Source organism: Novipirellula galeiformis, from assembly GCF_007860095.1.
In the GTDB taxonomy this organism is placed as follows: domain Bacteria; phylum Planctomycetota; class Planctomycetia; order Pirellulales; family Pirellulaceae; genus Novipirellula; species Novipirellula galeiformis.
Window position 1 is genome coordinate 318,778 of record NZ_SJPT01000003.1, and the last position, 57,671, is coordinate 376,448.

A 57,671-nucleotide genomic window follows, 5' to 3' on the forward strand; every position below is an offset into this window, starting at 1 on the left:
CGTGTTTGTGGATGGCATCGCGATGGGCACTGAAACAATTCGAAGACGAAGCGGTGCTGTTCGGTGGCAACGACCAATGGGAACTTCGTCAATGGGTTCGCCACTTGTGGCGAGACCGTCAAATCGCAGCGACGCCAAGTCAAGCGGTCGCTTGTGGGGCCGTAATCTTGGTCGCGTTGTTCTTCGGTAAACTAGCCGTAACCGAAATGCCAACGACACTGACCGGTATTAGTAAACTCATATTGATGCCACAGCTTGGCCTGATCCTCGCGCCAACGCTGTTGATGGCAACGGTCCTGACGACTTCGCTGCGGAAGAGTCTGCGGATTCGCATGCCACACTGGACCACGTTGCCATTGGCCGTGTTACTCGGCTGCACCTTGCATCCGAGCTACGTGATGTTGGCATCTTGGATCAGTCACATGTATCCCGTCAGCGAACAAGCGATGGCAGCCATGAAGCCATTTGCGGATCAGATTTCTGCGGCCCCGTGGGTTTCCGTGGTGCTGTTAATGGCACTGGTCCCTTCCATTTGTGAAGAACTTGCGTTCCGCGGCTTCATCTTTGGTGGCCTGGAACGCCAAGGCGGACGTCTACGCGCCGTCGTTGTCACCGCCGTGCTGTTTGGAATCTCTCATGGTGTCTTGCAACAATCGATCGCAGCAACCGTGATGGGGTTGATGCTGGGTTGGATCGCGTTGCGAACCGGAAGCGTGTTGCCGGGCATCCTGATCCACTTCACCAACAATGCACTTTCGGTATCACTTGAGCGGATTGTCGATAGCGGTTGGGGTGGAGCATCGATCTTCTTGCGAACGACCGAACAAGGTCCCGAGTATCAACCCTTTTGGATCGTGATCAGCATGGGCGTTGCTGTCACATGCATGCTCTACTTTGGATCGCTGCGGAGTGTGGACGAAGAAATTGAAGCGGATCAAATCGAGTTTGAAGAAGGGCTGGTGGATCCCACGACCCGTTTTGCGAGTGCCTGATTCGGTTGCGCAAATCAGCTTCGCGTTTCCTGAATCAGCTTCGCGTTTCCTGAATCAACTCGCGTGCCCCACGACTTGCCAAACTTTCACTGGCCTGATCGGCGAGTGTTTTCGCACACGCTTCCCATTGCGGTGGATCAAAGGGAAGCGACCGGCGCTCGTCCAACCGCTGCGTTCCATCGCTCGATAACACGACCGCATCGAGCGTCAAAACGCCTTGTTCGATTTGGCAATAGGCCGCGATCGGCGCCAAGCATCCGCCATTGAGTGCTGCCAAGAGGGTCCGTTCCACCATCACCGTCGCACGTGCGACAAGGTCATTCAACCCAGCCACGATCGCTTGCACCTCCTCCGCGTCGCGGCGGACCTCAATCGCGAGCGCCCCTTGTCCGGGTGCGGGCAACATCTCCGCAAGCGGCAATTCCACTCGCGGCACCTCGTCCATCTGCAATCGAGTCAAGCCGGCCGCAGCCAACATGATTGCATCGTATTGCCCGACGCGAAGTTTCTCGAGTCGCGTCTGCACGTTGCCGCGGATTGGTTGAACATCGAGGTCGGGGCGATGGTAGCGCAACTGGGCCGCACGACGACGGCTGCCGGTTCCGATCCGTGCTCCCTTGGGCAATGTCGCAATCGTCCATCGCGACTGGGACACCAAACAATCCTGAACCACTTCCCGCGCCGGCACGGCGGCCAGCATCAGCTGCGGATCGACTTCGGTCGGCAAATCCTTCAACGAATGAACTGCAACATCCGCTTCGCCATCCAGAAGGGCTTGCTGGATTCGCTTCGTGAAAACTCCTACCTGGGCCCCCGCTTGGATCGGACGCATGTCGGTATCGCCGCTGCTGACCAAAGGTACCAATTTCGTGGCAAAACCGGCCTGCTTCAGCAGCGCCGAGACATGCTCGGCTTGCCACATCGCCAACGGGCTTTCGCGGGTCGCGATCCGCAACACACGATCAGAATCCGAAGTACCGGAGCCAACGGTAGGGGGGGAGGTGCCAGCCGATTGCGAATTAGACAAAAGAATAGCTTCCGTTATTCAAAGAGAGGTAAACTAAGAGGACGATACAGACGGCATACGCGGCCTGCGCGAAGCGGGCAAGGAAACGATCCCACGCATTCGAATTCTATGAATCGTAACGAATCATTGACTTCGGGTCATCGGCAGTGCACATTTGCATGACATTCTTGGGTCCTTTGGCGAACCATTCGCGTTTGATTAAGTAAGGCAATGGACCGTGAAGGAAGGGCAAGGAAGTCTTCTCTCCCAGCAGGCACATTCAAAGGATTTGAAAGCCGCTGTTCTCAAACAAGCGTTTCGATAAACCGTTCCGTAAAAAGATACCTTTTCGTGCCCACGCCATCTTCCTCGAACCCGAATCCGCTTGCGGACGAGCAACCCACCTGTGCCGGGGATGGAGCTGGATCGTCGGGTAGTGGGGATGCGTTGATTGATTTTTCAGCCTCGGTGCTACAAGGCGACGGCAGCGCGGTTTCAGCGTTGGAGGTAGCATCGGTTTCGCAAGACTTGCCCGAACGACTCGGCGACTATGCCGTCAAGAGCATGCTCGGCAGCGGCGGGATGGGACAAGTATATCTGGCGGAGCACGTTCGCATGCAGCGCACCGTCGCGTTGAAGATGTTGCCCGTGCAATTGATGCAGGATCAACGGGCGGTCGAGCGGTTCTATGAAGAGATTCGTGCCGCCTCTCGCGTGTTGCATCCCAACATTGTCGCCGCATTTGATGCGGGCGAAGATCATGGCATCCATTATTTGGCGATGGAGTACGTCGATGGCATGACGTTGACCAACATGGTCGCCACGCGCGGTCCCTTGGCGGTCGGTGAAGCGGCATCGATCATCCGGCAAGCGGCGATGGGGTTATTGCACGCGCATCGCGCGGGAATCATCCACCGGGATGTCAAACCCGGAAACATCATGCGTTCGCATGACGGCACGGTGAAAGTTCTCGACCTTGGTTTGGCGCGCATCAGCACCGCCGGACTTAGGACCCGGCGACACGCCACCTCCGAAGCACGCGGTTCGAATAGCGAGGCGGATGGGACAAACGCAGCCCGCCCATCCAAAGGACGCTTGGTCGGGACGCTCTCGTTCATGTCGCCCGAACAACTCGAAGACGCGGACGCGGCCGACTCGCGAAGTGACATCTACTCCCTCGGCGCGACGTTGTACTTTTTATTGACCGGCCAACCCCCGTTTACAGGTGAATATCTCGAACAAGTTTACGGGCATCGGCATGGCGAGATTCCGGACTTGATGCAAGTGCGTCGTGATGTCGACATGCAATTCGCGAATCTATTTCGCCGCATGATGGCGAAGACTCCTAGCGCGCGATACACCTCGTTAGACGAAGTGATCGAAGATCTCGGTGAATACGCCGACAAAGCCAACGAACCGCAATGGTTGGCCGAGTTTGCGCTGCGTCAACCGATCGGCGATGGATCCACGTTCGCCGGAGGATCGACATCAGCTCAACTCGCCAACGTGCTCGCGTTCGACTTAGGCATGTTCTACGCCGCGGCTGCGGAAGCCTCTCCGTTGGGCGGTGTCAATTTGTTATCGGCCGGAGAAGATCAACGTCCCTTGTTGCGAATGTCCCTCGCCAGTGAAGGCCACCAATTGTTTTTTGGGGACCAGGCGATGAAGCGGAGAGCCACGCAGTCTAAAAATCTCGTCCATTGTTTGCACATGTACATCGGCAAACCTCTGGTCGAACGAGAAGTTTTGGGCCGTCAATGTCCTCCCGAAGTACTGCTCGCTCTGCTTCTGAAACGATTGTCTCGCAACGCATGGAAGCTGGCTGGAGCACCTGCGGCTGTCGCCATCACGGTCCCCTCCAGCTACGATCAACTTCATCGCCAAAGCATCCTGCAAGCGGCTCAGATGGCCGGTCTGAAGTCCGTGCGACTGGTCGACCGCAGCATCGCCGCCGCCCAATCGCTATTGCTTCCCGACGCATCCGAGTCACAGGCATCCGACCGCGACACGGTCCCCACCTCCGCTCTAGACACCTCGACGGATCAGCAGATTTTGTTCCTCGGTTTGACGGGCCAAGGAACCGAAGCGGCCGTGTTTCATCGTGATGCCAGCCGCATGAAACAGCTCTCCACGGCGGGACATTGGCATACCGGCACCTTGGCGTGGCTACAGCGACTCGTCGAGATGGCGGCCGCCGCGTTTCAAAACAATTTCCGTTTCGATGCACGAAAGTCGACGCAAGCCGTGCGACTGCAAATCGCCTGTGAAAGCGCCATGAATGCGTTAATGATCATGCCCTCGGCAAAGATCACCGTGCAAATCAATGGCGTCAACCAATCCGTGATCTTGCAGCGGTCCGATTGGCTCGCCAAATGCGAAGACTTAATCGAGGGCGTGCGCCGCGCCGTCAAATCCGCTTGCCGTGACGCGGCGCTCTCACGCCGCCGCATTGACCGCATCGTTACCCTGGGCCCCTTGTTACGACTCACCGAAGTTCGCGAAGCGGTGTTGCGAGGACTCAAGGACGATGTCGAAGTCCAAACCATTGATCGCACCGATGTGGCTCGCGGTGCGGCAGCTTGTTTGGCCAGCGAGTTGCCCGGACGCGGCAGTATCGCGATGCCTCCTCAATCCGTGACCACGCAAACGATTGGCATTCTGATCGAAGACACTCAAGGTCGCCGCCGGATCATGCCCATCGTGCCCCGAGGGACCGCATTGCCCGCCCGAACGAATCGACGCTTGACCGTCGGAGATGCCCGCGAAACGATGGCCTTGTCCCTCGTCGAATCGTCCGGCATTCAACGCGAGGATTGGCACTCTCTCGGACGATACGACTTTGAAATCGACGACATCGCCGATGGCGAAGAGAGCCGAAATCGCATGATTGGATTCGAAGTCAACGTCAACGGCATGCTGATCGTGCGCGCCCAAACGCCCGGGATGCCCGGCAGCACCAAATTGGCCCCCCTTCCCAAGCCCATGCTCAACGACGAGCAAGTCACCTCCTGGACTCGCTGGGTCGATAAATTCGATTGATCCAGGCTGACGAGCCAATGGGCAACCAGCATGTATGATTTTCAATCGTCGGGGCGTCCTTCAATCAATAGCCCCCCATGAATCGACGACGCGCTTCCACCGTAGTCCATCACGCCCCTCCATCTTGCCGGCGGGTCACTTCGATGTGAAATCCCCCCGCTGCGCGACGTCACTTTGACTACCGCTATGTACTCAATTTGAGTAACACTGCAGGCAATCCGCTCGATTGAAATTCAAATCCGATTGCAAATAACGCTAACCAAATTTACCTAAACCGTTTACTTGCAGACACTTACGACGCGACAATCGACAGAAAGTTTAAACTTGGTTTCACGATCAAGTTTCATGGCACGAACGTAGCACTAGCAATGGAGATGAGAATCTAAGCCGAGAAGTTTGTCTTAGGAAAAATACAAGACTGAGGAGTTTGAAGAAGATGTTAGCAATCAAAAAATGGATCGCGATTCCCGCAATCGCCGCATGCTTGGCCTTCACAGCGGACACCTCGACGGCTGAAGCTGGCAACGGCCACCTACGTTTAGGTGGACTGCATATCTCGGTAGGAGGCGGCCACCACGGTTATCACCGCGGGCATCACCATGGCTACCATAGCAGCTATACGCCTCGATACCGTAGCTCGTATCGCAGCGGTTATGGAGGTTATGGCCATTATGGGCACGGGTATCGCGGAAGCTACCACGACACCAGTCATTACGATTGGCATCCGACGCAAGTGATTCGCCATGGCAATCACTGGGACATTCAACCAGGGCACTACGATTACCATCGCTCAGGGCACTGGCATCACTAACGCGAACGGGTGATGGGAGTTGCAGAAGGCAAAAAAAACGGCACGCGATGCGTGCCGTTTGCGTTTATTCGTTGTTTCCGAGAAACTGTTCGTTGTTTCCGAGAGCCCGAGTCGTTACGAAACCCTCGGCCAACGTCTCGTGGCACCCAGCGTCTCGTGGCACTAGGCTAGCGTCTTGCGAAAAGACGGCTTAGCTCGATGCTTACCAAGGTCCGCGGACGTAATAAACTCCGAATTGGTCGGTGTGACTTGGCCAATTAGGGGTGGCATGAAAGCGACCGCGCCGCGCGGCCCCAGGGGAATTTGCACTGCGTCCAAATTGATGATGGACGGGATGCATCAAGTTTTGGCTGACGCCCCACGACAACGATTGCCGCATGGAAACGGTGGGCGGTACAACAAGTGCCGTAGGTTGGCCGTAACTTTGATGGTAGTACGGACCATGCCAAGGACGATCCATTGCGTAGTTATGGTTCCAAACCTGAGTCACGGCGTAGGGATCGGTCGCGGCCGCTTCGTTTTGCATCAAGCCACCGAGCGTCGCGATCAAACCCGCAGCAAGGACGATTCGTCGAATCATAGTTATTTCCGAAAGAAGAGGAGAGGCATCGTCGGGCTGGCCTTCAGGAAGTCAGCTGGCCAAGTGAACGGGCTTGCGACGACGTTGGGTTCAATCGTTAGCGAGGAATTCGCAAGTAATTCCAATACACGTTGCTGGCAGCTTGCTTTACGGGCGGGTACCAATAGGTTGCTCGCGTGCGGTTCATTCCTCGACCATTGTCATAATAGTTGTGGAAACGATCCTTATGAGCGTAAAGCATCTCTTGAGGGTAAAATGGTTGATACGTGTAGAACGTATGCCCTACGTTCGGCGGAACCGGAACGGGTGACAAATACATTTGGGCGTTGGCTCGGTTAGCGTTGCCCTGGGTGTAATTGTTGTAGAACAGATCGGGACGGCCGTAACCTCGTTGGATCGCTGCGGCGTTGTAGTCGTCCCCGATCACCCCTTCTTCACTCGAGGGCAGATCACCGACGTGGCTTGACGCTCCACCGACGACTTCGTCACGGACGACTTGGGAGCGAATGATCCGTTCGCCTTGTCCAAAACGCTGGATGCCTTGGCCGAAGCGTTGGGCGGAAGCCGACTGAGTCATAACCGCCACCATCGCTAGCGAAGCCATGGTTACGATTCCGAGCTTGGTTTGACGTTTCATCCTGCGGTTCCTCCGACGAACCCGATCTAATTTTCACGAACTTGACCCTGCACGCACTCGGCGATGCAAATGGGGGGGGCGGCAAACAGCACGCATCTGTCAAAACCGACCTACGTCATTGTAATTCGACTCAAACCCTCCATCTTCGTGATCTTTTGCAATCCCCCCCACCCAGCTCTACGCGATCAGCGGTTCCGCTGCGATGGCTTCGATCGCTATAACCCCACTCCATGAGTGGAAACTCTCAATATTGCCCTATCGAGCTAATCTGCTGTAAAGCGTACAAATTACGCAGGTTGAAAGCGGCAGATGGCCGAAACAGAAGCAAGGATCGATCTTCACGATGGCCCACCATCGCCATTGGCAGCGAAGTTCACCTTGAATCTCTCCCCCCTCAAGACAGAACAAATAGGACGTTAAGGCGTGGCCAAACGGCAAAAACGAAATTCATCCTCGGGACCGAACTCTTCCAGATCATCAAAAAACAATGGTTCGTCAAAGGGATCGCTGTTGGATGCGGTTGATGACCAACTGCTGATGAGCATTCCGCTGCGCCAAGCTGCTCAATCCCGGTACCTGAACTATTCGCTATCGGTGATCACCAGCCGGGCATTGCCGGATGTGCGTGATGGGCTGAAACCGGTCCAGCGACGAATTTTGTACACGATGAACCAACAAGGTCTCAACGCGACCGCCAAGCACCGTAAATGTGCCAAGGTCGTGGGGGACGTGATGGGTAATTATCACCCCCACGGTGACAGTTCGATTTATGAAGCCCTGGTGCGGATGGCTCAAGCGTTTTCGCTGCGGATGCCGCTGATCGATGGCAGCGGAAACTTCGGTAGCGTTGACGGCGACAATGCCGCTGCGATGCGTTACACCGAATGTCGCATGACCCCGATCGCTGCGGAGGTGCTCTCGGACTTGGCCACTCGCACGGTCGCGTTCAAGCCGAACTACGATGGCAGCCGCGAAGAACCGGTCGTATTGCCCAGTCGTGTACCGAACTTGTTGGTCAACGGGGCGACGGGGATCGCGGTCGGAATGGCGACCAACATCCCCCCCCACAACCTGAAAGAGGTTTGCCAAGCGTTACTCAAATTGCTGCGTGATCCCGAAATCAGGGACTACCAACTCGTTGCCAACGACGCCGTTCAAGGCCCCGATTTTCCGACCGGGGGCCAGATCATCAACACAAAGGAAGAGTTGCGTGAGATCTACAGCAGCGGGCAAGGCACGATCAAGCTTCGTGGCACGGCGGAGCTGAATACGAAGACCAAAGGCAGCCCGGTACTCCAAATCTCTTCGATTCCCTTTGGGGTCAATAAGTCGTCGTTGGTCGAGCGGATCAACGAACTCGTGTACACCGGCAAGCTGCCCCTTGTCATCGAAGCCCGCGACCTTTCGACCGACGAAATCCGCATCGATTTGATGTTGAAGAAAGGGGCCGACGAAAACATGGTGCTGGCGTATCTGTACCGCCACACGGATTTCCAAAAGAACTTTAACGTCAACATGACCTGTTTGGTTCCGACCGAAAACCCAGAGGTCGGTGCCCCCAATCGGTTGGGATTAAAGGAAGTGCTTTGGCACTTCTTGCACTTTCGGCTCCAAGTGTTAACCAAACGTCTTGAAAATGAACTCGCCGCACTGCTGCGTCGCATTCATATTCTTGAGGGGTATGCGCTGATCTTTGACGCCTTGGATGAAATCATTCGCATCATCCGCAAGTCTGAAGGCAAAGCCGATGCCGCGACGAAAATCATGAAACGATTCCCAGCGGAAAAGGGGGGGCTAGACGAAGAGCAAACCGATGCGATTTTAGAACTGAAACTGTATCGTTTGGCGAGGCTCGAGATCAACATGATCATGGATGAGTTGAAGGACAAACGAAAACGCGCCAACGAGATTAAAAAGCTGTTGGACGAAGATTCCGAAGACAATTATCAATCGGGGCGTTGGACGATCGTACGAACGGAAATCGAATCGTTGATCGAGGCCTACAACAAAGATCCCTTTGCAAAACGCCAATCGGTCATCAACACGGTCGCCGAAGAACCGGAGTACACGCCCGAAGACTTTATCGTCGCCGAGGATTGCCACGTCATGGTGACCAAAGACGGTTGGGTGAAACGGCAAAAATTGATCGCCGACCCCAGCAAGAGCCGGGTCCGTCAGGGCGATGAAGTACTCACCTGCGTGTCGGGAAACACCGTCGCCGCGATCGGCTTCTTCTCATCTCTAGGGGTTTGCTACACCACTCGGATGATCGACATTCCCGCCTCAACCGGTTTCGGTGAACCGATCCAAAAATTGTTTAAACTCAAAGACGGCGAGCGGATCATCGCCGCGATCTCGTTTGACAACCGAGTGATTGGTGAGATCAAAGAGAACCCGAAAACCCCCGATCTGTGTCCTCCGACGCACGCCTTGGCGGCAACTTCGAACGGCTTCGCACTCCGCTTTGGTTTGGCGAATTTTGCCGAACCCTCCACGCGTTCCGGGCGGCGTTATGCTCGGGTCGCCCCCGGCGCGTCGGTCATCGACGTGGTCACCATTCACGGCAGCGAAGTCATTTTGGCCGTTTCAGAAAACTGTCGTGCGATGGTCTGTGCTGCCGAAGAAGTGAATTACTTATCCGGCGCGGGCAAAGGCGTGACGTTAATCCGGCTCACCGAGAACGATCGTTTGTTGGGCTTCAAAGCCTCCGTCGGTGATCGCGACCTGATGACCGTCCAAACCAATCGGGGAGCGAAAAAGACGATTTCAACAGCCAAGTACCGCGTCACCGCACGCGGCGGTCGTGGTACCGAAATCCAAAAGAATGGCAAGATCTCCGAGATCGTGACTCCTCCACCTGCTGCACCTGAAACGTTCGACGAAAACTGAATATGAGTACTGCGACAAAAACTTACAGTGCGAAAGATATCGTTGCCCTCGAAGGTCTCGATCCTGTTCGCAAACGCCCCGGCATGTACATCGGCGGCGTGGGAATGGCCGGACTTCACCATTTGATTTGGGAAGTCGTGGACAACTCCGTTGACGAAGCGATGAACGGTCACGCCACCGAGATTACCGTCACGCTGCACAAAGACGGCTCGAGTATCACGGTCAGCGACAACGGCCGTGGGATCCCGGTCGACAAGCATCCCAAAACGAAAAAACCGGCACTCGAAATGGTGCTGACGGTACTGCACGCCGGTGGAAAATTCGATGGCGGCAACTACAAAACCGCGGGCGGTTTGCACGGCGTGGGGGCTTCGGTCGTCAACGCCTTGTCCAAAGAACTCACCGCCGTGGTGCGGCGTGATGGCGCTCAATACCGCATGATGTTTGAGCGCGGGATCGCGAAAACGAAGCTGCAAAAATTGAAGGGAGCTGTTCGCGGCACCGGTACCACGATCACCTTCCATCCCGACCCAACGATTTTTCCCAAGATCGATTTCGATAGCGAAACGATTCGTACTCGCTTGGAAACGGTGAGCTTTCTGCATCGGGGGGTGAAAGTCACCTATATCGATGAGTCGGCCAACACCAAGGTCACGTACCTGCATGAACAAGGGATCGTCGATTATCTCGCCAAGGTGCTCAAAGATCGCTCGGCACGACCGATCCATGACACCCCGTTCACGCTGCGAAAGGACGATGATATTCGCATGGAGCTGACGCTGCAGTGGACGGAATCGACCGACGAACATGTCCGCAGCTACGTCAACGGCATTCCCACCGGCAGTGGCGGCACCCACGAAAACGGTTTCCGCAGTGGGCTCAATAAAGCGGTCCGCAATTACATCGACACGCATAGCTTGACCCCGCGTGGCGTGAAGATTTCTCACGAAGACATTCGCGAAGGCATGGTCGCGATTCTTTCGATCTTCATTGCCGAACCACAATTTCAAGGACAAACCAAAGATCGGCTCAACAACGCCGAAGTCCAACCGTTGGTCGAAGCCTCCACACGTCCGGCGCTCGAGCAATGGATGAATAACAATCGCTCGTTGGCCGATTCGGTGATCGCCCGGATCATCGCGGCCGCGCGAGCGCGTGCGGCCTCCCGCGCCGCGTCCGATGCGGTCTCGCGAAAAGGGGGCGCCAAGCGAACCATGCTCCCCGGAAAACTGAGCGATTGCTTGGCTAACGGCAAATCAAATTCCGAACTGTTTATCGTCGAAGGCGACTCCGCAGGCGGCAGTGCGAAACAGGGGCGAGACCGAAACAACCAAGCGATCCTGCCGCTGCGAGGAAAGGTGCTCAACACCGAGAGTGCGACGCTAAAGAAGATCATCGAGAACAAAGAAATCCAAGACATGATTGCGTCGCTTGGATGTGGCATCGGACCGAACATCAACCTGTCAACGCTCCGCTACCAAAAGATTATCTTGCTCGCCGATGCGGACTCCGATGGACATCACATCACGACGCTGCTGTTGACGTTCTTTTATCGACATATGCCCGCCTTGATTGCCGACGGCCATCTATTCATTGCCGTCCCCCCGCTGTACCGAATCGATATCGGCAAACAGACCTATTGGGCCAATGACGAAGAACATCGTGAACAAATTTTGGCCGAGCATGGCAAACGAGCGAAGCCGGAGATCACGCGTTTCAAAGGACTCGGCGAGATGATGCCCAAGGTGCTCTGGGAAACAACCTTGAATCCCAAGACGCGGCGTTTGTTAAAGGTCGAAGTCGACGATCATTTGGAAACCGATCGTGTGATTAGCGATTTGATGGGGCGTGATGCGTCGGCCCGTTTCCGCTTTATTATGGAACGAGCCGAAGACGCCGAAGAAATTGACGTCTAATCCGACACCGGACCTGGGGCGCCGCCAGCGATGCGAAGCCAACAACACGCCGCACTCGAGCATTTTTAATTTCGATGTAGCGATGGCGTCAAACGGATGTCGCGACGGCGCCAGCCGGTGGACCGCGTTCTCGCGAACGCTGCTACGGCTTGGCCCCCCACGTCATTCGTCAAATGGCACTAGCGACAGGACTCGATCGCCTTGACGACGCTCGACGGATCGATGTCGCCGACCAAGCGAACGCTGCCAATCCGCTCGGGCAAGATGAATCGCAACTTGCCGTGCGAAACCTTCTTGTCTCGCTGCATCACGGGCAACATCGCCTCGGCGTTCGCTTCGGGAAACGTCGTGGGTAACCCGCACGCCTGAATCAGTTCGGTTTGCCGTGGCAGCAACGTGGGCTCGCAGATCCCGAGATCGACCGCCATGTTGGCCGCCATCTGCATCCCGATCGAAACCGCTTCGCCGTGCAGGAGTTGGCCATACCCGACGGTCGCTTCGATGGCATGGGCAAACGTATGCCCGTAGTTCAAGATCGCTCGACGGCCGCTCGTTTCTCGTTCGTCTTCACCGACCACGCGAGCCTTGGATTGACAACTTTCCGCGATCGCCGCCCGAACCGTCCCATCATCGCGTGCGACCAATCCCGAGGCGTTCGCTTCTAACCACGCGAAGAACTCGGCGTCATCGATCACACCGTACTTAATCACTTCGGCCAACCCGCTCAAATAAGCGCGTTCGGGAAGCGTGGATAACACATCGGTATCGATCACCACTAAGGAGGGCTGCCAAAACGCCCCGATCATGTTTTTTGACGTGGGAAGATTGATGCCCGTCTTGCCTCCCACGCTGCTATCGACCATGGCTAACAATGTGGTAGGAACTTGAACAAAGCGGATCCCGCGTGTGAACGAAGCCGCCGCAAATCCCGCCAAGTCTCCCACCACTCCGCCACCAACCGCAATCACAACACTGCGACGATCGGTCGAGCTATCAAGCATCCATTGCCACAATTCGCTTAATTGCGAGATCGATTTACTCGTTTCGCCTGAAGGCACCGAAATCGAACTGACTCGCAGCGGCGTTGCGTCGTCTCGCAACGAGGTCGAAAGCGAGTGAATCAAACGGTTTGCCCATGGCTCTTGGATCGCCGCGTCGGCGATCACCAACACGTGCGTCAAATCCGACATCGTGCTCAGCACGGTTTGGCTAAAGGTATCGATTTGGTCAGGGCCGATTTCAATTTGGTAACTGCGGTCCCCCAGTGGAACCTCGACCGAGAGAATGTCGTTGCGGTTTGAACCCGATAGCATGGAAGGACTCTAGGCGTAAGATATAGATGCGTGGCTGAACGTGGTGTCGTTTGACGGTAGTTTACAGCACGAAGCGGGTACAGCTAGTTTGAGACACAGGATGCTCGCCAGAGGAGCCGAGAAATAATGTCTCGCCGATATGCGTTTCTCGCTGACAGAATCCCTTTACCTGAATCCCAAAATCAAAACGAACCACCACAACGTGGCGGTGATCGGGGGAACCGATACCGCAGCGAAGCCTATCTCACCCACGCCCCCCTAGTAAACCGACCCCTCCGACGCGAGACATTTTTTGGCATCTGAAATATCACACGACGACAAATACAACGACCCCCGAGCTCGGATCACTCGGCGTGGCGTGCTGCTTGGCGTTGCCGTCATCGTTCTAGCCATCATTGGTGCCTACGTTAGCATCGTGGGCCGACGCACAAAGATCGAGAAAAGCACCGAATTCTGGGGCCAAGATACGATCACGGCCCTGCAAATCGGCGAACGGTTTGAGCTGGTTTCGTTGGACGCCGAGCGAAATGAACCGATCAATTTAACCGCGATGCCTGGGTTGGGTTTGTTACGACAAGCCCTTTTGGACGACCGCAATTACGATTGGTCAACGAAGGCGACCGGTCCGATTGGCGAGCGGCTCGGGGCGGACGAGCAAGACGACGCGAATCGGATTCGTTTTCGCTTGACCGACCCGACTGCCAAACGGGTTGGTACGGTCGAATTAGATTTTGATCTAAATAGCGGCTGGATCGGCACCGCCGACGGAGCCAAAAGCGTTCGCATGAATGAACACACTCGCCCCAAACTCAAGAATTTCCTCACGACGGTCATGCATGCCGAGCAAAAACGCTACGATTTTCGTGAATAGCGAGCCGGTTTCGTCGGTCAGCCCAAAGGGCAGGTTTTGCAAATTGCGTCTGTTTCATCACCCGACGCTTCGTTTTTCATCCCCCGAGGCGTTAGCAAGAGAATATTGCGTTTGACGGTCCCTCGTTTACGCGTCGGGTTATGGATTTGCGGGAAAAAACGGCAATTGCCCCACTTCAGAAGGGCGCCGCACGGCTGGACGAGGAGCAAACGGTGATCCTGGCCCATGCTTCCTTGTATTTCCCACCATGCCATGGGCGTCATGCTACGATAGGAATCGATCCTTTTCTGGTACCTCAGCAAGGTCGATTCTATGTCTGCCGATCGTCGCACCCGATTGTCGCAAGTGGTTCAGCCACTGACGTCACTCGATGAGTTTTCTGCGGATCAAGCCAAGGCTGTTTGCGAGCAAGCGAAGCCGGCCTATGTCACCTCGACACTCAAAGCGCTTGTCCGTGGAGGGATCCTTCAACAGGTTATCGTCAACGATCAGCATCGGTTTCGATGGTGTGAACCGGAACGGTTCCAACCGGAAAAGTGGATCGATCAACAGATCCATGGGGTGCAAATCACTGAAACGCCGGTCGAAGAACGGCCCCGTGAGCGATTGATTCGCGACGGGGCGGCGTCGCTCAGTAACGGCGACCTGTTGGCGATCTTGATCCGGGTGGGAATTCGCAACGAGTCGGCGATCGTCGGTGGCAATCGAATCGGCAATCGCTTTGCAGCCCGATTAGAAAAGTTGCCTCGCTGTGACCGAGACGAACTCCGCGAGATCACTCGGACAATCAATCGAGCCAGCTATGCGCAAATCATGGCGGGCATTGAATTGGGGCGACGCGTCGCAGCAGCCGAGGGAGACAATCGACAGGATAAAATCAAAATCACCAGCACCCAATCCGCTATCGAGTACTGCACCGCCGAATTTGCCAGATTGGCCACCGATGCGGTTCAGGAAGAATTCCACATCGTTTCCCTCGATACCAAGCACCAACCCATTCGCACGCACCAAATCACCGTGGGCACCCTCGATGCAAGTTTAGTCCATCCACGCGAAGTGTTTCGGCCAGCGATTCGCGATGCCGCTTCGGCCGTGTTACTGGTCCACAATCACCCCAGCGGGGACCCGACGCCCAGCCGCGAAGACATCCAGGTCACCGAACGCTTGACCGAAGCGGGCAAGTTGCTCGGAATCACGGTGCTGGACCACATCATTGTGGCAAGCCAGCGATGTTTGAGCATTCGCGAAGCTAGCTAAGCATCGAACTCTTGCGACTGTCCCCGATCGAGATTTGCGACTCGATATAGCGAACGGGGCTAAACCCAACGGGGCCAAACCGAACGGGGCCAAACCGAACGGCCGGCTAAACCCAACGGTCGGCTAAACCGAACGGTCGGCTAAACCGAACGGGGGCCGCTGCGATTGAGGTCCGTTGAAATTTTGCGAATTCCGACAATCAAACCTCACCGCAGCCCCTCTAGTGGGTGTCTAATTAAAGCATCCATTGCGGGCTCAAGCCTCTTTCGATCACCTTCTTTCCCTGGGTAGTTTCATGGACCGACAAATTGATGCGATCCCCGATCACTTTGATTCCATTGTCAACGCCGCATGCAGCGTCGAATCGAAAATCACGGCGGGCCAACGAGCGAGTTATGAGCGAGACGGCTTTCTCGTGCTCGAGCAAGTCATCGATAGTGCGGCGATCGATGACATTCGCCATGCGATCGCCACGTTAATCGCCAACGATTCGCTGCCCGGCGAAAACCTCTTTGACGCATGCATCCGATTGAATCGCGAGGATGACAAGGCGCTCCACAACGTCTACAAGGTCAGCCATCAAACCGCCGCGATGAACCGCTTGCGTGAGCGCTGTCGCGAGCTGGTGACCAGCTTGATCCCCCAGGATTCGGGCGTCTTGATTGATGTCGATTCGCACATCATTTTCTGTATCCCCGACTCGACGCGTTTAACTTGGGGATGGCACCAAGAGAGCACCTATGATGTCTTCGATGGCAAAGGGATCAACTTTTGCCTGCCGATCTTTGAGCGTGCGACTCGAGAAAATGGTTCGATGAGCGTTCTCAGCGGCAGCCACACCAAGGGCAAGCTTCCATTCATCAAAATGAAGAATCACGAAAACGGCGCGACCACCTTAGTACCGCAGGGAATCGAGGCACTCGAACGCGAATTCACCGAAGTCTTGTTCGAAGCGGATCCAGGGGACCTCGTGATGTTCGATCGCCACTTGATCCATCGTTCGAACTCCAATCGCTCGCCGCGTCCACGCGTGACCGCCGTGATTCGCTTTATGCAAATCGAAACGCTCCCCGCCTCTTTTGACAAACCCTACTAGCGATCAAACGTCCCTACGAGAATCGCAAACCTGTCCGGAGCGAAACTCTCGGCGAGTTTCGCTCCGCAGTTGCGATGCGAGCGTCTGAGTTGCGAGTCGTTAGGCGCTGCGGCCTTGGCGACGTCGAGCCGATTCGGTCAGCAAGATCTTTCGCAAGCGAATGTTCTCGGGCGTGACTTCGACGAGCTCGTCTTCCTCGATGTATTCGAGTGCCGCTTCGAGCGACAGCGTTCGGGACGGTTTCAAGATAACGTTGTCGTCGCTACCGGAGGCGCGAACGTTCGTCAATTTCTTCTCGCGGCATGGATTGACGATCATGTCGTTCTCTCGCGCGTTCTCGCCAACGATCATGCCTTCGTAAACTTCAATCCCAGCCGGCACGATCAATTCGCTACGATCTTGCAGCAGGAACATTGCGTGTGGCATCGTTTTGCCACTCGTCATCGAGACCAAAACCCCGTTGGCACGTCGTGGAAGCTCCCCCTCGATCGGGCGATAGCTTTCAAAACGATGGTGAATGATCGCGGTGCCACGCGTGGCATTGAGCAATCGGGTGCGCAACCCGATCAAACCACGCGATGGGATCAAAAATCGCAGCAAACTGTATTCGCCCCGCTGCTCAAGCTCTTCGAGCGTGCCGCGACGATTGCCCACCAGCTCCATCACGGGGCCCATCGATTCGGTGGGCACTTCCACACGCAATGTTTCAAACGGCTCATGCTTTTTGCCGTTGATTTCTTTGAAGATCACGCGTGGTTTGCCCACGCTCAGTTCAAAGCCTTCGCGTCGCATCGTTTCGATCAAGACGGCCAAGTGCAAAACGCCGCGACCTTTAACGGCATACGCCTCGGCGCCTTCCACCATCTCCACTCGCAAGGCCACGTTGCGTTCGAGCTCTTTTTCGAGTCGGCTCTTCAATTGTCGCGTGGTAACGTACTTTCCTTCACGGCCCACCATCGGGGACGAGTTCACCGAGAACACCATTTCCAGCGTCGGTTCGTCGACGGTCAAGCGAGGCATCGCATTGTTCGCATCGACGGCCGAGATCGTATCACCGATCTCCACATCGCCGATTCCTTCAACAGCAACGATGTCTCCCGCCTCGACCGATTCGGCGGCCATACGGCCGAGCTTCTCAAACACGAAAAGCCCTCCGACTTTCTGTTTCGAGATCCCTGTTTTTTGATGCAGATCGACCGTTTGACCAGCCTTCAGTGTGCCAGCGGTAATGCGTCCTACCGCGATCCGCCCCACATACTCGCTCCAATCGAGCGTCGTCACCATCATCTGCAGCGGCGCCTCGGGTTCGACTTCAGGCCCTGGCAACGAATCGACCAACAAATCCAACAGCGGACGCATGTCGGTGGACGGCGTATCGGGATCCGGCGTCGCAAAGCCCTCACGCGAGCTGGCGAACACGTAGGAGGCATCATCGAGCTGCTCCTCTCCCCCAAGCTCAGCAAGCAGTTCAAGCGCCTCATCGAGCGCCTCGTGGGGACGGCCATCGGGGCGGTCGACCTTGTTGACCACCACGATCGGTCGTACGCCGGCCTGCAAGGCTTTTTCCAGAACGAAGCGTGTTTGCGGCATCGGGCCCTCGGCCGAGTCGACCAACACCAACGCACCATCGGCCATCTTCACAACCCGCTCGACTTCGCCACCAAAGTCCGCGTGACCAGGCGTGTCAATCAAATTGATTTTGACTCCACGGTAGTTCACCGTGATGTTCTTCGAGAGAATGGTGATCCCCCGCTCTCGCTCGATATCGTTCGAATCGAGGACGCGATCCACCTTTGCTTCGCTTTCGCGGTACTGACCACATTGCTGCAAGAGGCAATCAACTAGAGTTGTTTTTCCATGGTCAACGTGGGCAATAATGACTACGTTGCGGATGTCGTTTCGGCGCAAAGGATTGATCTTCGTACGTTGGTGAAAAGCGGGCAGGCGATGAGTCGTGTTCGGCTGGGATGACTTCGATTTCGGTTGGAAACAGTCATTTTCGGTTTCGCCGATCGACGCAATGTGTCTATTGCAAGGCATGCGATTGTGACCGTTGCCTCGGCTTCTCACCTGATCTACGGCGCTCGCCCTCGGCGGAAAGCCAGGGCGTTCGTACTTATCACAATAAACACTTCTCCCCTTATCAAAACAGATGCAGGGGTGCCCCGTCGAGTGGTAAGATTCTTGCCTCCAACAGCGCCCCCTTGTGGCACAATTACGGGAAGAGCGGGCGGCGTTGTCAAAATCGCCACCGATCTCGCAGCATCTCGATCGGTATGGCGTTGCCAGTTTTCGCTCGCTGTGTAATATTTAAAGCCGCAAAAGTTCTACCATCCCCTTGGTAGCTCTGCCTGCTCGAATTATCGCTGTAGCACGACGCTTCGCACCGATCTCGCTCGCGGTTGAATCCTGTCTTCCACCGCGAGCATTGAATCGAATCTACTTTGTGAAATTTTTCACAAAGCGGTATGCGACCGACGGTTTCGCTCTCACAGTGGTGCGTTCGGGCGATCCGACTTCGGCCATGCCGACCCGCAATCCCCCCGCAAAGGGCATCGCGTCCATGGGTCTGCGGGAGGTTTCGTTTCGAGAGGGTGAGCTATCGCATGGGGCTGATTCGTCATTCGTCATCCGCACTTCAAACACAATGACAACGATCAAACAAGGTTTGGATCTGCCCATCACGGGCGTTCCTGAGCAACACATCGAAGTTGCCAAACACGTCCGTCACGTTGCACTCCTCGGCGACGACTATGTTGGCATGAAGCCCACGATGTTGGTCGGCGAGGGCGACATCGTTCGCCAAGGCCAACCGGTGTTCGAAGACAAAAAGACACCGGGCGTCATCTATGTCGCTCCGGCCTCGGGTAAAGTGACCCAGCTCAACCGCGGTGCCAAACGCAAGTTCGAGTCGCTGGTGATCGAAGTCGACGGAGACGAGCGAGTCGAGTACGAGGGCGTTCGCGGATCCGACCCAGCATCGCTCGGTCGCGATCGTGTCGAAGCGCATTTGCTCGAGAGTGGTTTGTGGACCGCGCTCCGCACCCGCCCGTTTGGCAAGGTGCCTGTTCCCGGTACCAAACCGAGTTCGATTTTCGTTCAAGCGATTGATACCAATCCGCTAGCGGCTGATCCCGTTGTCGCAATCGCGAGTCGCAAAGAGCAGTTTTCGCTGGGCTTGGTTGCGTTGAAGCAATTGACCGACGGAAAAGTGTTTGTTTGCAAGGGCGAGGGCGCCGAGATTCCTGGCTCCTCGACCAACGGGGTTCAGGTGGAAAGCTTCGCAGGACCGCACCCCGCTGGGCTAGTCGGCACCCACATCCACTTTCTCGACCCCGTCGGGCCGACCAAGACGGTGTGGTACATCAATTACCAAGACGTCTGTGCCATCGGTTCGCTCTGGCAAACCGGCACGTTGGACGTTCGCCGCGTGATCTCGTTGGCTGGACCGCTGGTCAAGCAACCTCGATTGATCGAGACCCGCTTGGGTGCCGACGTCGCTGAATTATCCGCGGGCGAGCTCGTCGATGACGTGACACCCCGTGTGGTATCGGGTTCGGTGCTTAACGGCCGCACCGCCACAGGCACCCATGGGTACCTGGGACGCTACCACAATCAAATTTCGGTTTTGGCCGAAGGCAACCAGCGAGAGTTCCTGGGCTGGCAGGGCCCTGGACTCGACAAGTTTTCGGTCACCCGCGTCTATGCCTCGGCTGCGATGCCTGGCAAAAAGTTCGCCATGACCACCACCACTCATGGCAGCGAACGCGCCATGGTGCCATTGGGCACGTACGAGCAAGTGATGCCGCTAGATATTTTGCCAACTCAACTTTTGCGTTCGCTGATTTATCGCGACACCGATGAAGCTCAACAACTTGGTGCACTAGAGCTCGAGGAAGAAGATTTGGCGTTGTGCACCTTTGTTTGCCCCGGCAAATACGAATACAGCTCGCTTTTACGCGAAAGCTTGGCGACGATCGAGCGAGAAGGTTAATTCGCAGTACAGGCCGCTCAGCGCCTGTCCTGTTTCTCTCCACCGATCGGGAAACCGAGCTCACTTTATCGCGATTCGCCGACACCCCCGTTCATTGAATTTACATCCCAACCACTGGGAACACACTTATGAAAGCACTTCGAGACGCGCTTGACAAAGTCCACCCCTTGTTTGCCAAGGGTGGAGCATTGGAGATTGCGTATCCCATTTACGAAGCGTTAGATACGTTTCTGTACACGCCTGGCGAAACCGCCAAGGGCCAAACCCACGTACGTGATGCCATCGACCTGAAACGGATGATGATCACGGTCGTGATGGCATTGGTCCCGGTGACGTTGTTCGGCATGTGGAATGTGGGTTACCAAGCAAACAGTGCCGTACAGGCGATGGCGACCGCAGGCATCGATCACGTCGGTGATTGGCACTATACGATCCATCACGCGATCGGTTTTACCAACGACCCGACGAGCCACGCAGACAATTTTGTCCTCGGTGCCATTCACTTTTTACCGATCTACATCGTTTGCATGTTTGTCGGTGGACACATCGAGATGGTGTTCAGCGTGCTACGCGGACACGAGATTAACGAGGGTTTCCTCGTCACCGGATTATTGTTTCCCCTCACGCTGCCCCCCACGATTCCGCTCTGGCAGGTAGCGTTAGGAATTGCCTTTGGCGTCATCGTGGCCAAGGAAGTGTTCGGGGGTACCGGACGAAACTTCTTAAACGTCGCTTTGACCAGTCGCGCATTCTTGTACTTTGCCTACGCCGGTGAAATCAGCGGCGACAAAGTCTGGACCGCCGCCGATGGATTCAGCGGCGCCACGGCGCTGGGGCAAATGGCCAACGCCACGGCGGCACCCAACGCCGAAGCCGGTGCAGCGATCGCGAATCCTGCGATCGCATCGCTAAGCCATATCCAATACAGCTGGAACGAAGAGGGGGCGATCACTTGGATGAGCGCATTCTTGGGTACCATTCAAGGCTGTGTCGGTGAAACGAGCACGCTACTGTGCATCGTCGGTGCGGCAATGCTCATCGCTGCGGGCATCGGTTCTTGGAAGGTGATGGCCGGGGTTCTTTTGGGAGTGATTGCAACCGCATCGCTACTCAACGGCGTGGCAACCGAAACCAACGCGATGATGGCAGTGCCTTTCTATTGGCATCTCGTCGTCGGAGGCTTGGCGTTCGGATTGGTCTACATGGCCACTGACCCCGTCAGTGCATCGATGACCGATAAAGGCAAGTGGATATACGGCGGATTGATTGGGTTCATGACCGTGTTAATCCGCGTGATTAACCCGGCATTCCCCGAAGGGATCATGCTGGCGATTTTGTTCGGCAACGTTTTTGCACCGTTGATCGATTACTTTGTAGTTCAAGCTAACGTCCGACGGAGGCTCGCACGCTATGCAACAACGTGATTCAGTTTTCTACACCGTCGGCGTTGCCGCGGTCCTATGTGTCGTCTGTTCGTTGGCCGTCAGCTTTGCTGCGGTCAAGCTACGACCGTTGCAAGAAGAGAATAAGCGGCTCGATCGCCAGCGAAACATTCTCGATGCAGCCGGTCTGTCGATGGGCGAGTTCGGTAAACAGGCTAGCGAGTTGTCTCGCGAACAGGTTGCCGATCTGTACAGTCGCGTGAGCGAAAAGCTGGTCGATCTCGAAACCGGCGATTACAACACCGACTTAGATATCGAAGCGTACGATCCTCGCGAAGCGGTTGATAAGGCCGACCAGAGCATCAAGATCGAAAACCCCCAATACGACCTTGGGGAGCAACGTCGCGAAAAAGTTGCCAAGGTTTACTTCGTCCGCAACCCAGGCGAAGAAAAGATTCGACAAGTCGTGTTGCCAGTCTACGGCAAAGGATTGTGGTCGACCCTTTATGGATACTTGGCACTCAAAAACGATTTGCAAACCATTCAAGGAGTGACCTTCTACGAGCACGGTGAAACCCCCGGTCTCGGTGGTGAGGTCGACAACCCCAGCTGGAAAGCACAATGGCCTGGGCAACAGCTGTTTGATGAGAACGGCGTCCCCATGGCAGAGGTTTACAAAGGCCCCGCGCCCGACGGTAATCCCTACGCGGTCGATGGACTCTCCGGAGCAACCATCACCAGTCGTGGCGTCACCAACCTGATCCGTTACTGGGCCAGCGACGAAGGCTACGGCCACTTCCTGGAAAAACTAAAGAGCGAACTTGGCAATCAAGATTCCCCCCAAGCTACCCCCAGCGAAGCAGCCAAACCTCAGAAAGCGGTAACCAAGGCTGTAGAGCCCAAAGCTGCCGCAGCCGAAGAGAAGAAGCCCGAGCCAGAGATGAAGGAAGAGCCAAAGCCCGAGCCAAAGCCTGAGCCAAAGCCTGAGCCAAAGCCTGAGCCAAAGCCCGAGCCAAAGCCCGAGCCAAAGCCTGAGTCAAAGCCCGAGTCAAAGCCCGAGTCAAAGCCCGAGTCAAAGCCTGAGCCAAAGCCTGAGCCAAAGCCTGAGCCAAAGCCTGAGCCAAAGCCCGAGTCAAAGCCCGAGTCAAAGCCCGAGTCAAAGCCCGAGTCAAAGCCCGAGTCAAAGCCTGAGTCAAAGGCGGAAGCGAAGCCCGAGATGAAGGAAGAGCCGAAGAAGGCAGAGGCCGAGAAGCCTCAACCCAAAACGGACGACAAACCGAAGGCTGAAGAGAAGCCTAAGTCCGAAGACAAGCCCAAGGCCGATGATAAACCTGAGGCTGACGACAAACCGAAGGCTGAAGAGAAGCCTGAGGCCGAAGACAAGCCCGAGGCGAGTGATGAACCAAGCCCGGAACCTAGCGTTGGCGAACCCAAAGAGGGAGACGAATAAAGATGGCATCCCCCAAAGTTAAAAACGTCCTTTTCGGACCGATCCTCGATGACAACCCGATCGCATTACAAATCCTGGGGATTTGTAGCGCCTTGGCAGTCACGACGAAGATGGAAACATCCGTCGTGATGGCGATCGCGGTCATCGCTGTGACCGCGTTCAGCAACGCCGCAGTCAGTGCAATCCGCCACTACATCCCCGGCAGCATCCGCATCATCGTTCAAATGACGGTGATCGCATCGCTGGTGATCGTGGTTGACCAGTTGCTCAAGGCATACATGTTTGACATCAGCAAGCAATTGTCGGTCTTCGTCGGTCTGATCATCACGAACTGTATCGTGATGGGACGTGCCGAAGGCTTTGCGATGAAGAATAAACCGGGCATCAGTTTTATCGACGGAGTCGGCAACGGACTCGGGTACGGCATGGTGCTGCTTTTCGTCGCTTTTTTCCGCGAGCTGTTTGGTAGTGGATCGATCTTCGGTTATGAGTTGATGCAATTGACTCGTAACGGCGGTTGGTACAACCCGAACAACTTGATGCTTTTACCGCCCAGTGCGTTTTTCTTGATTGGCTTTCTGATCTGGATCATCCGCGCCTGGAAGCCTGAACAAATCGAAGAGGCTTAATTCAATGGAACATTACCTTAGCATTCTGCTCAAATCGATTTTTGTCGAGAACCTCGCACTCGCATTCTTTCTGGGGATGTGTACGTTCTTGGCGATCAGCAAAAATGTCAAAACCGCATTGGGTCTTGGCGTTGCGGTGATTGTCATCCAGGCGATCACGGTGCCAGCGAACCAAGTGATCTACTCGTGCTTTCTGAAGAAGGGAGCTCTCGTCTGGGCGAACAGTTTGATCAGCACGTCGACGATCGATTTTTCGACGGTTGACTTGTCGTTCCTCGGATTCATCAGTTACATCGGTGTGATCGCGGCGATGGTTCAGATTCTCGAGATGACGCTCGACAAGTTCTTCCCGCCGCTCTACAACGCGTTGGGAATTTTCTTGCCTTTGATCACCGTGAACTGTGCCATTTTGGGTGCCTCGTTGTTCATGGAACAACGCAAGTACGACTTTGTCGAATCGTGCTTCTTCGGCGTCGGATGTGGCGTTGGATGGGCATTGGCGATCGCGGCGTTGGCCGGGATTCGCGAGAAGATGAAGTACAGTGATGTGCCTCCGCCGCTGCGTGGTCTTGGAATCACCTTCATTACGGTGGGCTTGATGGCGTTAGCGTTTATGTCGTTCAGCGGTATTCAGCTGTAGCGAGCCTGGTGCGATGGCCCCCGGATCGGCCATCGCGTTTTTTTAATTAAATCATCGAACTTCTGATGAGTTTGTAGTTATGGAAACCGTCCTACTTGGCGTCGCGATGTTTACCGTCGTCGTCGTCGCACTTGTTTTGATCATTCTCGCAGCCAAGAGCGTGTTAGTCGCTTCAGGCCCGGTGAAGATCAGAATCAATAACCAAAAAGAAATTGAAGTCCCTGCCGGCGGCAAGCTGCTCGGGGCCCTCGCCGATGCAGGCGTGTTCGTTTCAAGCGCCTGTGGTGGCGGTGGAACGTGTGCCCAGTGCAAGGTCAAAGTCGAGTCCGGTGGCGGAGAGATTCTGGCCACCGAGAAAGGGCACATCAACAAGAAAGAAGCCGCCGAAGGCGAGCGTCTTTCTTGCCAAGTCGCTGTCAAGCAAGACATGGTTGTGGAGGTCCCTGCCGAAGCGTTCGAGACCAAGAAATGGGAATGCACCGTTCGCAGCAACAACAACGTTGCGACCTTTATCAAGGAATTGGTACTCGAATTGCCCGCCGGTGAAGAGGTCGACTTCAAAGCAGGTGGATACATTCAAATCGAATGCCCACCGCACGTGGTCAACTATAAAGACTTCGACATCGACGAACGCTTCCACGAAGACTGGGACAAGTTCAACGTTTGGCGTTATGTGTCCAAGGTCGAAGAGCCCGTCGTGCGTGCTTACTCGATGGCCAACTATCCCGGCGAACAGGGCATCATCATGCTGAACGTGCGTGTCGCATCGCCGCCACCACGCGCTCCCGAAGGTACCCCGCCCGGCCAAATGAGTAGTTACATCTTCAATTTGAAGCCAGGTGACAAGGCGACGATCAGCGGCCCGTACGGTGAGTTCTTCATCAAAGACTCCAAGGCTGAAATGATCTACATCGGGGGCGGTGCCGGAATGGCTCCGCTTCGTAGTCACATTTTCGAATTGTTCAAACGCGGTAAAACCGATCGCAAGGTATCCTATTGGTACGGCGGTCGAAGCAGTCGCGAGTTGTTCTACGTCGATCATTTCCGCAAGATCGAAGAGCAGTTCCCGAACTTCAAGTTCAACATCGCATTGTCCGAGCCGTTGCCCAGCGACAACTGGACGGGCTACAAAGGCTTCATCCATCAAGTGCTGCTCGAGAACTACTTGAAAGATCATCCGGCTCCGGAAGATATTGAGTACTACATCTGTGGGCCACCGATGATGAACCAAGCGGTCTTTAAGATGCTAGATGACCTTGGCGTCGAGCCGGAAAACATCGCCTACGATGACTTCGGCGGCTAAGTATCCGGTGTTGGTTTAAGGCGGTTGGATGATCGCGAGCCTTCGCGAAACCAGCCGCCTCTCCCGCGACAAGTTAACTGCGAACTCCCCTCATGAACCGATCCACGTTCACAACGACAACGCAGCGAATGATCCCGTTCGCTGCGTTTTCTTTTGCTGCCGCTCTGCTGTGGCTCGCCGGCTCTCCCGCGGTGGCTCAGGACGGCGCCGAGATTCGCGAGTTTCGCGGCCAGACCATGGGGACAACCTACATGGTCAAAGTCTACGATCCTCCGAAACTCGCGGATGGCATCGACATCGAGATCGATGCGGAACTGCGATCGGTAAACGATCAAATGTCGACCTATTTGAAGTCGTCCGAGATCAGCCGATTCAACGCTTCGGAATCAACCGATTGGTTTGACGTCAGTGCGGAGACCGCGTTGGTCGTTGACGCCGCACTACGAATTTCCAAAGCAACCAACGGTGCGTTTGACGTCACCGTCGGCCCGTTGGTCAATGCGTGGAGCTTCGGACCGGATGCAAAAACAAACACTGTCCCCAGTGACGAAACGATCGCGACGCTTCGTGAATCGGTCGGTTACGAAAAGCTAGCGGTGCGAATCGAACCGCCCGCATTGAAGAAATCGACGTCCTCATTGAAAGTAGACCTCTCGTCCATCGCCAAAGGACACGGCGTCGACCGCGTCATCGCGTTGCTCGAGCGTCATGGTGCCAAAAACGTCTTTGTCGAAATCGGAGGCGAAGTGCGGGTGACGGGCAAGAAAGGCGACCAACCTTGGAAGGTCGGAATCCAGGACCCGAGGATCGAGCAATCAGGAACCAACGAGACGCCGCTGGCCGCTGCTCACCCCATCGAAAACCAAGCGATGGCGACGTCGGGTGATTACCGGATCTTTTTTGAAGTGGATGGAAAACGCTATTCCCACACCCTCGATCCGCGCAGCGGGCGTCCGATCGACCACGATCTCGCCTCCGTGTCGGTGATCGCTCCGACGTGTATGGAAGCAGACGGGTGGGCCACCGCGATCAATGTGCTCGGAGCGGAGCAAGGGGCGAAAATCGCGGCTGCTGAAGGCTTGGACATTCTATTGATCCGCCACCGTGGAAACGAATTCACGCGGCTCGGGACGGGAACGCTCGCGCAATACGCGACGGATCCGAAACTTGAACCGCATGCGGCCCAGACTCAAACCCACCAAGCCGCTCAGCCGGGCGACGCGGCACACGCCAGCGAAGAGGCGACGTTCTTTGCCAAAATGCTTCCCACCTTGATCATCACGTTGATCGGATTTGGAATCATCTTGAGCGCGATGGCAATCGGAGTGATCTTCGGACGTAAATCGATCAGCGGTTCGTGCGGTGGCTTGGCGGGGAAGAAAAATGACGACGGCAGCGTCAGTTGTTCGCTGTGCAGCAATCCTTCGGACGCCTGCCAAGAACTCCGCGAGCAGATGAAAAAAGACGCTTAGCGCGTCGCCCGGCTTCCCGCCGGTGGGGCACCAACGCGAGGAGTGCCTCGCGCGTTTTTCATCTTCGCCACGGAGGCTTTATCTTCGCCACCGAGGCAATCCTTCCTCCGTCGCCGAGGACGGATCAACCGCCGCCCACCAACGTGACCACTTCCACTTCGTCCCCATCGTTGACGAGGGTCGATGGGTAGTCTTCGCGGGGCACGACGTCGGCGTTGATCTCCACAGCCAAGTAGTTTGCTGGCACCTCAACGGTGTTCAGCAAACGCTCCACACTCATCGCCGATTCGATTTCGACGCGTTCGCCGTTGACTTTAATCTGGATCATTTTACTCATCAAATGCCGCGTCAAAGGCGACGGTGCTAGGTGAAAAATCAAGTTTCTTCGTGAACGCACACGCTTCCTTGGCTCCGAAGGTTCGCTCCATTCCGGAATCTTCCCATTCAATGGAAAGTGGACCGGTGTACTCGATTTCGTTGAGGGCACGAATGATCTCTTCAAAGTTCACGCCACCTCGGCCGGGACTGCGGAAGTCCCAACCACGTCGCGAATCGCCGAAGTTCAAATGGCTGCAATTAATGCCGCTGCGACCGTCGAGCGTCACAATCGCATCTTTGATATGCACGTGATAGATGCGGTCGGGGAACGCACGAATGAATTGAACCGGATCGATGCCCTGCCAAATCAAGTGGCTGGGATCGAAATTGAAACCAAACTCTTTGCGATGGTCGAGCGCCTCGAGTGCGCGAGCTGCGGTGTGAATATCGAAGGCAATTTCGGTCGGATGCACTTCCAAGGCGAAGTTCACCCCACATTCAGCGAAGACATCGAGAATCGGATTGAATCGCTCGGCCAGCAATGCGAAACCGTCATCAATCATGCTCGGTGGAACGGGCGGGAAGGAATACAGCAGATGCCAAATGCTGCTACCGGTGAACCCGTTGACGACACCGACCCCAAATTTCTGAGCGGCACGCGCGGTATTCATTAACTCTTCGGCCGCTCGCTGGTTCACGCCCGCGGGATCTCCATCACCCCAAACGTACTCAGGCAAAATCGATTTGTGACGGGCGTCGATGTTGTCCAACACCGCTTGACCGACCAAATGGCCGCTGATGGCGTGGCATTGCAGCCCCGCATCGTCGAGCAATTTGCGTTGCTTGTCACAATAGTCGTCTTCGGCGATCGCGCGGTCCACTTCGAAGTGATCCCCCCAGCACGCTAATTCGATACCGTCGTAACCAAATTCGGCGGTCATGCGAGCCAATTCAGCAATCGGCAGGTCGGCCCATTGGCCGGTGAAAAGCGTAACGGGTCGAGCCATCGCGAAGATTCTCCGTAAAGAGGGGGATCAAGGTTAACGATCGTAGCGGCACTCAGGTGGAACCAACGTGTCGTCGTGATTTCGAGACCGGATTATAGAGGGATCCGGCGACCGATGGTGCGCGGTGGCGGCGGAAAACCTCAACCATTCCAAGTATTGCAGCGGCATGGGGCAATCCGTGCAAGTCAATCGACACCATGAACAAAAAACGAGGCGTCGTTGAACGCATTCCGTATCAGTGAAACAAGAGCATCAGCTGCGATTGCCCCAACGCCCCAGCCGTCTGCACCAAGTTCAACTCAGCACTCTAGCCGCGTGTTGATTTGGTCATCATCACCGTTCGCTGCTGGGCCGGCAAATGAACCGGTTGGGCATTTCATTTGTGAGCGGCAAGCCGCCAGCCCTAGGTCATCTACGTTGACACGATCCGAGTGGTGCTTGTAGCGGAGCGGCGCAATCCGCCCAGTCAATCCAGCCAGTCAATTTCGAATGTTTTACGCGTTACAACCCGACCGCTCGTGCCGTTCCACTATCCAAATCGATGGCATTGGGCGTTCATGTGAGTAGCGGTCAGGTGTCATTCAAACGCAAGCCGTCGAGCTTGGATCTTGAGCTCGGCTTGGATTTGCTCAATCGATCGCGTTTGCTCGGCCAAATCGGTCATCGCCGATTGCCGTTGGAATCTGAATTGCCGCTCGAGGTGCTCTTGAAACGCCGTGCGAGCATTCAATTGAGCTTCACGAGCATCGAGGTCTGCCTCCCATCGCTGCAGACGCTCAACCAAGTCAGCGGCTTGGAGCCCTAACCAGGAATTGCCAGAGTTGGTCGCGGCCGGCTCGGTGGACAGATGATGCGAAGCGTCGACGCGAACCGTCTTCTTAGCGGCGGCCCCCGGCGAGTTCAGCCTTGTAACAGGGGCGTTACACGCCGACCAATCGTGCCCCCAACCGAGACGAATCCGCTCGATGGAGCTCGGTTTCTCAATGCGTTTGGCGCGGTACGCGGGCATGATACATCAACGAAATCAGTGGGGTGTGGCGGAAGCGGCCCAACCGAGCTTCTCTGCGAAGCGTCGGGAAGCTTGCATTTCGGCTACAAATTTCCCTCGACGCAAACGGACTGGCACGTCCGGCGCAAAAGTTGCTTTAAGGTTGCGGTAGGGATACTTAGTGGTTCGGAAACCGTTGCGATTAAGCTCCATTGATCTGCTCTGACAAGATAAAATGAACGCACAAGTGGTGCGGTCCGTATCGGTTGTCCCGTTAGAACGGCTAATTCACACTCCCCCCAACCGCACCTCAATTTAAGGATGAGTCTCCGCTCATGATTCGTTTGCTCACGATTTTGCTTTGTTCCAGCCTGCTGGGTAGCCACGTTTCGGGGCTCGTTTTCGCTGAAACCCCACTCCAAGCGAAAATTCAGCGTTCGGCCAACCGTGGCATTGAATTCCTTAAAAACCGCGGTCAAGCGGCCGACGGTTCCTTCAGCGGCGAAACGGGAGTGGCCGTAACGGCGCTTTGCGTCAACGCGATCCTGCAACACCGCCCCCAAGCGATCAACGATCCTGGGATCCAGAAGGCGCTGGCGTATATTGAGTCAAAATTCCAAGGCGACGGTGGAATTTACGCCACCGGATCGATGTATCGCAATTATGAAACCTCGGTGGCCGTCGGCGCCTTGGTGCAAGCAAACCGCGAGGGCCGTTACGACAGCCCCCTGAAGCGAGCCGAGATGTTTTTGAAGGGGATTCAATGGGACGAAGGGGAAGGGATCGAAACCTCCGACCCTTCCTATGGCGGTGCGGGCTATGGAAAACACAAGCGTCCGGACCTCTCGAACACCTCGTTCTTGATTGATGCGCTCCGCGACCTGGGTAATGACGAGGAGGATGAATCGCTGCAAAAAGCGTTGCAGTTCGTCGTCCGTTCTCAGAACTTGGCCCACCAGGGCAACGACACGCCGCATGCAGACCAAGTCAACGATGGCGGTTTTTATTACACGCCCGCCGCGGGCGGGGAAAGCCAAGCCGGTGCGGCCGAAGGCGGAGGGTTGCGAAGCTATGGTTCGATGACCTATGCGGGACTCAAAAGCATGATCTACGCCGGGTTATCCAAGGATGACCCGCGAGTGATGGCGGCGATGGATTTTATTGCCAAGAACTACTCGCTCGACTCCAACCCCGGGATGGGGCAAGCCGGTTTGTACTATTACTATCACACCTTCGCCAAAGCGCTCGATGCAGCACAAGTCGAGGTGCTTGATGACGCATCGGGAACCCCACACCCGTGGCGTGAAGAGTTGACCGACCACCTGATTTCCGAACAACAAGCCGATGGATCTTGGGTCAACAAGAAGAGCGAGCGTTGGATGGAAGGGGACCGTCAACTCGTGACCGCCTACACCTTGCTCGCGCTGGCGTACTGTCGCGACTAGATCGTCGTCGCCCCTCTAGCCACGCCGCCGTGGAGCCAGGAAAAATCGTGATCGACTCGGTTCCTCGCTGACGCGTCGTGTCATGATTTTATTTGGAAAACGGCATTCGCGTCACTTCAATACTGACGCGCCGGGTTTTGATTGACGGGAGAGGCAAGCTCCCAACCGCCGAGGGCGTGTCGGCAAGAACACGTTTGGCTAGACGTTTGGCTACTCGACACTCAGGATGGTTTGTTGATAATCGCGAGCTAGGTAAGCGAGTAAATCAGCTAAACTGTTTTTTGGAAAATCGAGAATAAAGCCATGGCGAAAAAGACAATCGATCAAGTCGACGTAGCGGGTAAGAATGTATTGATGCGGGTCGACTTTAATGTCCCGCTCGATGAAAACCAGACGATCACCGATGACCGCCGCATTCGCATGGCATTGCCGAGCATCAAGAGCGTCATCGATCGTGGCGGACGCGTGATTTTGATGAGCCATCTGGGACGTCCCGAAGGCAAGGGGGATGACGCCAAGTACAGTTTGGCACCCGCGGCGAAGCAATTGGGCGTGTTGCTGGAAAAACCAGTGGCCTTTGCCGCCGATACGGTCGGGGAGGACGCGACCGGCAAAGCCGCCGCACTCACCGACGGCGACGTGTTGGTGCTGGAAAACTTGCGTTTCAATCCCGGCGAAAAGAAGGGCGACAGCGAGTTTGCGGGCAAGCTCGCCGCCATGGCCGATGTTTATTGCAACGATGCCTTCGGTACCTGTCACCGCAAAGACGCATCGATGGTTGCCGTCCCCGAAGCGATGGCCGGCAAGCCTCGCGTGGTCGGCCATCTGGTTGCCAAAGAGATCGCTTACTTGACCGACGCGATCAGCAACCCCAAACGTCCCTTCGTCGCGATTTTGGGCGGAGCGAAGGTCAGCGACAAGATCAACGTGATCAACAACTTGCTGGGGATTTGTGACACGATCTTGATCGGGGGCGCAATGGCATACACCTTCTCGTTGGCCAAGGGCGGCAACGTGGGAGGCAGCTTGGTCGAGAAAGACAAGGTCGACTTAGCAAAAGAACTACTGGCCAAGGGAGGCGACAAATTGCGTCTTCCTGTCGACACTCATTGTGGCGACGACTTCCGCGACATCGCCGGCTGCAACAAAAAGATCGTGGCGGCAGGTGAGATCCCTGACGACATGGAAGGCTTTGACATCGGTCCTGAAACCGCAGAACTCTACTCCGAGGTGATCAAGAACGCCAAAACGATCGTCTGGAACGGCCCCATGGGCGTGTTTGAAAAACCACCCATGGACGCTGGCACCAAAGCGGTCGCTCAAGCGGTCGCCGACAGCGACTCGGTCAGCATCATCGGCGGAGGAGACAGTGCCGCGGCGGTAGACCAACTCGGTTTCGCGGACCAAGTCAGTCATGTCAGCACCGGTGGCGGTGCCAGCCTAGCGATGCTCGAAGGCCAACGCTTCGCCGCCGTCGATCTGCTCGACGAAGCGTAAGCAAGGAAAGAGGGGGAGGTGGGGGAGAGACAAGGAGAGTGGGAGACAAGAAAAAGACAAGAGCGAGATTCCCACTCCCCACTCCCCACTCCCCACTCCTTGTCTCCTTGTCTCCTTGTCTCCTTGTCTCTCCCACTCCCCCTCTCCCCCTCTCCTCCTCTCCTCATAAGGCAACGGAATGACAGCCGAAGACGAACGCTTGGCTCAGTCCCAACGCCGCGAGCAGAATTGGCAACGCTGGGGGCCATATTTGTCCGAGCGACAATGGGGCACCGTGCGTGAGGATTACAGCGCAGGTGGAGATGCGACGTGGAGCTATTTTCCGCATGATCATGCGCGCAGCCGAGCCTACCGCTGGGGTGAGGATGGATTGCTTGGCGTCTGCGACCGGGAATGCCGGCTTTGCTTTTCGTTGGGTCTGTGGAACGGACACGACCCGATTTTGAAAGAGCGATTGTTTGGCGTCACCGGCCCCGAAGGCAATCACGGCGAAGATGTCAAAGAGTGCTACTACTATCTTGATAGCACCCCAACGCACAGTTACATGAAGGCGTTGTACAAGTATCCGCAAAGCCGGTTCCCCTACGAAGAGCTCGTCGACGTTTCGCGATCACGCAGCCGTCTCGAACCTGAATACGAGCTAACCGATTCATCGGCGTTTGAGGAATCACGTTACTTCGATGTTATCGCGGAATACGCTAAAAGCGATCCTGACGATTTGTTGATCCGCTTGACGATTACGAATCGCGGTCCGCAAGCGGCCGCCTTGCATCTGGTTCCACAACTGTTTTTCCGCAACACATGGACCTGGGATTGCAGCGATGAAGGTTGCACGACACGTCCTTCGATGCGTTTGGCGGGCAATGTCGTTCACACGAACCATGAATCACTCAAACAATTCTGGTTCGCCTGTGATGCGATCGATGCGAACGACGATTGGACTTGGTTGTTTACCGACAATGAAACCAATCGAGAGCGTCATCCCGATTTACCGGGTGAGAGCGAGCATTACAAAGACGCCTTCAATGACTTCATCGTGCATGGAAACCGCGACTCGACCAACCCAGCAAAACGCGGCACCAAGGTCGGGGCCTATGGATTGATGATGCTGCCGGCCGGGGCCACGCGTGAGATTCGCTTGCGGCTTGCGCACGTCGATTCGCCGATCGTCAAAGACGTTGCCGGCGGCGACTCGGCCACGTTTTCCAAAGTGGCGTTTGCCGATTCCTTCGACGCGTGTTTTGCCAAACGGATCGACGAAGCGGACGCATTTTATGCCTCACGTATCCCACCGAGTTTAAGCCAAGATCGTCGCATGATCATGCGGCAAGCGTACGCGGGGTTATTGTGGACGAAACAGTTCTACCACTACTCGGTTGCCACGTGGCTTGATGGCGACCCCCAAGGTGCGCCGACCAACGAGCTTCGCAAACTCGGCCGCAACAGCGATTGGCGACACTTGTTCAATCGGGATGTGATCTCGATGCCGGACAAGTGGGAATACCCTTGGTACGCCGCTTGGGATTTGGCATTTCACATGGTGCCGATGGCTCATTTGGATACACACTTTGCCAAAGAGCAAATGATTCTGTTTTTGCGTGAATGGTACATGCACCCCAGCGGGCAGATCCCCGCGTACGAATGGCAACTTGGCGACGTCAATCCTCCCGTGCATGCCTGGGGAGTGTGGCAAGTTTACAAGGCTTCGGGAGCCCCTCAACAACGCGACAAAGAATTCTTGGCGCGGGCCTTTCAAAAACTGCTCATCAACTTCACCTGGTGGGTCAACCGCAAGGATCCGCGAGGCAAAAACATCTTTGCCGGTGGCTTCCTTGGGCTCGACAATATCGGGGTTTTCGATCGCAGTAAACCGTTGCCTCAAGGGCATCTTGAACAAGCCGATGGCACCGCGTGGATGGCATTCTATTGTGGCACGATGTTGCGTATCGCCATCGAATTAGCCGAAGGTGACATCGCCTACGGCGACATGGCAAGCAAGTTCTTCGAGCACTATGTGGCGATCGCCGAAGCGATGAACTCGATGGACGGCAGCGGGCTGTGGGATGACGAAGATGGCTTCTATTACGACCATCTTTACGTCGACGGCAAATCGACTCCGATTCGTGTCCGCTCCCTCGTGGGACTGTTGCCCTTGATGACCGGCGTCATTCTCGAAGAACCGATCATCGAAAAGTTGCCCGGTTTCAAACGACGCATGAACTGGTTTCTTCGCAACCGTAGCGACCTGAGCCAACACATGACCTACATGGAACGCGAGGACACGACGCTCGGGAAACCTTGCAACCGATTGTTGGCGATTCCTTCGAGTGATCGATTTCGGCGTCTGATTTCACTGATGCTCGATGAAAACGAGTTCTTATCGCCGTTTGGAATTCGCAGCCTCTCGGCGGCCCATCACGATGCCCCGCTGGTGTTTGATTTCGGCGGCCAACGCCACGAGGTGAGCTACATGCCCGGCGAGAGTGATAGTGCGATGTTCGGCGGAAACAGCAATTGGCGAGGCCCGATTTGGTTCCCCATGAACTTCTTGCTCATCCAAGCACTCAAACGTTATTACGTGTTCTACGGCGATGACTTTAAAGTCGAATGTCCCACCGGCAGCGGCAACATGATGTCGCTCAAGGAGGTCGCCCGCGAGTTAGAACGACGATTGATTTCGATCTTCGAAGTCGACAGGAACGGTTTCCGCCCGTCTCATGGTCGAGTCGCTCAATATGCAACCGACCCTGCCTGGAAAGACCTCGTGCTGTTCTATGAATACTTTCACGCCGACCAGGGCACCGGGCTGGGCGCAAGTCACCAAACCGGATGGACCGCGTTGATCGCAACAATCCTGCGAAGCCACGGCGCTGCAACCCATTAGAACGCCGCTAGCAAAACGCCTCCGATGCGTTTTGTCCCCGCGTCTCAACGACCGCATGGAGAATCGACAACCATGGGCTTAACCGTGGCGGGCTCGCTAACGGACACGAGAGGTTTCTCGCCCCGCAGCAACCCTCTGTTAACTGTCCGTTAACCTTTCCAGAGATACGGCAAACCGCATCTCCGGTCTATCTTACCGCGTTGTTTCGTCTTACCGCATTGTCACGTCTTACCGCGTTGTCACGGAGCCGATGGGACGAGCGAACGGTTTAGCTTGATTCGCCCATAACGGTGACGATGACATTGCGGCCTCCCGCATGGTCACGGTGCTCGCACAAGTAAATGCCTTGCCAAACGCCGAGCTGCAATCGGCCATCGGTAATCGGAATCATGACGCTTGCTCCCATCATCGAAGCTTTGACATGCGCGGGCATATCATCGGGACCTTCGAGGGTGTGAATGTAGGGAAGCGATTCGGGAACGGCATGGTTCATCGCGGTTTCGAAGTCGATGCGCACGTCGGGATCGGCGTTCTCGTTGATCGTCAACGAGGCGCTCGTGTGCTGGATAAATACCTGCATCCACCCCACTCCAATCGAGTCGAGTTCAGGCAGATCGCGAACGATCATTTCGGTGACTAAATGGAAGCCTCGCTGCATCGCAGGAAGCCGTAGTTTTTTCTGAATCCACATAAACGTGACTTTCGGAAGAGGGAAAAATTGCGAGAAACCAAAATATTTTTCGCGTTTATTTTGGCTTCAAAAACGGGATTCAATGGGTCGAAAGGCGGCTCGTTTGGGCCCCCCTGTTTGGAACTTTTAACGACCATCGGATTGAGACGCCTGTGCCTGGGGACTCCTTCGTTGATGTTCAATGTTGGAGTATCCCCCCTTGCCAGAATCGGACCCTGATGTGGGGGGAATGACGACTGGGAAAGGGAACTCAAATGGGGGCTCTGGGAGGGTCGTTTTTGTGTGTCGCAATCGAGGCCAACTTCATCCTTGCCGCTTCGATTGTTAACACAATTTTCTTGACTCCCAGGGAATCGCGTCAATAATCTTCTCGTGCAGACAAATAAGGCCTGTTGGATTCACGGCCGAATCGAACATTGAATTGGATGCAAAACATTTATTGGAATGAATGTTTTGCACATGGAGTAGAGATCGAATAATGAGTCATTGCAAGAACGTGTTTGAGGCCATTCTGCGTTACGGACACGACGAAGACTTCGTGCCCAACAAAGACAACGACTTCGAACCGACCGACGCCCCCGCAGGCAGCCAAGAGAAGATTGAAGTCTTGCGCCGTCGCGTCGAACTAGGGCAACCCCTTTGGCACACCACGGACCGCGTTGATTACAGCGGTTTGACCGGCGCAATTCGTCCTCGCGAGTAAGTTCGATTGGGGGCCAAGCTCAAACGAGCGCCCCCCTCAAACACGACCCAGACACCCCCGTAAGGATTCGTTCCTTTTGGGGGTGTTTTCGTTTTGTGGGGCGTTTTCATTTTGTAACGAACCCCCGTGTTTGGATTGGCCCCGTGTTTGGATTGGCCCGTGTTGGGATTGGCTGCGTGGGGTCGTGCGTTTGATCGCCGTCGCAACTAAAATGACGCCAAATTGACCTCCGGATCACGGTTCAAAAGACAGGGAATATGTCAGACTCAATCTGCAGATGGGGATTTTTAGGTGCAGCGGCGATCGCGCGAAAAAACTGGAAAGCGATTCGGCTCAGTGGCAATGGACGCGTCGCTGCGGTCGCCAGCCGGTCGGTAGAGCGTGCCCAGTGCTTCATCGATGAATGTGCCGCCGAAGCACCGCAAAGCGAACCCGCCGTCGCAATGGGCTCGTACGAGGAGCTGATTCGCAGCGATGACATCGATGCGGTCTACATTCCGCTGCCCACGGGGATTCGTAAACCATGGGTGATCGCCGCCGCCGAGGCGGGCAAGCACGTGTTGTGCGAAAAACCGGTGGGCGTTAACACGAAACAAGTTCGTGAGATGCTCGATGCCTGTCGCGCCGCCAACGTCCAATTCATGGATGGCGTGATGTTCGATCACAGCCAACGGATCGAGGATGTTTCGCACGCCCTGCATCACGATCATGTCGTCGGAAAACTTCGCCGTATCAATACGCACTTTTCGTTCTGCGGCGATGACTCCTTTCTCGAATCAAACATCCGTGCCAATCATGAACTCGAGCCGCATGGGTGCCTGGGTGATCTCGGCTGGTATTGCATTCGCTTCACACTCTGGGCGGCCGGACTGCAGATGCCCGAACGCGTGTCCGCACGAACGATCACCGCGATAGGGAACCCGCAAGGCCAACCTCATGTACCGGGCGAGTTTTCTGCCGAGCTGCAATTCGGTGAAGGACTCTCGGCCACGTTCTATTGCTCCTTTTTGACAAGCAATCAACAAACCGCGGTCGTGTCGGGAGACCGAGGCCATTTGACGATTGATGACTTCGTCTTGCCGTTCTATGACTCACAAGCGCATTGGGCGACCCACGACCACGCCTTGGAAATTGAGAATTGTCGATGGAACTTCAATCGGAAGACTCAATCGCGATCGAGCGTGGGCTACGCCTCGGGGGAACCCAACTCGCAAGAAGTGCAGATGGTTCGCCGACTCGCGACGTGCGCGCTGCACAACAAGCTCGATCTCCGCTATCCCGAGCTGACCCTGAAGACGCAATTGATTCTTGATGCGTGTCGACGCAGCGCGATCGCAAACGGAGACTGGGTCAACGTCGATGCGGTCGCAGGCTAGTCCGGTTCGCCCAAAGCGCCAGCGAGGGACCGAAGCAAGAAGGGACATTTTCTCGCTTACACCTAGTGCAGTGGCGCGTTTGCAGTGGCGCGTTTGCATTGCGGAGCAAAGCCCCGGAAGTTTGCCTAGCCCAGCTCAATGCGCCGGAGGCTGAGTAAACCAGCTGAGTAAACCAGCTGAGCAAACCAGCTGAGCAAACCAGCCGAGTAAACCAATGGATTGCAAGGCCAACGGGCGGGCGGCCCGGTCGTTGGTTCGAATCCATTGACGGCGCCTCGTAAATGGCCAAGCCCTTAGCCCGGAACCTATCCAAACGCGCAACTTCAAAGCCGACGCGGCGGGTTAAAAATCATCCGGGCTAAGGCGGCAGCGTCGGGAGTCGGTTTCCGGCGGCAAACCGTCTCTTTCTCAAAATTCAAAATTTCTTTTTCCGAGTGTGACCAGACGTGTCACAAGGGTCGCGAAGAATGGTTCTACCTGAGTGATTGATCGCTCCGGTGTTACCTGATTCGCTTCTTTCGCACAGGAATCTGTTCGATGACCCAAATGATGCTTTTCGATAGCCCTGTTGTTGCCAGTCCCGTTGCCAGTCGCGCGCCGATCGCCTTCGTTGCTCCCGCGATCGTTGCTCCCAAGGCAATCCAATCTCCATCGTCGGTCCCCCGCAACGAAGTAAGCCCAAGCCAGCTCAACGAGCCCAAGCGAGGCATCAATCACATGGGCGATTTAGCGAGACTGGTTTTGATGCGACACGACATGATGGCTGCCCGCCGCACAGCCCGACGCACTGCCCGCTAGCGAACCGATTGGCAGTTGCCCTGGGGGAGAGCCGACGGCTCACCCGTGTCGCCTTTCGCTCCGCGAAAGCAGCGTCTAACGACGCCACTTTCCCAGAGTCAAAGGCGACTTTTCTATTCCTTCGCGTCGGCACGATCCGGAGTCAGAGCGTCGGCCCGCTCTGGCTTCGGAGCCGATGGGGAATGGCTCGCCGAGGCCGGCCCCGCCGAAACCACCTTCCCAGCGGCCGAATGCGACTTTTTCGCAGCCCCCTTTTTCGGGCGCAACATCCCATAAGTCATCATCGCGCCAAATACAAATCCCACCCCCACCGCAGTCACAATCAGCAGCAACAAGGAGACTTCGCCATGGAAGAACAACACATTCACCTCCTCGTTTCGATTGTTCTGAAAAGCGATCACCAGCGCGATCACGATTCCCAGAAGCAACAAAAACCAGCGTATTTTCTGCATCATTAGTCTCTCTCTCGTCGATCTTTCTCTAAAGACGCTTTCCCCTGCCCTCGGCAAATGCTAGCATTCAAGGTGCGTCTGACGTGTATGGGGCGTGAATGGAGGCGATGGCGAAGTCCCCGCTCCGCAAAGACTTTGCCCCCCCGCAGCGTAGCCTAGGCTTCTCGACGGAGAAAATCCAGCAACCTCCTCGTCGGGCTGCATCACTGGGCTGCCTCACCGTGAGGTGTTTCGGTCGACCGTTTTTTTGTCGACGAGCGTTTTCTCGTTTCCTCCTCTCCAATGGTCCCCAGGACACTTGCCGTGCCCCAACAAACCTTTGAGTTCATGGAAGCGTCTGCGTCCGCCCCTCCCCTGGCGTCCTCGCAACCGATTCGCTCGAAAGCAAACCGCCGATCCCAAGGGACTCCTCCGCTTCGCACGCCCCAGCGTCCTGGGCTGGCGATTGGAAAATCATCGCTACTGTTTCCGCTCGAGCCCTACGTTCGCTCGGCTCCTAAGCGCGCCGCTTCGGGTCTCTCTTCACACCTCGCCGAAGCCCCCCCCAAGACCGCGGAAAACGCTCCCTCGTCACTTCCGAGCGAAGCCCCCCTTGCGCCGGTCCCGCCATCGGACCGTCAAACGATCCTGGAAAAGTTGCGTGCCCAAGCCAATTGCTTGAACGTGTCGTCATCGCATCCGATGGAGGCGGGCCCGACGTTAGCGAACCACGCACCGATCTTCTCAACCGGTTGCGTGGCGCTCGATCACACGTTGCTTCGCGGTGGTTTGCGAGGGGACGCGATTTCCGAATGGATCGCGGATGCCGAGGGTTGTGGTGCGGCGGCCCTTTCGCTGGTCGTTGCCGGCAATGCGCTTCGCGCTCACGACCAACGACTGGGGGATTCGACCAGCCCGATCGTGATCATTGATTCGCGAAAGACTTTTTATCCCCCCGCGGCGATCGCGTTGGGCATCCCCGCAACGCGGATGATCCTGGTCCAACCTCGCAGTGGCGCCGACGCGGTTTGGGCCATCGACCAAGCGTTGCGATGCGAAGCCGTCGCGGCCGTGTGGGCGATGATCGATACCCGCTTGGATGATCGCGATGCACGACGTTTTCAATTGGCGGCTGAACAGGGACACACGCCTGGATTTTTTGTCCGGCCGGTGGCCGAACGTGGCAAGCCGAGTTTCGCCGAGGTTCGCTTGCATGTTAAAAAGGGCACCGGGTTGTCGTGGCCAACCCCTCCAAATCCGCACCACGACACGCCATTACAAGTCACCTTGGATCGGGGGCGGGGCGGCCCACTCGGCAAAAGTGTCTGGATTCAAATGGATGACCAGGCTCAGTTGATCGAAGTCGCTGCGCCATTGAGAGTGGCGGCACCGCAAGGGACACGACATGAAACGGCTGCTGTGCATCTGGCTTCCCAATTGGCCCATCCAAAGCGTACGGCTGCGCGAAGCGTCAATCCTCAACACCGAGTCGGCTAAGGAGCGAGCGGAACCGCAGGGTTCTCGCGTCGTTGATCGCTCTGCGGTCGCACGTGATGATCGCGGAGCGCTCCACGACATTCCCTCGCCCACCTTATTATGGGCCGATGATCCTCGCCGCGGCCGCATCGTCGCGGCTTGTTGTCGTGATGCTTCGATGCGCGGCGTCCGGATCGGCATGCCGCTGGTTGAGACGACACCACTGCTGCGGCACTCTCCATCGCCCGCCGCGTCCCAAGCGGCGGAGCTTCGACCCGCTGAAATTCGCCGCCACGATCCGTTCATGGATGGTGAAATGCTCAAACAGCTGGCCGCTCATATTCAACAAGCGATCACACCACGCGTCGCAATCGAATCGCTTGACGCGCAACCTTGGGCGGGATTCCCACGTCAACAACCGGAATCGTTGCTGTGCGATGTCACGGGAGTCTGGCATTTATTTGACGGCGTCCAAGGATTGATTGACGCGATTGAAAACACATTCGCGGATCACTACGCGGTGCAGCTGCATACACGCATGGCCATCGCTCCAAACATGGCCGCCGCTTGGGCGCTCGCCCACTTTGGTGACCACGACGTGGAGATCAGCGACGAACCGACCGCGGCGATTGCCTCATTTCCGATCGAAGCCCTGCGGATTGCCCGTGACACCGCAATCACCTTGCATCGCCTTGGTGTCGAGCGAATCGATCAATTGTTACGTTTACCACGCAGCGGGTTAGCAACCCGATTAGGCAAACCGCTGGTCGATCGAATCAGTCAAGCGATTGGCGAAATCGACGAACCGCTAGTTACCGACGTGACGTCCGATGCATTGACGTACGCGCACGAACTGGAGTACCCGACTCGCGACCTGCCGATCTTGCTGCACCGCATGGAAGGTCTGTTGCACCAAGCCAAGGCGGGGTTAGCGAGACGGAACCTCGGGGCAATCCGTTTGTTGTGCCATTTGGATATGGCGGTCCCGCCGTCGCAACACGTCGAAGTCGGCTTGTTTGCTCCCAGCGCCGATGTTGCCCATCTGCACTCGTTGATCGCGGGGCGTTTTGAAAACCTATCGCTTCGCCACGATGTGGTCCGTTTAACCCTTTCGATTGCCTTGACCGGTCCCCTGCGGACCGTACAAACGTCGCTGCTGAGCGATGGAGCCCCCGATTCGCAAAGCATGGGGGGGACTGCGGTTTCGCGTTTTGTTGACAAACTCAGTGGTCGTCTCGGCCGCGATGCGGTGTTAGGAGTGAAGGTTCACGACGACCCGTTACCGGAGAACGCCCATCAAACGTTTCCTATGACTGGCCAACCAATCAAAAATCGCCGCGTCGAATCGCCCCAAGGAACCTCTGGCGGAGCGATCCCAACGCGTTCCCATCCATCGGCATCGCGTTACCGATCCCCTTCGGCGACCGACGCGATGCGGCGTCCGCTGACGATCCTCGATCCTCCTCAGCCACTTGTGTCCCTCGTCCCGCAGGTCTCGAATCAGCTTCCCGAAGCATTTCGTTTGCGGGGCCGTGAGATTCGAATGGTGGGGTACTGGGAGCCCGAGCGAATCGAGACGCGGTGGTGGAGCGGGCCCACGATCCGCCGCGACTATTATCGCGTCGAGACCGATACCGGAACCTGTTGGTGGGTTTACCGCGACATCACCGCAAGCGATGCGTCAGAGTGGTTTCTACACGGCCAATTCACCTAGCGAATTCCGCTCGACGGCTAATCTCAAGAACGCATAACCATTGCAACCGAAGCAGCGTGCGCAATCGATACGTCTTGGTAGCGTGAACTCGCTTTTCTACAGGACTTTGCGTCGGAATCGTGAACGCTTTGAACCTAGATTTAGATGAGCCCCTCACGATTCCGCCTAGACGATTTCGTCCGCAGTTAACCATGCGCACGACCAAGCGACTTTGAGGGCCCCTCTACCTTGGTTTGCCCCACCATCGCCCCATTACGTCACGAGTGATACGATGCTAAACGTTGTTGCCATCGGCCTAGCCGCCGGTTTGGTTGTTGCCATTTCGATCTTTGTTGCCCGCACCTACAACGTGTTGCTGGGCTTGTTTGAAGAAACTCGCAACAGTTTTTCGCAAATCGAAGTGCAGCTCAAACGCCGCTACGATTTGATTCCATCGCTCGTTGAAGCAGCACGCTCCTACCTTTCGCATGAACGCGAAACGCTCGAAGCGGTTATCTCGGCTCGCCAACAAGCCTCGTCAAAACTCAATGGATTGCAAAACAATCTAACCGACGCCAGCGCGGTGCGGTCGTGGGCGGCGTCCGAAGAGGCGCTCGGGGGTGCGATCGGCCGATTGTCGATGGTGATCGAAGCGTATCCCGCACTCAAAGCAAATGAATCGATTGCTCAATTAACCGAGGAATTGACCAGCACCGAAAATCGAATCTCCTTTGCCCGTCAACTGTACAACGACATGGCAACGCAATTTAACATTCGCCGCCAAAACTTTCCCACCGTTTTGTTCTCACCCTCGATTGGCTTTGGGGATAACATCGAATTGCTACAGTTCGATGACCACGCCGAGATTCAACACGCTCCCAAGTTCGAACTGGTTGGTGCATAGGACCGTTCCTAGAGCACGTTCGGCGTCGCCCCACGCCTTCACGGTCATGCGTTCTAGCATGGCCTCGCTTCGCATTCCTTGCCCCTCAATTCGCATCACCCACAACACGCTCGAAGAGTCGTGATCGTGGACGCGGCCCTCTTCGAATCGTGATGCACCAGCTGCAAACGAAAGACGATTGATGTTTGATTTTCTATCGCGGCAAACTCGCGCGAAGAGCACTAGCTCGCGATATTACGCGCTCGTGTTAACGGCGCAGGCGTTGACGTCAATCGCAACGGGAGTTGTGATCGGTTACTTGTTGATGTTTCCGGTCGTGTATGCATTTGCAGCTGCGGATGCCGCCAAACAACCGCCCGTGTCGGGCTACCATCAATGGAACGCCTCGAGAAATACCTCGCATCGCCATCGCAACGTCCTCGAGGTCGGCACACGGTTCCTCGACGCGTTTGCAGAACCTACCGAGCCCGACACGCGATGTGTGGATCCCACCACCGTATTCTGGTTCACCTCGCTGTTTGGAATCTCGCTTAGCAGTTTCGGAATCCTGGCAGCGACCATTTACGAACGTCGACGCATCATGCAAGACGGCGGCTGGGCGATCGGTTTGGCGGTCGGGGGGCGACGCATTGAAAGCCATCCAGCTGCGGAGGAGCGAAAACTCGTCAACGTGGTCGAAGAGTTGGCGATCGCGTTTGCAACCAAACCGCCGGCCATTGTCGTGCTCGATCATGAACCCGGAATCAATGTGTTTGCAGCCGGGCTAACTCCCGCAGACAGCATTCTTTGCGTGACCCACGGGGCTCTGCGTCATTTGCCTCGTGAAGAGTTACAGGGCGTAATCGCACACGAGTTCAGCCACTTGACCAATGGTGACACTCGTCTGGGGACCCAACTAACCGCGATCCTCTATGGACTCAATTCCGTTCGCCTGATTGCTGAATCGATCTTCCGTATCGGGCGTCAAACCTGCGATTCCAACGAAGAGGGAAGCACCGCAGGATACCTGTGGATGTTCGTCGCGATGGTGATTTGGCCCTTTGGGTTGGCCGGCGCTTTGGCCGCTGCGTTCTTAACACTTGCGATCACGCGATCGCGTGAAACACTAGCCGATGCGGAAGCGGTGCAAAAAACTCGCAATCCCGCTGCGTTGGCCAAGGCGCTACGCCGCATTGTGGGGCACCCCCAACGCGGCCAACTACTTCATCCACAAACCACGATCGTCGCCCCAATGTTGTTTGTCGATCATCACGACACCGCATGTTGGTACGCCACCCATCCTCCGATTGAAAAGCGATTGTTTGCTCTCGACCCCCAAGGAGACGCCACTCCGATCTACAGCGACGTGGTTACAACGCCCCACCACAAAGACCAGGCGCCGAAAACCTTAGCGGCAATGAAGTTATTGTTTGCCGACACCACGGATTTTTCCCCGTCGGCTGAGCCGGTCACGTCAAGCTCACTAACATCGCACGCTACGGCAACCCACTGGGGCGGCGGATCGGTCGCAACGCTTGCCCAGCCGGCCGCGGCAGCATTGTCGATTTTACACCCCCAAACGTTTGCAATTTCGCTTCCGTTGTTGCTGGCGTTAGAGCCCACCGGTGCGGTCACGGAGTGTGATCCGGACTGGCTAGAAATGATTCAACAGTCAGACGACGCAACCCAAACGTCATGGCTAACCCAAATCGCGCAAGGCGTCGATGGGATCTCCGCCTCCCAACGCGAACAACTTCGTTCGGAGTGCCAGCGTTGTTGGGACCAGCTGGATGACCGCGACTGGACACGACGGGCATGGTTGTGGAGGATCATGCGAGCGATCGATCCGCCTCCGCCCCCAACAACGTCTACGAACGTACCGCTGCATGACATCGCGGGATGCTCACGAATCATCCTATCGGTCCTTAGCGTTTGTGATGGCGACGACACGATGGCGGACTACGAGTTCATGCGTGGGTGGTCGCAGTTGCGTTTTGCCGACACCTCCCGTTTGCCGGAGGAAGCGTTGTGCTGGGACGATTTCGAGTATGCCGTGCAAACGATGTCGCACGCCCCACCGCCCCATATCCAAGCGTTATTGGTTGCGATTGCAAATGTCGTCTCCAGCGATGGCCGAGTCAGCAAGGCCGAATCCGCCGTGATCGCCCTGGTCCGTGGCGTCTTGCAGTAAGGCGGAGCGAAGGGATCAGCCCTCCCGCCGGTTGCGTACCGTATCGTTTTCGGCCTCGCAGGGGTGTTTTTCCTCATCCACGGTACGCTCGAAGTGGAAACCTCAAAACCGCCGCATCGGGCAAAAAAACGAGCCCTCTCCCACAGCACGCACTGCGATCCCGTTAGGGGAGCGGGACTTGAGCATGGTAGCTCAGGTACGCAATCAAGTCTTGGATTCCCGCGTCTGAAAGGGGGGCCAATAGGCCTTCGGGCATGGGCGATTTCTCCGTCATCTTTTGCAATTCAACGTCACGTTGCGGGATCGTCATGCTTTCGGTGGCAGTGTGAATCGTGATCGTTTGCGTTCCCGAATCGGTCACCACCCCATGGATCACGCGACCATCATCGAGCGCTAAAATCGTCATCCGATAGCTCTTGTCGACCACCGAACTCGGGTCGATGATATTCGACAACAAATAGTCCATGTTGCTGCGGTTGCTACCTGAAAGATCGGGGCCGACCTCGCCACCTTCGCCATACAAGCGATGACAATTTTGGCAATGTTGTTGGAACAGTGCTCGTCCTTGACTGCGGTTCGCTTTAGCGAGCACGTCCGCCGTCAATTCATTTTTCAGCGTCTCGATCAAACGCAGTTTGTCCTGCGATGAATCACGTACTTCGCCCCAGACTTCGGCGATCCGTTGGTCAAGCAACGGATCGCCGAAACTTTGGATTTGACGGACTTGAAACGCGGACAGATCGCGGCGAGGAATTTTGCCGCTGCCGATTGCATCGAGTAACGCCGCGGCAAAGGATTTGCGAGATGACAATAGCGAAACAATTTGCGGCTTGTCCGTGCCTCGGAATCGGTTGTAACGGGCCACCAACATTTTGGCGACTTGCGGATCATCCAGTGTGGATAATCCCTTTGCAGCCAAGACATTCATCCGCGCGTCCGAAAGCAACGTTTCGCACACCGATCGCAATTCCTCGCTTTGACTTTGGATCAAGGTTTCCAGAGCCGCCAAGCGGATTTCAAACGAGACTTCTTCGGTGGCCCCCGTCGGCTGCTTGCCCAATGCGATTTGAGTGATCTCGTCCATGGCGCGACCATCCCCAAACACCACACTCAATTCGCGAATCGCGGGTCGAAGTTCGGCATCATCCATTAACGCAATTTGGTCCCACACCTGCGGTCGCGGTGCCCTCGCCCAGCCACGCAATCCGTCTCGGACCCCGCTTAAAACCGCTTGTTGAAATTCAAGATCATCGCGAGAGGCCACCTGGTCCAACAACGCGTTGAGCGCCGAGGGATGATGTTCAATTTGTTCGGCCAAACAACGAGCGATCCATTGCAACGTCTTAGCTTGTTCACATGATTGAGCAACGGTGACCAATTCGCTTGGATGATCCTTCGCCAGCGGCATCACGCCGTACCAGATCATGCATGGAAGGTTGTGATCGTCAGCGTCCTCGCCGCGCTGCGCCAGCGATTTAGCCAACGGCGGTCGGTCCTGCAACGGCAATCGTTGCAGCGTCGAAGCTAACGCCAACCGAACCGCAGCGGACGGATCCTGTTCCGCCATCACTGCGAAACGCGAGAGCAACTCATCAGCGTTCTGCGTCACCCGAACCGGAAGGTGTGCTTTCCACTGCGCCCCCATCACGTCATCAATTGGCCACGTTTCGGTCAATAAGCGAATCGCCCAAACACGCACGTACTCGTAAGGGTGGTCGAGTCGTTTCGTCATCGCATGCGAATCGAGTTCGCCGCAGGCGTGCAGCGTCAACAGGGCCTGAACCGCTGTCGATTCGCGTGTCTCACGGGAGTTCAAGATCTCTTTCAAACGTATCGTCGCCGCGGAGATATCTTCGCCGCGGTGGGCTCGATCGATTAAGATCATGCGGGCTTGTCGGCGTTGCCATCGATTCCCAGGCAGATGGGTGTTGGCCAACTCGACCAGCGACCATGAGGCGAGATTTCCCGCAGGGCGTGGCGTGCGCGTTGTCGCGGCATCGTCGTAGCTGATTTTGTAAATCCGACCACTCTCGCGATGGACGCCGGTATGTTCATGGCACTCGCCGGTATCGCTCCAGTCGATGGCGAACACGTTTCCATCCGGTCCGGTGCTAAGGTCCATCCCGCGAAACCATGGATCGCGGGCGAGAAACACATCGTCGTCGTGACGCAGCACGTAACCGCTACCATCGCGTTCGATCCGCTCTTGGTTGGCGCGCCGTCCATGAAAGTTAAATGTGAATAATTTGCCGACATACCAATCGGGCCATCGATCGCCTTGGTAGATCAAGGTGCCGCAGTGAGCATGCCCTCCGCCGTAGTCATTCGCTGCCCCGTCACGCGAATCGGCCCAGCTTTGCCCTGTATCGAAATGCCAATGATCGGCGTGCATTTCAATCTTCTCGTACGCGTGTCGATTCGGATCGAGCGTAAACGGACGGGGAAAGTGGGCTCCCGGGATCATGTGCCACAGATGGCCGTTGACCGTGTTACAGAAAAACATTTCACCGACGTCGTTCCAATCGTGTCCCCAGGGGTTGGTGGTTCCCGCAGTCAAGACTTCGACGATTTCGTACCTGGGGTGATAACGCCATATGCCCCCTTCGAGCGCCGGCCGTTGATGGCTCGGCGTGCCCGGTTTGCCAATCCGACCGGGACAGGAGCCCCCACAACGACCGTACAACCAACCGTCCGGTCCGAAGCGGATACCGTTGGCGAAGTTGTGATAGTTTTGTTGAGCAACCTCAAACCCGTCCAGCACGACTTGGCCGGGCCCATCGGGGATGTCGTCGCCATTGGCATCGGGAATGAAGATCAACTTTGGGGGACACATCAGCCAGACGCCGCCATGGCCCACTTCGATCCCCGTTAACATCTGGACTTCATCCGTAAAAACGCTGCGGACGGGGGCCGGATCTTGGCTGGTAGCGAGAGCGGCCTCGTTTTTCGCCACCGACGCCTTTTCCAAGTGCGTGTTGTCGAAGATCACCACACGGTCACGCAAATCAAGTTGGAAGCGTTGCTCACGTTCCGCATAAGTGAAATTTTCCGCAACCCACAAACGACCACGTGCGTCCCACGTCATCGCGATCGGATTCATCACATCGGGTTCAGCGGCGAATGCCGTGACGCGAAATTGGGGCGGGACGGTGAAGCGACTCGCCGCCTCGGTTGCACTCATCACCGGAGCGTCACCCTCCGGCTCGGAATTGAACAACGGCGGGAAATCGGCTGCCGCAACCGAGGTCCACAAGGACGCGATGAGTAACAGCAAGGGGCGACACATCGGATCAAGCTCCTGGAAAGCGAGAGGCGTACCGTGTGCCAAAAGGTTCCGACTTGGTACTCACAAAGACGCACGTGCTCTCGGGACCACGCTAATCGATCACCGATGCCGGTTTGGGTTTAGGCGCGTTGGGATCGGGAGGGTTTTTAGGCGGAGGCGGCGGAGGCCCCAGCCGGATACCGCCATCGATATGCGAGGTGTACACCCAATCCGCATTCTGAGGCTCCCAACCGGCGAGCACGCCTTGGTCGCTGAACAATCGACGGGCCGCGACGTAGACATCAAAACTATCCGGCAGGACGTAAAAACGACCGTAGTACTTGCTGATGTCCAGTTGGCTGAGCACTTCTCGACGAAACTTTGAACGCGGGGTGGCGAGCACGGATTCGTTTGCACCGCGGCCCTCGCGAGGGATCAAGCGGATCCGCGGCCAAGTATTCGATTGAACATAGTATTCAACATCAAAGAAATCGTCTTGGTCCTTTAATTTCTCGTACAGCGGCGTGAACTTTTCAGGATCGATGCCGGCGGCGGGATCGCGATCGAGTCCTAAACGCTGGATAATTGCCTTGGCTTTGATCTCCGCACGTTTGCGAAAGAACTCGGCGTTCACCGGATAGACGAGATTGTTGACGCAAACAAAGGTGGCTTGCTTGGCGCCCGGCGGTGCGGGACGCGGGTTGGGGATACTGACTTGGATGTCGGGTGGGGCCTGTCGTCGGGGCGTCTTGTCCAAGATCGCCTCGAGTTCCGCTTTCCGCTCGAGCGAAGTGGTGAGCAACGCTTTCATCTTTTCGCGTTGCTCTTTGGTGTTAGCAATCTCGGCTGCATTCTTCTTTGCGATTTCGCGATCCGATTCGATCTTGATCGCAAATTCGTTCATTTGCTGTTTGCGTTGGGCAAGGTTCTTTTTGCGTCGCTCCAGCAGTTCCTTGCTCTTTTGCAGCTCGGCTTGCTGAGCATCCGCATCGATATCGAGGGGATCGACCAGGATGCGATTGAGTTCAAACGCCTCTTGCTTTTTGGCGATCAGCTTTTTCTGTAGTTCCTCGACTTGTTCTTCATCGATGGTCGACTCGGAGGTCACGCGTGTCACCACTTCGGCGACACTCATCTGAGTCACGATCAGAACGAGCACCAAGATTCCAACGACGTTGGTCATTGTATCGAGTAGTGAATCCAATCCACCATCGTCGTCTTCCGCGGGTGGCCGGCGTGTCATTTCTCACCTGTCACATTTTGGGGGTTTGCAAAGGCACTCAAGTCGATTCGGCCTTTACCGACAACGGGAATTTTTCCGTTGCGAATTTCACGATCGTCACACATTTTTTTGGCGGATCGATAAACCGAGAGTCCGTCACTTCGCACCAAGAATACGATCGTATCGTCCTTGCCATTGAGCGTCTTTTCGAGCAGCGCGATGAAGTCGGCGTCCTTTGCCATCTCAGCCGCGCGAATCCGTTTGGCGGGCTGCAAATGGTGCATCACGATGGCCCCTTCGGCGCACTCGACGAAATGAGGGACAAAGTTCAGCCCGCTGCCTTGAGGCAGCACCGTGACGTTTGACTGGGACGCTTCGGCACGCTCGGCAGCTTCCTTTTCAAGTTGTGCAAGTTCCTCTTGCAACGACTCCAATTCCGACTTCATTTGCCCTGCGGTCTCGCGGTCCTTTTCATTCACCATCGGAATGACGACCTTAATTTTCTCTTGCTCCGCTAACGCTTTGTCGATTTCCTCTTGTTCTTTTAGCAGCGATTCGAGCTCCGCGAGCGTGATGTTGAGTAGTTTCTTCTCTTCACGCAATTTGAGTCCGGTGGAGTCGGAAACCTCGATTTCACGCTTCAATTCCTCGACTTCGTCCTCGAGCGCATCGAGTTCCTTTTGCGACTTCTCGAATTGTTCAATTTGAGCGATATCGGGCGTGTCGGTCTGAGCTAGCGCCAACGTCGCGATCATCATCGTCAACACGCCAATCACGCTGGCGATGATGCTCAGAAAGGGGAACAGCGAAATGTCGTCGTCCGACGTTCTCGGTCTACGCGCCATCGTTATGCACGTCCATTGGCACGAGACTTCTTGCTAAACCAACCGTTGCGACGGGGCTCGGGGGCCGCCGCAACTTGTTGCACCACAACCTGTTGATCGCCAAGTTTTTCCAAAACGCCACTCAAACTCGACAATCCCGATTGAACCCCCGAGAGATGGTTCGACAACGAAGTATTCGTCTGAGAGAAGGTCTCGTTTACTTGAGTTTGCAGCGTGGCGGTTTGTGTCGAGAGCGCCGACAAGGTTTGTTGGATCTTGTCTGCGGCGTTTGCCATCTGATCCAACTGGGCCTGCAAGCGGGCTTGTTGGTCGAGTTGTTGCTCATGCAACACAGTGACATGCTTTTGCTGCTGCACTTCGATTTGTTTGTTGACCTTGTTCCAACCTTGCGCGACTTGATCCGTCAGGTGGGTACCAATGGTATCGAGCTTAGAGAGCCACTGTTCCATCTCAGCATGATGAGTTCCGAGCGCTTGCTCGACAGCTTGGCGAAAGATATCGCTTTCCGCCCCACCACCACTCATCCCCCGTTCGGCACCTCCTTCGCGTCCGTCGTTGAGCCGACGCAGCAGATTTTCGTTACAGTATTCGTCGACGCTTGTGATCAAATCCTCTTCGCTCTTTTGCAGCGCCGAAGCCGGGATTTTGACCAACATACTCATGATCAAGGCTAACAGCGTCGTATCGAACGCGGTCCCCAGTCCACCGAAGACGTCTTGCAGAGCGACCTTCATCGCGTCCATGCTGCCACCATCACTGAGGCTCGAGGCGAGACTCGCGACGGCCGAGCTAACCCCCATGACCGTACCGATAAAACCCAAGATCGGTAGCGACCAAATGAAGACCTTCAAGATCGTGTAGCTTCCCGCCACATTGTTCGCATCGATCGCCGATTGCGATTCCATCATCGTGACCGTTTCGGCAGCACTTTTACGTACGCGGAAATGTTCGATACCGCGCACCACTCGGTTGATCAAAAACGTATCGCTGCTCGCTCCGGGAAGCTGGTTGATGTGTTCGATGAAGCGATCGATGGACCCCACGGTGATTTCCGCAGAAACCTCCGTTGGCAAGACGTCCAATAACATCGCGTCTTTCTGTTTTTTCAAATTCAGCCACTTCAGCGCCAAGATCGCAATCGCCCAGAACATCAGAAACGTCGTGGGGAAAGGAACGGGACCACGCTGCCAAAACAATTGCCCAAACGCAGTGTCTTGGATGGGAAAGGTGGCGGCGTACCAGACCAACGCCGCGCTGGCACCGATCAGGAAGCTGAGCACCAAACTGACGTCACTACTGGCCGAATCGCCTCCGGAGCTGAACCAGCTTTTTTCGCGTCGGCGTGGCTTTACGACTTTCTTGGTCGGGCCGGCAACCGTAGGAGCGACAGCCGATCCGGCCGATGTCTGGATGCTAGGGGTCATCGATCCCGCAACCGACGCTGCGGTTTCGCCTGCTTTGGGACGCGATTTTGCAGAGCCCGGTGTCTCGGCGACTTGGATCCCAGGAAACGCAGGTTCCGCTTCCGGCGGGGGCATCTCGGGAATGCGGACCGTCGCACGACAATAGGGACAGGCACGACTTTTGCCCGCTAAACTTTCCGAGATTTTCAGCGACTTGTTGCAGCCGGGGCAAGTGATCTTAAAGAAGGACATTCGTTTTCCGCAGTAGTGAATCGAGCAACAATAGAAGCTGTCTCAATGTTATAGACGGACTTTAGCGCAGAATCAAAGCATTACCATCACGTAAGGGCGACATATTTAAGCCCAAGCGACACCCACTCCCCCCCGGCAGAACCAGACGTCGTTTCAAACTCGCTTTGCCCCTGCGTTTCGCGTTACGAAACGAGATCGAGAATCCGCCGCATTTCAGCCACCGCGTCACGCATCCCGACCATCACGGCGCGGCTGATGATCGCATGTCCGATGTTCAATTCGATCATGTTTGGCAGCGCCGCGACGGGCCGAACATTGGCGTACGTCAAACCGTGTCCGGCGTGAAGTCGCATGCCCAGGTCCGAGACGACTTTTCCAGCGGATCGCAATCGATCGAGCTCGTGAATCTGAGCAGCCCCCCGAGCCAATGCGTACGGTCCGGTATGCAATTCAACCGCTTCGACGCCGATCTCGGCGGAGGCTTTGACCTGCTCGGGTTCCGGATCAATAAACAGGCTGGTCAAAATACCTTCGCCCTTCAACTTTTCGACTGCGGCCCGAATGCGGCCTTGGTCGCCCAGCACATTCAGTCCGCCTTCGGTCGTCACCTCTTCGCGACTCTCCGGGACCAGCAGCGCCCATGTCGGTTTGGCTTGGCACGCGATCGCAACGACTTCATCCGCACAGGCAATTTCCAAATTCGTTTTAACGGTCACTGTTTTCATCAAGACCTCGACATCACGGTCTTGGATATGACGGCGATCTTCCCGCAAATGGAAGGTGATACCATCGGCTCCCCCTTGTTCCGCGAGCGCCGCGGCGATCACCGGATCGGGTTCATAGGTGCGACGTGCTTGGCGAACGGTCGCGACGTGGTCAATGTTGACGCCGAGTTCGATCATGAGTTGCTTGGATTTTAGAGGTCAATGGGATAGTGACGGAACCGCGGCGTGCGGTTCCAAGGGGAGGTTTGTATTTACATGCACTCGATCAATTCTTTGCGTAGCCAACGCAATTCCTCAGAGACGTCCTCCGCCAAACTTCGCTTCCGCATCGCGTCGGGAAGCACCGTCCAGGCATAGGTCTCGACTTCGAGGTGACCGGTAAAGTCAATGGAGGAAGGGTTGCGAATTAAGGTTCGCAGACACTCACGCACATCATCTTGGCTTGTCGTGAGATGACCAAAACGTTCGAGGAAAATCGGAACGTGAAAATGGACAACCCAACGTTTGTCACCGCGTGCGGGATCACTCGACGCGGGAACCGGCGAAACCAGTCCGGGTAAATCTTCAGCTAATTCAAAGGAGTTGTCCCCACGGATACGACCGGTTTGATGCAAGTAACGGTCTTCGGCAAATCCGCTTAATTGTTGGATCGCTTCGTGTCGTCGACCGATGGACATGGCGTCCCAGTCGGCGACGATGGCGCTACTAACTTGCACTTTACCGATCGTGATTCCGGCGGCGGCGTAGCGAAGCAACACCTCGGCTTGCGATTCCATCATCACGGCGCTGTGGCAAACGTCGTGGCAAACCGTCAAATGTCGGCGATGCTTCGCATCGGGAAAACGCTTGCTAAACCACTGCACCACATCATCGGCGGTATCTAAAATACACCCCGGCTCCGGCTCGATCGCAATCACGATGCGGCGCCCGGTTTGAGATTCCAATGCCGACAGAAACTCCGCCAACTCGCGCAGATTCGCGGCGGCGGCAGCGAGCTGATCCTCGGTAACGGCGTCCGAAGCCCAACCGATCGGCAGCGTGCTGATCGACCCCACGGATTGGGATGCGGGAAGTAATTCGCTCAGGATGACGGCGAGTTGTTTGGTGTAGACCAAGCGTTCTTGTTCCCACCACGTGGGTTCGTAAACGCGATGCTTGACGACGTCTTGATGGAAATTGTCGTACGGGAACCCGTTGATCGTGAACGCTTCAAGTCGGTTCTCGTCCAAGAATGCACGGAACCCTTTCAGCCCTCCTGCCACACATTCATTTGCCGCTTGCGCAGGCAACCAAAGCCCAACCCCAAGCGCTGTCTCGGTCGACAAATTCGAGCGTACCGGCACGGCATACTGCAGCAAATTCTCACGAATCGTCGGCAGATCCATGCCCGCATGCACGTTCGTACAATAACCAACCGTAAAACTCATCGCCGTTTCCTCACTGAAAATTGAACTGGTGGGTAGATCATAGCAACTTTTGAAGCCCTGTCCGAGGCAACGTCTTGCCTTGATGGAGAGTGGGGCCCGAGGAATGGCACCCAAAGGAATGGCACCCAGAGGAACGGAAACATCGGATACGAACCGCGGGAGGGGGCGAAAACGATCACCCGACGGTGGCAAGCAATCCCGCGTTGCGTTGTCCTCCCAGGTGAATTTGGGCTCGCGGGTGAATTTGGGCTCGCGGGCTACTTTAACCTCACGCGCTCGACGCATCCTTGACGATGGGCTTGAGTCCCAATCGCAGACGTTCCTTCTCGGGAACCAAGCGGTCGAACTGGATTACCGCTTCACGGTTGTTCGCTTCTAATTCGCGATAGGCCGCCTGCAATTGCGTGCGGATTTCGCCCAGCCCTTTCGAATCCCCCATTTGCTCCAGCACACTGCACCGCTGGGCAAGCGCCAACGTGCGATAGAGCCGATCGATTCGGGGGTCCGCACTTAAACGCTCCAATAGCGATTCCGCCTGCCCAAGTTGTTGTTCGCTCGACATGAATCGAGCCAATTGCAGCATGCTTTTGGCATAGTAGCTCGCATTCGTCGAACTGGCGTCGGGGGGGAAGTTTTCTGGGACCGCCCGCCAGCCTGCTTCGTCATTGCGAGTGACGGCGACCAAGTACTGTTCTTGCACGGAGTCGGTTTGGGGCACTTGCTCGGGGCGCAGCAAACGACCGATGCTCTTGGCGGGTCGCGCTAGCATCGCGGTGCTGACCACCGCGGCGCACAACAGCGGCAGCAGCAAGATCGCCGCATAACGTCGCATCCGTGTGTAACGCCATTTGCGAGTTTCGTCGCTAATGCGTTGCAAACGAATCGTGGCGGCGGCGGTTCCCACGGTGGCTCCGCTGGAAAAAACGGCATCCGTCGTCTTGCCGTGGATTGATTGGAGCAGTTCGCTGGGAGATTGAAATCGATCCTGAGGACGTTTGCGCAGCAATTTCATGATGATCGCAATCAGCCATTCAGGCACGTCTCGCGATCCACGAGCTCGGTCCAGCGGTTGCGGCGTTTCATGCAAGTGCATCACAGCCAAGGCCAACGGATCATCGGCTTCAAACGGTGGTCGCCCGGCCAGCAAGTGATACATCGTCACGCCTAGCGAGTACAAATCGCTGCGGACATCAACGGTGTGCCCTTGCACCTGTTCGGGGCTCATGTAGCGAGGTGTGCCAAGCGTCAGCCCGGCTTGCGTCAAATCGCCGCGTGTGGCATCGACATCCAAACCAAGGCGAGCCAATCCAAAGTCGGCAACTTTGATGATGCCGTTTTCCGACCGCATGATGTTTTCGGGTTTAATGTCACGATGCGTGATCGATGCGTTGGAGGCACTTTCGAGCGCCGAGGCAACCCCCACGATGACTTCGACCGCTTCGTCGACCGAGAGCGAACCTCGCTTGGACAGGACATGACGTAGATTCTCACCGTGGACTAACTCTTGCGCCATGAAATGAAACGAGTCCACACTCCCCACATCGTAAACCTGCACGATGTTGGGGTGGTTCAATTTCGCGGCCGCTTTAGCTTCGCGGCGAAACCGGGTGATGTAGTCTTGGTCACGCGCGTAATCACTTCGCAACACCTTGATGGCAACATCCCGGCCGAGCGTCAAATGGCGTGCGGCATAAACGTCCGCCATCCCACCGCGTCCAAGTTTACGAAGGATTTGGTACTCGCCTAAGCGATATCCAATCAATTTGGATGACGCCAACTCCGTGTCGTCCTGCGGCGCGGGGAAGGGAGTTTCCGATGTCAATGTTGTGCCTCCCCAATCTGCACGAGCACTCGATTCATGCTGCCCGATTCCAAGCCTTGTAAATCGACGGTCACAAATCGGAATCCGATCGCACGTAGCGATTCGTTTAGCTCCGATGCCAACGGGGGACTCAGCAGCCGCGGAAGTTCATCGCTAGGAACCTCCACACGGGCGAGTTCGTCATGATGCACTCGCACCCGTCCGTCGCTGAATCCTTGTTCACGAAGCCACGTTTCGGCTTGTTCGATTCGGGATAAACGTTCGGGCGTGACTTCGACGCCGTAGGCGACACGACTCGCCAAGCAAGGGGACGCAGGTAGGTCTGCGTTTTCTAATCCAAAGAATCGGGCCAGCTCACGGACCTCTTGCTTGCCAAGCCGCAAATCGGCCAGCGGCGTTTGCACCGAGGCGTTTTTCCCGGCCTCGATCCCAGGCCGATAGTCGCCGAGGTCATCCGCATTGGTGCCCGAGACGAGGACCGTCGTAGGATCATGGTTCGCTAATTGCCCCAGCGTACGGTAAAGCGTTTCTTTGCAATAGAAACATCGTTTCGTATCGTTGCGGACGTACTCTTCGCGGTCGCCTTCGTGAGTCGGGACAACGCGCTGCGCAATCCCGATTTGGTTGGCGATTCGCGTGGCCCATTGGAGTTGCCAGCGGGGAACGCTCGGCGAATCCGCGGTAACCGCAACGAGAGCATCGAGCTTGGCACGCGTTGCCGCAGCGGCAACAACACTGCTGTCCACGCCACCGGAAAACGCAACCGTCACACGGCGAAACGAAGCGATCCGCTCGATCAAGCGTGCGGCGTTAGTAGAAACGTTATGCATGAGAGTCGCGTTTAAGAGCAAGTAAAAAAAAAAGGGGGGGGGAAGAGATTGCCAATGACGCTTAAGCAGGCAAACCGAGCCGCTTTCCCAGAACCGATCTGAAAATCAAGACGCCCGGGTGATCGGCTCCGCGTGCTTGCGGCTCCGCGTGCTTACGGCTCCGCGTGCTTACGGCTCCTCGTGCTTACGGCTCCGCGTGCTTACGGCTCCGCGTGCTTACGG

At 56.1% G+C, this 57,671-nt stretch carries 43 protein-coding genes (1 of these 43 running past the window's edge); 25 read left to right on the forward strand and 18 right to left on the reverse strand.

What is annotated here, in order from left to right:
- On the forward strand, nucleotides 1-992 hold the final stretch of the coding sequence (locus Pla52o_RS09385) for an ABC transporter permease subunit/CPBP intramembrane protease (RefSeq protein WP_146594353.1). 1,240 nt of this gene lie to the left of the window's left edge; 992 of the gene's 2,232 nt are visible here — the last part of the coding sequence; the start codon falls outside the window, past its left edge; it ends in the stop codon at nucleotides 990-992.
- A gap of 34 nt (nucleotides 993-1,026) precedes the next feature.
- Here Pla52o_RS09385 and hemC read toward each other — a convergent pair whose 3' ends face one another.
- The gene (hemC, locus tag Pla52o_RS09390) at nucleotides 1,027-2,019 is read right to left on the reverse strand and encodes a hydroxymethylbilane synthase (RefSeq protein ID WP_315852940.1); all 993 of its coding nucleotides are present in this window, start codon (nucleotides 2,017-2,019) and stop codon (nucleotides 1,027-1,029) included.
- A gap of 330 nt (nucleotides 2,020-2,349) precedes the next feature.
- Between hemC and Pla52o_RS09395 the strand changes: the two genes are divergently transcribed.
- Together Pla52o_RS09395 and Pla52o_RS09400 are read left to right on the forward strand one after the other, a co-directional pair.
- Nucleotides 2,350-5,037, forward strand: a complete 2,688-nt coding sequence (locus Pla52o_RS09395) for a protein kinase domain-containing protein (RefSeq protein ID WP_197169127.1) — start codon at nucleotides 2,350-2,352, stop codon at nucleotides 5,035-5,037.
- 436 nt (nucleotides 5,038-5,473) lie between these two features.
- On the forward strand, nucleotides 5,474-5,848 hold the full coding sequence (locus Pla52o_RS09400) for a hypothetical protein (protein ID WP_146594355.1): 375 nt from the start codon (nucleotides 5,474-5,476) through the stop codon (nucleotides 5,846-5,848).
- 202 nt (nucleotides 5,849-6,050) lie between these two features.
- Here the strand turns inward: Pla52o_RS09400 and Pla52o_RS09405 are convergent, their stop codons facing one another.
- Together Pla52o_RS09405 and Pla52o_RS09410 are read right to left on the reverse strand one after the other, a co-directional pair.
- The gene (locus tag Pla52o_RS09405) at nucleotides 6,051-6,428 is read right to left on the reverse strand and encodes a hypothetical protein (RefSeq protein WP_146594356.1); all 378 of its coding nucleotides are present in this window, start codon (nucleotides 6,426-6,428) and stop codon (nucleotides 6,051-6,053) included.
- 97 nt (nucleotides 6,429-6,525) lie between these two features.
- Nucleotides 6,526-7,065, reverse strand: coding sequence for a hypothetical protein (locus Pla52o_RS09410; RefSeq protein ID WP_146594357.1), 540 nt, complete (start codon nucleotides 7,063-7,065; stop codon nucleotides 6,526-6,528).
- 423 nt (nucleotides 7,066-7,488) lie between these two features.
- Between Pla52o_RS09410 and Pla52o_RS09415 the strand changes: the two genes are divergently transcribed.
- Nucleotides 7,489-9,954: a DNA gyrase/topoisomerase IV subunit A gene (locus tag Pla52o_RS09415; protein WP_146594358.1), complete on the forward strand. Its 2,466-nt coding sequence runs from the start codon at nucleotides 7,489-7,491 to the stop codon at nucleotides 9,952-9,954.
- A 2-nt stretch (nucleotides 9,955-9,956) separates the two neighbouring features.
- On the forward strand, nucleotides 9,957-11,870 hold the full coding sequence (locus tag Pla52o_RS09420; protein ID WP_146594359.1) for a DNA gyrase/topoisomerase IV subunit B: 1,914 nt from the start codon (nucleotides 9,957-9,959) through the stop codon (nucleotides 11,868-11,870).
- Nucleotides 11,871-12,049: 179 nt separating this feature from the next.
- Here Pla52o_RS09420 and aroB read toward each other — a convergent pair whose 3' ends face one another.
- A complete protein-coding gene (gene aroB / locus Pla52o_RS09425) occupies nucleotides 12,050-13,183 on the reverse strand; it encodes a 3-dehydroquinate synthase (RefSeq protein WP_146594360.1) in 1,134 nt (377 codons plus the stop codon).
- A gap of 292 nt (nucleotides 13,184-13,475) precedes the next feature.
- Here aroB and Pla52o_RS09430 point away from each other — a divergent pair, with 292 nt between their 5' ends.
- The 3 genes from Pla52o_RS09430 to Pla52o_RS09440 all read left to right on the forward strand — a co-directional run bounded on the left by Pla52o_RS09430 (nucleotide 13,476) and on the right by Pla52o_RS09440 (nucleotide 16,407).
- Entirely contained in the window at nucleotides 13,476-14,054 is a 579-nt protein-coding gene (locus Pla52o_RS09430) for a hypothetical protein (RefSeq protein WP_146594361.1), read from the forward strand.
- A 312-nt stretch (nucleotides 14,055-14,366) separates the two neighbouring features.
- The gene (gene radC, locus Pla52o_RS09435) at nucleotides 14,367-15,311 is read left to right on the forward strand and encodes a RadC family protein (RefSeq protein WP_146594362.1); all 945 of its coding nucleotides are present in this window, start codon (nucleotides 14,367-14,369) and stop codon (nucleotides 15,309-15,311) included.
- A gap of 295 nt (nucleotides 15,312-15,606) precedes the next feature.
- Nucleotides 15,607-16,407, forward strand: a complete 801-nt coding sequence (locus Pla52o_RS09440) for a phytanoyl-CoA dioxygenase family protein (protein WP_146594363.1) — start codon at nucleotides 15,607-15,609, stop codon at nucleotides 16,405-16,407.
- Nucleotides 16,408-16,506: 99 nt separating this feature from the next.
- Here the strand turns inward: Pla52o_RS09440 and typA are convergent, their stop codons facing one another.
- Nucleotides 16,507-18,351 (reverse strand): translational GTPase TypA, encoded by a 1,845-nt coding sequence (gene typA / locus Pla52o_RS09445; protein WP_261343344.1) that lies wholly within the window; start codon nucleotides 18,349-18,351, stop codon nucleotides 16,507-16,509.
- A gap of 703 nt (nucleotides 18,352-19,054) precedes the next feature.
- Between typA and Pla52o_RS09450 the strand changes: the two genes are divergently transcribed.
- From Pla52o_RS09450 to Pla52o_RS09485, 7 genes are all read left to right on the forward strand, one after another.
- A complete protein-coding gene (locus Pla52o_RS09450) occupies nucleotides 19,055-20,401 on the forward strand; it encodes a Na(+)-translocating NADH-quinone reductase subunit A (RefSeq protein ID WP_146594365.1) in 1,347 nt (448 codons plus the stop codon).
- A gap of 128 nt (nucleotides 20,402-20,529) precedes the next feature.
- The gene (locus Pla52o_RS09455; protein WP_146594366.1) at nucleotides 20,530-21,825 is read left to right on the forward strand and encodes an NADH:ubiquinone reductase (Na(+)-transporting) subunit B; all 1,296 of its coding nucleotides are present in this window, start codon (nucleotides 20,530-20,532) and stop codon (nucleotides 21,823-21,825) included.
- Entirely contained in the window at nucleotides 21,812-23,233 is a 1,422-nt protein-coding gene (locus tag Pla52o_RS26800; protein WP_197169128.1) for a Na(+)-translocating NADH-quinone reductase subunit C, read from the forward strand. Before Pla52o_RS09455 ends, Pla52o_RS26800 begins: the two co-directional genes overlap by 14 nt.
- 2 nt (nucleotides 23,234-23,235) lie before the next feature.
- Nucleotides 23,236-23,862 carry an NADH:ubiquinone reductase (Na(+)-transporting) subunit D gene (locus Pla52o_RS09470; protein WP_146594367.1) on the forward strand — a complete coding sequence of 209 codons (627 nt, stop codon included), beginning with the start codon at nucleotides 23,236-23,238 and terminating at the stop codon, nucleotides 23,860-23,862.
- Nucleotides 23,863-23,866: 4 nt separating this feature from the next.
- Nucleotides 23,867-24,502 carry an NADH:ubiquinone reductase (Na(+)-transporting) subunit E gene (gene nqrE / locus Pla52o_RS09475; protein WP_146594368.1) on the forward strand — a complete coding sequence of 212 codons (636 nt, stop codon included), beginning with the start codon at nucleotides 23,867-23,869 and terminating at the stop codon, nucleotides 24,500-24,502.
- Nucleotides 24,503-24,581: 79 nt separating this feature from the next.
- Nucleotides 24,582-25,805 (forward strand): NADH:ubiquinone reductase (Na(+)-transporting) subunit F, encoded by a 1,224-nt coding sequence (gene nqrF, locus Pla52o_RS09480; protein ID WP_146594369.1) that lies wholly within the window; start codon nucleotides 24,582-24,584, stop codon nucleotides 25,803-25,805.
- 92 nt (nucleotides 25,806-25,897) lie between these two features.
- On the forward strand, nucleotides 25,898-27,277 hold the full coding sequence (locus tag Pla52o_RS09485; protein WP_231612215.1) for an FAD:protein FMN transferase: 1,380 nt from the start codon (nucleotides 25,898-25,900) through the stop codon (nucleotides 27,275-27,277).
- Between the two features lie 124 nt (nucleotides 27,278-27,401).
- On the opposite strand, the gene thiS is transcribed toward Pla52o_RS09485, so the two are convergent.
- From thiS to Pla52o_RS09500, 3 genes are all read right to left on the reverse strand, one after another.
- Nucleotides 27,402-27,605: a sulfur carrier protein ThiS gene (gene thiS / locus Pla52o_RS09490; RefSeq protein ID WP_146594370.1), complete on the reverse strand. Its 204-nt coding sequence runs from the start codon at nucleotides 27,603-27,605 to the stop codon at nucleotides 27,402-27,404.
- A gap of 1 nt (nucleotide 27,606) precedes the next feature.
- Complete coding sequence (locus tag Pla52o_RS09495; RefSeq protein ID WP_146594371.1) at nucleotides 27,607-28,602, reverse strand: sugar phosphate isomerase/epimerase family protein; 996 nt, start codon at nucleotides 28,600-28,602, stop codon at nucleotides 27,607-27,609.
- A 577-nt stretch (nucleotides 28,603-29,179) separates the two neighbouring features.
- A complete protein-coding gene (locus Pla52o_RS09500) occupies nucleotides 29,180-29,611 on the reverse strand; it encodes a hypothetical protein (protein WP_146594372.1) in 432 nt (143 codons plus the stop codon).
- Between the two features lie 314 nt (nucleotides 29,612-29,925).
- Between Pla52o_RS09500 and Pla52o_RS09505 the strand changes: the two genes are divergently transcribed.
- From Pla52o_RS09505 to Pla52o_RS09515, 3 genes are all read left to right on the forward strand, one after another.
- On the forward strand, nucleotides 29,926-31,035 hold the full coding sequence (locus Pla52o_RS09505; protein WP_146594373.1) for a prenyltransferase/squalene oxidase repeat-containing protein: 1,110 nt from the start codon (nucleotides 29,926-29,928) through the stop codon (nucleotides 31,033-31,035).
- A gap of 303 nt (nucleotides 31,036-31,338) precedes the next feature.
- Nucleotides 31,339-32,532 carry a phosphoglycerate kinase gene (locus Pla52o_RS09510; RefSeq protein ID WP_146594374.1) on the forward strand — a complete coding sequence of 398 codons (1,194 nt, stop codon included), beginning with the start codon at nucleotides 31,339-31,341 and terminating at the stop codon, nucleotides 32,530-32,532.
- 178 nt (nucleotides 32,533-32,710) lie between these two features.
- Nucleotides 32,711-35,416, forward strand: coding sequence for an MGH1-like glycoside hydrolase domain-containing protein (locus Pla52o_RS09515; protein ID WP_146594375.1), 2,706 nt, complete (start codon nucleotides 32,711-32,713; stop codon nucleotides 35,414-35,416).
- Nucleotides 35,417-35,684: 268 nt separating this feature from the next.
- On the opposite strand, the gene Pla52o_RS09520 is transcribed toward Pla52o_RS09515, so the two are convergent.
- Nucleotides 35,685-36,107, reverse strand: a complete 423-nt coding sequence (locus Pla52o_RS09520; protein WP_146594376.1) for a secondary thiamine-phosphate synthase enzyme YjbQ — start codon at nucleotides 36,105-36,107, stop codon at nucleotides 35,685-35,687.
- 478 nt (nucleotides 36,108-36,585) lie between these two features.
- Between Pla52o_RS09520 and Pla52o_RS09525 the strand changes: the two genes are divergently transcribed.
- From Pla52o_RS09525 to Pla52o_RS09535, 3 genes are all read left to right on the forward strand, one after another.
- A complete protein-coding gene (locus Pla52o_RS09525) occupies nucleotides 36,586-36,810 on the forward strand; it encodes a hypothetical protein (RefSeq protein WP_146594377.1) in 225 nt (74 codons plus the stop codon).
- 257 nt (nucleotides 36,811-37,067) lie between these two features.
- Nucleotides 37,068-38,186, forward strand: coding sequence for a Gfo/Idh/MocA family protein (locus tag Pla52o_RS09530; protein ID WP_146594378.1), 1,119 nt, complete (start codon nucleotides 37,068-37,070; stop codon nucleotides 38,184-38,186).
- A gap of 537 nt (nucleotides 38,187-38,723) precedes the next feature.
- On the forward strand, nucleotides 38,724-38,984 hold the full coding sequence (locus Pla52o_RS09535; RefSeq protein WP_146594379.1) for a hypothetical protein: 261 nt from the start codon (nucleotides 38,724-38,726) through the stop codon (nucleotides 38,982-38,984).
- A 113-nt stretch (nucleotides 38,985-39,097) separates the two neighbouring features.
- On the opposite strand, the gene Pla52o_RS09540 is transcribed toward Pla52o_RS09535, so the two are convergent.
- Nucleotides 39,098-39,439 carry a LapA family protein gene (locus tag Pla52o_RS09540; RefSeq protein ID WP_146594380.1) on the reverse strand — a complete coding sequence of 114 codons (342 nt, stop codon included), beginning with the start codon at nucleotides 39,437-39,439 and terminating at the stop codon, nucleotides 39,098-39,100.
- A 300-nt stretch (nucleotides 39,440-39,739) separates the two neighbouring features.
- Between Pla52o_RS09540 and Pla52o_RS09545 the strand changes: the two genes are divergently transcribed.
- The 4 genes from Pla52o_RS09545 to Pla52o_RS09560 all read left to right on the forward strand — a co-directional run bounded on the left by Pla52o_RS09545 (nucleotide 39,740) and on the right by Pla52o_RS09560 (nucleotide 45,658).
- Nucleotides 39,740-40,912, forward strand: a complete 1,173-nt coding sequence (locus Pla52o_RS09545) for an ImuA family protein (RefSeq protein ID WP_146594381.1) — start codon at nucleotides 39,740-39,742, stop codon at nucleotides 40,910-40,912.
- A complete protein-coding gene (locus tag Pla52o_RS09550; RefSeq protein WP_146594382.1) occupies nucleotides 40,821-42,605 on the forward strand; it encodes a Y-family DNA polymerase in 1,785 nt (594 codons plus the stop codon). Before Pla52o_RS09545 ends, Pla52o_RS09550 begins: the two co-directional genes overlap by 92 nt.
- Before the next feature lie 271 nt (nucleotides 42,606-42,876).
- The gene (locus tag Pla52o_RS09555; protein ID WP_146594383.1) at nucleotides 42,877-43,488 is read left to right on the forward strand and encodes a LemA family protein; all 612 of its coding nucleotides are present in this window, start codon (nucleotides 42,877-42,879) and stop codon (nucleotides 43,486-43,488) included.
- A 181-nt stretch (nucleotides 43,489-43,669) separates the two neighbouring features.
- A complete protein-coding gene (locus Pla52o_RS09560) occupies nucleotides 43,670-45,658 on the forward strand; it encodes a M48 family metalloprotease (protein ID WP_146594384.1) in 1,989 nt (662 codons plus the stop codon).
- 163 nt (nucleotides 45,659-45,821) lie between these two features.
- Here Pla52o_RS09560 and Pla52o_RS09565 read toward each other — a convergent pair whose 3' ends face one another.
- The 8 genes from Pla52o_RS09565 to larE all read right to left on the reverse strand — a co-directional run bounded on the left by Pla52o_RS09565 (nucleotide 45,822) and on the right by larE (nucleotide 57,449).
- Nucleotides 45,822-48,944, reverse strand: a complete 3,123-nt coding sequence (locus Pla52o_RS09565) for a PVC-type heme-binding CxxCH protein (RefSeq protein WP_146594385.1) — start codon at nucleotides 48,942-48,944, stop codon at nucleotides 45,822-45,824.
- Nucleotides 48,945-49,035: 91 nt separating this feature from the next.
- Nucleotides 49,036-50,166, reverse strand: coding sequence for a DUF4200 domain-containing protein (locus Pla52o_RS09570; RefSeq protein WP_146594386.1), 1,131 nt, complete (start codon nucleotides 50,164-50,166; stop codon nucleotides 49,036-49,038).
- The gene (locus Pla52o_RS09575) at nucleotides 50,163-50,990 is read right to left on the reverse strand and encodes a hypothetical protein (RefSeq protein WP_146594387.1); all 828 of its coding nucleotides are present in this window, start codon (nucleotides 50,988-50,990) and stop codon (nucleotides 50,163-50,165) included. Before Pla52o_RS09575 ends, Pla52o_RS09570 begins: the two co-directional genes overlap by 4 nt.
- 2 nt (nucleotides 50,991-50,992) lie before the next feature.
- Nucleotides 50,993-52,645: a MotA/TolQ/ExbB proton channel family protein gene (locus Pla52o_RS09580; protein ID WP_146594388.1), complete on the reverse strand. Its 1,653-nt coding sequence runs from the start codon at nucleotides 52,643-52,645 to the stop codon at nucleotides 50,993-50,995.
- Nucleotides 52,646-52,827: 182 nt separating this feature from the next.
- On the reverse strand, nucleotides 52,828-53,547 hold the full coding sequence (locus tag Pla52o_RS09585; RefSeq protein ID WP_146594389.1) for a pyridoxine 5'-phosphate synthase: 720 nt from the start codon (nucleotides 53,545-53,547) through the stop codon (nucleotides 52,828-52,830).
- A gap of 74 nt (nucleotides 53,548-53,621) precedes the next feature.
- Nucleotides 53,622-54,797 (reverse strand): metabolite traffic protein EboE, encoded by a 1,176-nt coding sequence (gene eboE / locus Pla52o_RS09590; RefSeq protein ID WP_146594390.1) that lies wholly within the window; start codon nucleotides 54,795-54,797, stop codon nucleotides 53,622-53,624.
- 268 nt (nucleotides 54,798-55,065) lie between these two features.
- The gene (locus tag Pla52o_RS09595; RefSeq protein WP_231612216.1) at nucleotides 55,066-56,619 is read right to left on the reverse strand and encodes a protein kinase domain-containing protein; all 1,554 of its coding nucleotides are present in this window, start codon (nucleotides 56,617-56,619) and stop codon (nucleotides 55,066-55,068) included.
- Complete coding sequence (gene larE / locus Pla52o_RS09600; protein WP_146594391.1) at nucleotides 56,616-57,449, reverse strand: ATP-dependent sacrificial sulfur transferase LarE; 834 nt, start codon at nucleotides 57,447-57,449, stop codon at nucleotides 56,616-56,618. Before larE ends, Pla52o_RS09595 begins: the two co-directional genes overlap by 4 nt.
- Between the last annotated feature and the right edge of the window lie 222 nt (nucleotides 57,450-57,671).

Coding starts and splice junctions, on each gene's coding strand:
- Pla52o_RS09570 (WP_146594386.1), bottom strand. CDS start 50,166: ATGACACGCCGGCCACCCGCGGAAGACGACGATGGTGGATTGGATTCA.
- Pla52o_RS09520 (WP_146594376.1), bottom strand. CDS start 36,107: ATGTGGATTCAGAAAAAACTACGGCTTCCTGCGATGCAGCGAGGCTTC.
- Pla52o_RS09495 (WP_146594371.1), bottom strand. CDS start 28,602: ATGGCTCGACCCGTTACGCTTTTCACCGGCCAATGGGCCGACCTGCCG.
- Pla52o_RS26800 (WP_197169128.1), top strand. CDS start 21,812: ATGCAACAACGTGATTCAGTTTTCTACACCGTCGGCGTTGCCGCGGTC.
- Pla52o_RS09440 (WP_146594363.1), top strand. CDS start 15,607: ATGGACCGACAAATTGATGCGATCCCCGATCACTTTGATTCCATTGTC.
- Pla52o_RS09470 (WP_146594367.1), top strand. CDS start 23,236: ATGGCATCCCCCAAAGTTAAAAACGTCCTTTTCGGACCGATCCTCGAT.
- eboE (WP_146594390.1), bottom strand. CDS start 54,797: ATGAGTTTTACGGTTGGTTATTGTACGAACGTGCATGCGGGCATGGAT.
- Pla52o_RS09405 (WP_146594356.1), bottom strand. CDS start 6,428: ATGATTCGACGAATCGTCCTTGCTGCGGGTTTGATCGCGACGCTCGGT.
- Pla52o_RS09450 (WP_146594365.1), top strand. CDS start 19,055: ATGACAACGATCAAACAAGGTTTGGATCTGCCCATCACGGGCGTTCCT.
- Pla52o_RS09410 (WP_146594357.1), bottom strand. CDS start 7,065: ATGAAACGTCAAACCAAGCTCGGAATCGTAACCATGGCTTCGCTAGCG.
- nqrF (WP_146594369.1), top strand. CDS start 24,582: ATGGAAACCGTCCTACTTGGCGTCGCGATGTTTACCGTCGTCGTCGTC.
- Pla52o_RS09525 (WP_146594377.1), top strand. CDS start 36,586: ATGAGTCATTGCAAGAACGTGTTTGAGGCCATTCTGCGTTACGGACAC.
- larE (WP_146594391.1), bottom strand. CDS start 57,449: ATGCATAACGTTTCTACTAACGCCGCACGCTTGATCGAGCGGATCGCT.
- Pla52o_RS09565 (WP_146594385.1), bottom strand. CDS start 48,944: ATGTGTCGCCCCTTGCTGTTACTCATCGCGTCCTTGTGGACCTCGGTT.
- Pla52o_RS09540 (WP_146594380.1), bottom strand. CDS start 39,439: ATGATGCAGAAAATACGCTGGTTTTTGTTGCTTCTGGGAATCGTGATC.
- Pla52o_RS09575 (WP_146594387.1), bottom strand. CDS start 50,990: ATGGCGCGTAGACCGAGAACGTCGGACGACGACATTTCGCTGTTCCCC.
- Pla52o_RS09535 (WP_146594379.1), top strand. CDS start 38,724: ATGACCCAAATGATGCTTTTCGATAGCCCTGTTGTTGCCAGTCCCGTT.
- Pla52o_RS09505 (WP_146594373.1), top strand. CDS start 29,926: ATGATTCGTTTGCTCACGATTTTGCTTTGTTCCAGCCTGCTGGGTAGC.
- Pla52o_RS09585 (WP_146594389.1), bottom strand. CDS start 53,547: ATGATCGAACTCGGCGTCAACATTGACCACGTCGCGACCGTTCGCCAA.
- Pla52o_RS09485 (WP_231612215.1), top strand. CDS start 25,898: ATGAACCGATCCACGTTCACAACGACAACGCAGCGAATGATCCCGTTC.
- Pla52o_RS09420 (WP_146594359.1), top strand. CDS start 9,957: ATGAGTACTGCGACAAAAACTTACAGTGCGAAAGATATCGTTGCCCTC.
- Pla52o_RS09515 (WP_146594375.1), top strand. CDS start 32,711: ATGACAGCCGAAGACGAACGCTTGGCTCAGTCCCAACGCCGCGAGCAG.
- Pla52o_RS09500 (WP_146594372.1), bottom strand. CDS start 29,611: ATGCCCGCGTACCGCGCCAAACGCATTGAGAAACCGAGCTCCATCGAG.
- Pla52o_RS09555 (WP_146594383.1), top strand. CDS start 42,877: ATGCTAAACGTTGTTGCCATCGGCCTAGCCGCCGGTTTGGTTGTTGCC.
- radC (WP_146594362.1), top strand. CDS start 14,367: ATGTCTGCCGATCGTCGCACCCGATTGTCGCAAGTGGTTCAGCCACTG.
- aroB (WP_146594360.1), bottom strand. CDS start 13,183: ATGCTATCGGGTTCAAACCGCAACGACATTCTCTCGGTCGAGGTTCCA.
- Pla52o_RS09510 (WP_146594374.1), top strand. CDS start 31,339: ATGGCGAAAAAGACAATCGATCAAGTCGACGTAGCGGGTAAGAATGTA.
- Pla52o_RS09580 (WP_146594388.1), bottom strand. CDS start 52,645: ATGTCCTTCTTTAAGATCACTTGCCCCGGCTGCAACAAGTCGCTGAAA.
- Pla52o_RS09400 (WP_146594355.1), top strand. CDS start 5,474: ATGTTAGCAATCAAAAAATGGATCGCGATTCCCGCAATCGCCGCATGC.
- thiS (WP_146594370.1), bottom strand. CDS start 27,605: ATGATCCAGATTAAAGTCAACGGCGAACGCGTCGAAATCGAATCGGCG.
- Pla52o_RS09530 (WP_146594378.1), top strand. CDS start 37,068: ATGTCAGACTCAATCTGCAGATGGGGATTTTTAGGTGCAGCGGCGATC.
- Pla52o_RS09455 (WP_146594366.1), top strand. CDS start 20,530: ATGAAAGCACTTCGAGACGCGCTTGACAAAGTCCACCCCTTGTTTGCC.
- Pla52o_RS09560 (WP_146594384.1), top strand. CDS start 43,670: ATGTTTGATTTTCTATCGCGGCAAACTCGCGCGAAGAGCACTAGCTCG.
- Pla52o_RS09550 (WP_146594382.1), top strand. CDS start 40,821: ATGAAACGGCTGCTGTGCATCTGGCTTCCCAATTGGCCCATCCAAAGC.
- nqrE (WP_146594368.1), top strand. CDS start 23,867: ATGGAACATTACCTTAGCATTCTGCTCAAATCGATTTTTGTCGAGAAC.